This window comes from Klebsiella sp. 2019SCSN059 (assembly GCF_021739525.1).
In the GTDB taxonomy this organism is placed as follows: domain Bacteria; phylum Pseudomonadota; class Gammaproteobacteria; order Enterobacterales; family Enterobacteriaceae; genus Klebsiella; species Klebsiella quasipneumoniae.
This window is the reverse complement of record NZ_JAKKOM010000020.1, coordinates 57,672-98,793: the sequence shown is the minus strand read 5'-3', so window position 1 is coordinate 98,793 and position 41,122 is coordinate 57,672. Positions and strand designations below refer to the sequence as shown.

General features: G+C 59.2%; 43 protein-coding genes, 1 pseudogene and 1 other annotated feature (1 of these 45 running past the window's edge). Of the genes and pseudogenes, 13 read left to right on the top strand and 31 right to left on the bottom strand.

The window, feature by feature from the left end:
• Positions 1-164: 164 nt before the first annotated feature.
• The 5 genes from phnV to phnR all read right to left on the bottom strand — a co-directional run bounded on the left by phnV (position 165) and on the right by phnR (position 4,852).
• Complete coding sequence (gene phnV / locus L2I46_RS19290) at positions 165-962, bottom strand: 2-aminoethylphosphonate ABC transport system, membrane component PhnV (protein ID WP_032454408.1); 798 nt, start codon at positions 960-962, stop codon at positions 165-167.
• Positions 963-964: 2 nt separating this feature from the next.
• Positions 965-1,825: a 2-aminoethylphosphonate ABC transporter permease subunit gene (gene phnU, locus L2I46_RS19285; RefSeq protein WP_236948149.1), complete on the bottom strand. Its 861-nt coding sequence runs from the start codon at positions 1,823-1,825 to the stop codon at positions 965-967.
• On the bottom strand, positions 1,825-2,937 hold the full coding sequence (phnT, locus tag L2I46_RS19280; RefSeq protein ID WP_236948148.1) for a 2-aminoethylphosphonate ABC transport system ATP-binding subunit PhnT: 1,113 nt from the start codon (positions 2,935-2,937) through the stop codon (positions 1,825-1,827). Before phnT ends, phnU begins: the two co-directional genes overlap by 1 nt.
• A 5-nt stretch (positions 2,938-2,942) precedes the next feature.
• The gene (locus L2I46_RS19275; protein WP_236948147.1) at positions 2,943-3,956 is read right to left on the bottom strand and encodes a 2-aminoethylphosphonate ABC transporter substrate-binding protein; all 1,014 of its coding nucleotides are present in this window, start codon (positions 3,954-3,956) and stop codon (positions 2,943-2,945) included.
• A 176-nt stretch (positions 3,957-4,132) separates the two neighbouring features.
• Positions 4,133-4,852: a phosphonate utilization transcriptional regulator PhnR gene (phnR, locus tag L2I46_RS19270; RefSeq protein ID WP_023291430.1), complete on the bottom strand. Its 720-nt coding sequence runs from the start codon at positions 4,850-4,852 to the stop codon at positions 4,133-4,135.
• A 140-nt stretch (positions 4,853-4,992) separates the two neighbouring features.
• Here phnR and phnW point away from each other — a divergent pair, with 140 nt between their 5' ends.
• The gene (phnW, locus tag L2I46_RS19265) at positions 4,993-6,096 is read left to right on the top strand and encodes a 2-aminoethylphosphonate--pyruvate transaminase (protein WP_044525082.1); all 1,104 of its coding nucleotides are present in this window, start codon (positions 4,993-4,995) and stop codon (positions 6,094-6,096) included.
• Positions 6,097-6,105: 9 nt separating this feature from the next.
• Positions 6,106-6,915, top strand: a complete 810-nt coding sequence (phnX, locus tag L2I46_RS19260; RefSeq protein ID WP_085551809.1) for a phosphonoacetaldehyde hydrolase — start codon at positions 6,106-6,108, stop codon at positions 6,913-6,915.
• Here phnX and nepI read toward each other — a convergent pair.
• On the bottom strand, positions 6,912-8,105 hold the full coding sequence (nepI, locus tag L2I46_RS19255; protein ID WP_032454414.1) for a purine ribonucleoside efflux pump NepI: 1,194 nt from the start codon (positions 8,103-8,105) through the stop codon (positions 6,912-6,914). The two genes, phnX and nepI, sit on opposite strands and share 4 nt — an antisense overlap.
• Positions 8,106-8,316: 211 nt before the next feature.
• On the opposite strand from nepI, the gene L2I46_RS19250 reads away from it, so the two are divergent.
• Both L2I46_RS19250 and L2I46_RS19245 read left to right on the top strand, forming a co-directional pair.
• A complete protein-coding gene (locus L2I46_RS19250; RefSeq protein ID WP_085551808.1) occupies positions 8,317-8,676 on the top strand; it encodes a type II toxin-antitoxin system RelE/ParE family toxin in 360 nt (119 codons plus the stop codon).
• Entirely contained in the window at positions 8,660-8,983 is a 324-nt protein-coding gene (locus L2I46_RS19245; protein ID WP_004173862.1) for a helix-turn-helix domain-containing protein, read from the top strand. The genes L2I46_RS19250 and L2I46_RS19245 overlap by 17 nt, the downstream gene beginning before the upstream one ends.
• Positions 8,984-9,073: 90 nt before the next feature.
• Here the strand turns inward: L2I46_RS19245 and L2I46_RS19240 are convergent, their stop codons facing one another.
• The 8 genes from L2I46_RS19240 to ivbL form a co-directional block, all read right to left on the bottom strand.
• Positions 9,074-9,526: a DUF1198 family protein gene (locus tag L2I46_RS19240; protein ID WP_004901545.1), complete on the bottom strand. Its 453-nt coding sequence runs from the start codon at positions 9,524-9,526 to the stop codon at positions 9,074-9,076.
• Between the two features lie 136 nt (positions 9,527-9,662).
• On the bottom strand, positions 9,663-11,054 hold the full coding sequence (uhpT, locus tag L2I46_RS19235; RefSeq protein ID WP_004202242.1) for a hexose-6-phosphate:phosphate antiporter: 1,392 nt from the start codon (positions 11,052-11,054) through the stop codon (positions 9,663-9,665).
• A gap of 145 nt (positions 11,055-11,199) precedes the next feature.
• Positions 11,200-12,528, bottom strand: a complete 1,329-nt coding sequence (locus tag L2I46_RS19230) for an MFS transporter (protein WP_223064088.1) — start codon at positions 12,526-12,528, stop codon at positions 11,200-11,202.
• Positions 12,529-12,539: 11 nt separating this feature from the next.
• Positions 12,540-14,021 (bottom strand): signal transduction histidine-protein kinase/phosphatase UhpB, encoded by a 1,482-nt coding sequence (gene uhpB, locus L2I46_RS19225; RefSeq protein ID WP_072199062.1) that lies wholly within the window; start codon positions 14,019-14,021, stop codon positions 12,540-12,542.
• 17 nt (positions 14,022-14,038) lie between these two features.
• Positions 14,039-14,632, bottom strand: a complete 594-nt coding sequence (gene uhpA, locus L2I46_RS19220; RefSeq protein WP_023291438.1) for a transcriptional regulator UhpA — start codon at positions 14,630-14,632, stop codon at positions 14,039-14,041.
• Positions 14,633-14,784: 152 nt separating this feature from the next.
• The gene (ilvN, locus tag L2I46_RS19215) at positions 14,785-15,072 is read right to left on the bottom strand and encodes an acetolactate synthase small subunit (RefSeq protein ID WP_017899675.1); all 288 of its coding nucleotides are present in this window, start codon (positions 15,070-15,072) and stop codon (positions 14,785-14,787) included.
• A gap of 3 nt (positions 15,073-15,075) precedes the next feature.
• Positions 15,076-16,764, bottom strand: a complete 1,689-nt coding sequence (gene ilvB, locus L2I46_RS19210; protein ID WP_236948146.1) for an acetolactate synthase large subunit — start codon at positions 16,762-16,764, stop codon at positions 15,076-15,078.
• A 104-nt stretch (positions 16,765-16,868) separates the two neighbouring features.
• The gene (ivbL, locus tag L2I46_RS19205; RefSeq protein ID WP_002923286.1) at positions 16,869-16,964 is read right to left on the bottom strand and encodes an ilvB operon leader peptide IvbL; all 96 of its coding nucleotides are present in this window, start codon (positions 16,962-16,964) and stop codon (positions 16,869-16,871) included.
• A 12-nt stretch (positions 16,965-16,976) separates the two neighbouring features.
• Here ivbL and L2I46_RS19200 point away from each other — a divergent pair, with 12 nt between their 5' ends.
• The 5 genes from L2I46_RS19200 (at position 16,977) to emrD (ending at position 20,511) form a co-directional block, all read left to right on the top strand.
• Positions 16,977-17,144 (top strand): hypothetical protein, encoded by a 168-nt coding sequence (locus tag L2I46_RS19200; RefSeq protein WP_168381024.1) that lies wholly within the window; start codon positions 16,977-16,979, stop codon positions 17,142-17,144.
• 450 nt (positions 17,145-17,594) lie between these two features.
• Positions 17,595-17,714 (top strand): type I toxin-antitoxin system toxin TisB, encoded by a 120-nt coding sequence (gene tisB, locus L2I46_RS19195; protein WP_004145059.1) that lies wholly within the window; start codon positions 17,595-17,597, stop codon positions 17,712-17,714.
• A 90-nt stretch (positions 17,715-17,804) separates the two neighbouring features.
• Complete coding sequence (locus L2I46_RS19190; protein ID WP_004202251.1) at positions 17,805-18,251, top strand: GNAT family N-acetyltransferase; 447 nt, start codon at positions 17,805-17,807, stop codon at positions 18,249-18,251.
• Between the two features lie 66 nt (positions 18,252-18,317).
• On the top strand, positions 18,318-19,151 hold the full coding sequence (locus tag L2I46_RS19185; protein ID WP_236948145.1) for a DMT family transporter: 834 nt from the start codon (positions 18,318-18,320) through the stop codon (positions 19,149-19,151).
• Between the two features lie 175 nt (positions 19,152-19,326).
• Positions 19,327-20,511: a multidrug efflux MFS transporter EmrD gene (gene emrD, locus L2I46_RS19180; protein ID WP_105491093.1), complete on the top strand. Its 1,185-nt coding sequence runs from the start codon at positions 19,327-19,329 to the stop codon at positions 20,509-20,511.
• Positions 20,512-20,695: 184 nt separating this feature from the next.
• On the opposite strand, the gene dsdC is transcribed toward emrD, so the two are convergent.
• Positions 20,696-21,619 carry a DNA-binding transcriptional regulator DsdC gene (gene dsdC, locus L2I46_RS19175; protein ID WP_065805556.1) on the bottom strand — a complete coding sequence of 308 codons (924 nt, stop codon included), beginning with the start codon at positions 21,617-21,619 and terminating at the stop codon, positions 20,696-20,698.
• Between the two features lie 226 nt (positions 21,620-21,845).
• On the opposite strand from dsdC, the gene dsdX reads away from it, so the two are divergent.
• The gene (gene dsdX / locus L2I46_RS19170) at positions 21,846-23,183 is read left to right on the top strand and encodes a D-serine transporter DsdX (protein ID WP_048335644.1); all 1,338 of its coding nucleotides are present in this window, start codon (positions 21,846-21,848) and stop codon (positions 23,181-23,183) included.
• 17 nt (positions 23,184-23,200) lie between these two features.
• A complete protein-coding gene (dsdA, locus tag L2I46_RS19165; protein WP_101993111.1) occupies positions 23,201-24,529 on the top strand; it encodes a D-serine ammonia-lyase in 1,329 nt (442 codons plus the stop codon).
• 3 nt (positions 24,530-24,532) lie between these two features.
• Here dsdA and L2I46_RS19160 read toward each other — a convergent pair whose 3' ends face one another.
• The 5 genes from L2I46_RS19160 to L2I46_RS19140 all read right to left on the bottom strand — a co-directional run bounded on the left by L2I46_RS19160 (position 24,533) and on the right by L2I46_RS19140 (position 28,771).
• Positions 24,533-25,033: a hypothetical protein gene (locus L2I46_RS19160; protein WP_023291445.1), complete on the bottom strand. Its 501-nt coding sequence runs from the start codon at positions 25,031-25,033 to the stop codon at positions 24,533-24,535.
• On the bottom strand, positions 25,030-25,392 hold the full coding sequence (locus L2I46_RS19155) for a DUF202 domain-containing protein (protein WP_023291446.1): 363 nt from the start codon (positions 25,390-25,392) through the stop codon (positions 25,030-25,032). The genes L2I46_RS19160 and L2I46_RS19155 overlap by 4 nt, the downstream gene beginning before the upstream one ends.
• The gene (locus tag L2I46_RS19150) at positions 25,382-25,729 is read right to left on the bottom strand and encodes a YidH family protein (protein WP_004202264.1); all 348 of its coding nucleotides are present in this window, start codon (positions 25,727-25,729) and stop codon (positions 25,382-25,384) included. Before L2I46_RS19150 ends, L2I46_RS19155 begins: the two co-directional genes overlap by 11 nt.
• A gap of 100 nt (positions 25,730-25,829) precedes the next feature.
• Complete coding sequence (locus tag L2I46_RS19145) at positions 25,830-27,152, bottom strand: 6-phospho-alpha-glucosidase (protein ID WP_017899668.1); 1,323 nt, start codon at positions 27,150-27,152, stop codon at positions 25,830-25,832.
• Complete coding sequence (locus L2I46_RS19140) at positions 27,149-28,771, bottom strand: alpha-glucoside-specific PTS transporter subunit IIBC (protein ID WP_065805548.1); 1,623 nt, start codon at positions 28,769-28,771, stop codon at positions 27,149-27,151. Before L2I46_RS19140 ends, L2I46_RS19145 begins: the two co-directional genes overlap by 4 nt.
• Before the next feature lie 298 nt (positions 28,772-29,069).
• Between L2I46_RS19140 and L2I46_RS19135 the strand changes: the two genes are divergently transcribed.
• Complete coding sequence (locus L2I46_RS19135) at positions 29,070-29,816, top strand: GntR family transcriptional regulator (protein WP_023291448.1); 747 nt, start codon at positions 29,070-29,072, stop codon at positions 29,814-29,816.
• On the opposite strand, the gene L2I46_RS19130 is transcribed toward L2I46_RS19135, so the two are convergent.
• The 3 genes from L2I46_RS19130 to ibpA all read right to left on the bottom strand — a co-directional run bounded on the left by L2I46_RS19130 (position 29,784) and on the right by ibpA (position 32,549).
• Positions 29,784-31,445, bottom strand: coding sequence for a putative transporter (locus tag L2I46_RS19130; RefSeq protein WP_023291449.1), 1,662 nt, complete (start codon positions 31,443-31,445; stop codon positions 29,784-29,786). The two genes, L2I46_RS19135 and L2I46_RS19130, sit on opposite strands and share 33 nt — an antisense overlap.
• Before the next feature lie 145 nt (positions 31,446-31,590).
• Positions 31,591-32,019 (bottom strand): small heat shock chaperone IbpB, encoded by a 429-nt coding sequence (gene ibpB / locus L2I46_RS19125; protein ID WP_023291450.1) that lies wholly within the window; start codon positions 32,017-32,019, stop codon positions 31,591-31,593.
• A gap of 116 nt (positions 32,020-32,135) precedes the next feature.
• A complete protein-coding gene (gene ibpA, locus L2I46_RS19120; RefSeq protein WP_117133141.1) occupies positions 32,136-32,549 on the bottom strand; it encodes a small heat shock chaperone IbpA in 414 nt (137 codons plus the stop codon).
• Positions 32,543-32,618, bottom strand: a sequence feature (ROSE (Repression Of Heat Shock gene Expression) occurs in the 5'-region of heat shock genes and acts as an RNA thermometer to modulate expression.). (Overlaps the previous gene by 7 nt.)
• Before the next feature lie 245 nt (positions 32,619-32,863).
• Here ibpA and L2I46_RS19115 point away from each other — a divergent pair.
• Positions 32,864-33,196, top strand: coding sequence for a YceK/YidQ family lipoprotein (locus L2I46_RS19115; protein ID WP_023291451.1), 333 nt, complete (start codon positions 32,864-32,866; stop codon positions 33,194-33,196).
• Between the two features lie 4 nt (positions 33,197-33,200).
• Here the strand turns inward: L2I46_RS19115 and L2I46_RS19110 are convergent.
• The 8 genes and pseudogenes from L2I46_RS19110 to L2I46_RS19075 all read right to left on the bottom strand — a co-directional run.
• A pseudogene (locus tag L2I46_RS19110) lies at positions 33,201-34,424 on the bottom strand (DUF3748 domain-containing protein); the annotation flags it as partial.
• A gap of 51 nt (positions 34,425-34,475) precedes the next feature.
• Positions 34,476-35,813 carry an MFS transporter gene (locus L2I46_RS19105; RefSeq protein WP_032447014.1) on the bottom strand — a complete coding sequence of 446 codons (1,338 nt, stop codon included), beginning with the start codon at positions 35,811-35,813 and terminating at the stop codon, positions 34,476-34,478.
• 177 nt (positions 35,814-35,990) lie between these two features.
• Positions 35,991-37,139, bottom strand: a complete 1,149-nt coding sequence (gene dgoD, locus L2I46_RS19100; protein WP_032454428.1) for a galactonate dehydratase — start codon at positions 37,137-37,139, stop codon at positions 35,991-35,993.
• Positions 37,136-37,753, bottom strand: a complete 618-nt coding sequence (locus L2I46_RS19095) for a 2-dehydro-3-deoxy-6-phosphogalactonate aldolase (RefSeq protein WP_085551802.1) — start codon at positions 37,751-37,753, stop codon at positions 37,136-37,138. Before L2I46_RS19095 ends, dgoD begins: the two co-directional genes overlap by 4 nt.
• Complete coding sequence (locus tag L2I46_RS19090) at positions 37,737-38,615, bottom strand: 2-dehydro-3-deoxygalactonokinase (protein WP_065805546.1); 879 nt, start codon at positions 38,613-38,615, stop codon at positions 37,737-37,739. The genes L2I46_RS19095 and L2I46_RS19090 overlap by 17 nt, the downstream gene beginning before the upstream one ends.
• Positions 38,612-39,301: a D-galactonate utilization transcriptional regulator DgoR gene (gene dgoR / locus L2I46_RS19085; protein WP_032454431.1), complete on the bottom strand. Its 690-nt coding sequence runs from the start codon at positions 39,299-39,301 to the stop codon at positions 38,612-38,614. The genes L2I46_RS19090 and dgoR overlap by 4 nt, the downstream gene beginning before the upstream one ends.
• A gap of 229 nt (positions 39,302-39,530) precedes the next feature.
• On the bottom strand, positions 39,531-40,646 hold the full coding sequence (locus L2I46_RS19080; protein WP_172969416.1) for a BamA/TamA family outer membrane protein: 1,116 nt from the start codon (positions 40,644-40,646) through the stop codon (positions 39,531-39,533).
• 20 nt (positions 40,647-40,666) lie between these two features.
• Positions 40,667-41,122, bottom strand: partial view of a hypothetical protein gene (locus tag L2I46_RS19075; RefSeq protein WP_023291454.1) — the final stretch only. The gene runs 627 nt beyond the window's last position; only the last 456 of its 1,083 coding nucleotides appear in the window; its start codon lies beyond the right edge, outside the window — the gene reads right to left on this strand; its stop codon occupies positions 40,667-40,669.

Below are 41,122 nucleotides of genomic sequence, written 5' to 3'. Positions count from 1 at the left end.
CTACGCTTAGCCGGGCTACGACTGGTGCGCTCCATTTATGCCGGATGGCGGCATAAATGCCTTATCCGGCCTACGTTCCTTCCTGCGGGCTCCCCCTGTAGGCCCGCGCAAGCGCAGCGCCGCCGGGCGGTCAGGCGCCAGCCCCGCATGACGACATCCACTCTTTATCTCTGACACAAACGACGGGCGATGCGCTCCAGCTTCATCATCAACAGCAGCGTGACGCCCACCAGCACGATGGTCAGCGCCGAGCCATCGGCGATATTACCGCGATCGGTCAGGCTGAAAATGGTCACCGGCAGGGTGGTCCAGCCCGGCGGATAGATCATCACCGTCGCTCCCAACTCCCCCATCGACAGCGATAAACTCAGCGCCAGCGCCGAGATCATCCATGGCGTCATCAGCGGCAGCGTCACATGGCGCAGGCGGTACCACGGGGAAGCGCCCAGGCTGGAGGCGACGTTTTCAATATCAGCGGAAATTCGCGCCAGCCCGGTGGTCACGTTGCTGAAGGTAAAGGCCGAGATCAGCACGAAATGCGCCGCCAGGACGATAAAGAAGGTGCCATTCATCTGCAGCGGCCCCTGGCTGAAGGCCACCAGAATGCCCAGTCCCACGGAAACCGAGGGGATGGCGCTGGGCAGATAAAACATCAACCCAAGATATTTCTGCAGCTTCGCGCCCGTCTGGCGCAGCGCCAGCGCCGCCCACATCCCGCACAGCAGCGCCAGCAGGCTGGCGCAGAAGCCCACCATCAGGCTGGAAAACAGCGAATCCCACGCCGCGCCGCGAAAAGCGTTAACAAAGTGGGCAAAGGTAAAGCCGGTGGGCAGCAGGCCGTTCCACTGCTGGCTCAGGCTGGAGAGCAAAATCACCGCCAGCGGCAGCAGGAAGATGCCGGCAAAGAGCGTCACCGCCAGCGCGCCCGCCGCCGCGCGGCCTTTACGCGACCAAATCAACATCGTTAACTCCTTACGCCAGTGCGCGCCGCCGCCAGCCGATAGAGCATAAACAGCCCCAGCGACAGCAGAATATTCATCAGCGCGATCATGCAGGCCACGCTGTAATCCGACTCCAGAATCGCCTTGCTGTAGACCATCATCGGCAGGGTATTGACCCCTTTGGCGCCGATAAACAGCACGATACCGAACTCGTTAGTGGTCAACAGCAGGCACAGACTGCCCCCCGCCATCAGCGCCGGCAGCGCCGCCGGGAAGATAACCTGGGTCATCACCCGCAGCGGGTGAGCGCCAAGAATACTCGCCGCTTCCAGCTGACTCTTATCGATCTGCCGCAGTCCGGCCATCAACGGGCGCATCACCAGCGGCGTAAAGACGGTGATCTCCGCCAGGATCACGCCGTTAATCGAATAAAGGAAGTCCACCGGCGGCAGTTCAAAGGCGAACAGCGCCATCAGGGCGCCGTTGAGCAGCCCCGCCGATCCGTAAATAAAGGTGAACGCGAGAGCGATCAGGAAGGTCGGCAGCGCAATAAAAGTATCGATCACCCGGCAAATCAGCTGGCTGCCGGGGAACGGAATAAAAACCAGAATCAGCGCCAGAACGCTGCCGAGCACCAGGCAGCCAAGGGTAGCGAACACCGCAATCTGTAAGGTATTGAGCAGCGCGCCAATAAAGCGTTTTGAGTCAATCACCTGCCAGAAAGTTTCGAGGCTCAGGTTGCCGCTGGCGTCGCGCAGCGCCTGTTCGGCGATCAGCAACAGCGGATAGAAAAACAGCGTCGCCAGCACCAATAGCGGCAACGCCAGCCACAGGTAAGGGCGCAGGTTTCGCGCCGGGCGCGTAAGGATTAAGGTTTGCGCCATCATTGCTCCTCGATCAGAACCGCATCGCCAGGTTCGAAGTAGAGCACCAGCTTGTCGCCCGCGCGCGGCAGGGGGTTGACGTGAGTCATGACGATCCGCACCGCTTCGCCCGCGACGTCGCACAGCAGATGCGTCAGATCGCCCTGCCAGTGTACCGAAGTCAGGGTGGCGTTGAGGCGATTACTGGTTGCCGATCGCGGCGCCAGGCTCATATGCTGCGGGCGAATGCATAACAGCTTGTTGTTGCCATGCAGCCCAACCCGGCTGAAGGCGTTAACCAGGCCGCCGCCGCAGCTCACGTTAACCAGACCCGGCTGAAGACTATCGGTCAGCGCCGTCGCCTGCAGGATATTGGCGCGGCCGAGGAATTCGGCGCTAAAGCGGTTCGGCGGATAGTGGTACAGCTCGTGCGTTTCGCCATGGGCGATCAGCGACCCGTCTTTCATAATGCCGATTTTATCCGCCAGAGTGAGCGCTTCGGTCTGATCGTGGGTGACGTAGAGGATGGTCAGCTCCGGCAGTTCGCGGTGCAGACGGGCAATCTCTTCCACCATGTTATGACGAATTTGCGCATCCAGCGCCGACAGCGGTTCATCAAGCAACAACACCCGAGGACGCACGGCAATGGCGCGGGCTATCGCGACGCGCTGCTGCTGGCCGCCGGAAAGCTGATGCGGATAGCGGGTGGCGTAGTCCGCCATACCAACGATTTTTAAGGCTTCAGTCACCCGCCCGGCGATCAGCGCCCTGGGCTGCTTTTGCGCCCGCAGGCCGAAGGCGACGTTGTCTTCCACCTTCATATGGGGAAACAGCGCGTAGTTCTGCACCACCATCGCCAGCCCGCGCTGGTAAGGCGGCAGGTGGGTGACGTCCGTGTCGCCGATCAGGATCCGCCCGCCAGCCGGTTGCACAAATCCGGCAATCGCCCGCAGCACGGTGGTTTTCCCGGAACCGGAAGGGCCAATCAGCGCCAGCACCTCACCGGGTTCAATGGTCAATGACAGCGGTTTTAAGACCACGTTGCCGTGGTAGGAAACGCGCAGCGAGTCCAGGGTGATCCCGGAAGTCCCCGCCAGCGACGGGGAAGGCGTGACGGTCGTTTTCATTAACATCAGGCTTACTCGCTATCGGTCACTTTATGCCAGCGGGCGATATCCGCCGAGAGAGAAAGCGCAACGTCGTCCCAGTTAGGTTCCCAGCGCTTCACGCCGTCGAGCACCGCCTGCGCCGCCTTAAAGTTAGCGTCATCCGGCGCCACGTCGTTGCGTACCGGTAAGCCCCAGGAGCGCGCGCTGACGCTGGATTGCGCCGGTTTATCCAGCAGGAAATTAATCAGCTTTTTGCCGTTTTCGCTGTTCGGCCCGTTCTGCACCAGCCCGATGGTGTAGGGCAGCGCCAGCGCGCTGCGCTCGCCGTGATCATCCGCCGGCCAGAAAATTTTAACGTTCGGGTTACGCGCCATCTGCGACAGGTTCATCTGCAGATCGCCGTTGGCGACGTACAGCTCGCCTTTGTTGACCAGCGCCGTCAGCTTGCCGGTGGAGGCCGATGGGCCGACGTTATTGGCCTGGAGCTTGCCAAGATAGGCAAAGCCAGCGTCTTTGCCGCCAAGGCTGTGGAAGGCCTGCAGCATCACCGCGGTGCCGTCCCCCGCCTGGCCCGGCGTGGAGTACTGGAGCTTATTCTTAAAACGGCTATCCAGCAGATCCTGCCAGTTGGCCGGCACGGTTTTCAGCAACTGACCGTTATAGATGAAGGTCAGATAGTTGTTCACCAGCGGCGAATAGCGGTCGTTGGCGCCAGTGATCTGCGCGCTGCCCTGTGGAGTAAAGGTGGCCAGCAGCTTCTCTTTCGCGGCGCGCTGGATAAACGGCGGCACCGTGACCAGTACGTCGGCCTGCGGATTGGTGCGCTCCTTCGCCAGACGCTCGACAATCGCGCCGGAGCCGCCTTCCACATACTGCACTTTGATGCCCGTCGCTTTGGTGAAGGCGTCGAACTGGCTCTGATACCAGCTGTTATCGCCGTCATGCAGGCCGTCGGCGGAGTAAACCGTGACGACGCCGTCCGCCCAAACCGGGGAGCTGGTCAGCGCGAACAGGGACAGCAGGGCAAGTCGGGAGAGTTTCATCGTGTTAGCCTCATCGCAGTTAGTTATTCTGGTGTAGACCAGATTTGCCTTCACGCTACCGGTGGTTTATGACAAAACGATGAAAGAAGTGTGTCGAAAGAGTTAAAACGAGGGGAGGCATAGCCCCGGTTAACGCTGACGCCACCGGGGACACGGGAAGGATTAATGCAATAAAATCAATGGGTATCGACTTCGATCCGTAGGCTGTCATGCCGCCAGTATTCGATATCGTAATCAAGAATACGCCCGTGCTGATCGTAATTCAGCCTGCGCAGCAGCAGCGCCGGGCGCCCCTCCATCACCCCCAACGCCGCTGCGGCCTGCGGCGGCATGGAGGTGGGATAAAACGACAAATGCATACTGGTATAGATCAGGTCGTACTGGCTCTGATAAATCTCGGTCAGACTGCCGTTGAGATCGTGGCGCAGCAGCTCCGGCACCCGGGCCGGCAGGCAGTGGTTTTCGCAATAGCACACCGGACGCCCGTCGGCATAGCGCAGGCGGGTCAGTAGGTAGACCTGATCGAAGGGCTGCAGCGCCAGCGGCGCCATCACATCCAGCGGCACGGCGGATAACCGGCCATCAAGCAGCACCGTTTTCGGCTCACGTCCCTGCTCGAGACACAGCTTGTGGAAGTTGGTGTTCTGCGTCGGATCCAGCCACAGCCGCTCCGGCGTCACAAACCAGCCGCGGCGGTCGGCGCGGTAGATCACGCCGCTGGCCTCCAGCTGCGCCAGGCTCTCGCGCACGGTGATACGGGTCGTGTTGAACAACGCGCACAGCTCGCGCTCGGAAGGCAATTTATCGCCGCTTTTGAGGGCGCCGTTTTGAATACGCGCCTGCAGCTGCGCCTTAATCATCAGGTATTGCGGCATCTCGCCAGAGGGTGATTTCATGTTTACTCGCTGCCACTTTTGGTGCGCTCATTATACATAGCCAGATGAATTTTTTGTTGCAGCGCCACATTTCCTTTGACCCTGCCCCGGCTTTGTCTCCATGATAAATACCAATCTGGTATAGACCAATGGTGAGACAAATGACTTCACGGAACTACCTGTTGCTGACTCCCGGCCCGCTAACCACCTCCCGCACGGTGAAAGAGGCGATGTTATTCGATAGCTGCACCTGGGATGATGATTACAATCTCGGCGTGGTACAGACCATTCGTCAGCAGCTGGTACAGCTGGCCACCCCGGCCGCCGGGTATACGGCGGTGCTGCTGCAGGGCAGCGGCAGCTACGCGGTCGAAGCGGTGCTCGGCAGCGTCATCGGCGAACAGGGCAAAGTGCTGATCGTCAGCAATGGCGCCTATGGCGCGCGCATGATTGAGATGGCGCAGCGGATGGGTATCGCCTTCCACCCTTACGACTGCGGCGAAGTCGCCCGCCCGGACGCCGCGGCGATCGCGCGGATCCTGCGGGATGACCCGGCGATCACCCATATCGCGATGGTGCATAGCGAAACCACCACCGGCATGCTCAACCCGATTGAAGAGGTGGCCGCGCTGGCGAAAGAGTATGGCAAACGCTATATCGTCGATGCGATGAGCAGCTTCGGCGGCATTCCGCTGGATATCGCCGCGCTGAATATTGACTACCTGATAAGCTCTGCCAACAAGTGCATTCAGGGCGTGCCGGGCTTCGCCTTCGTCATCGCCCGCGAATCGGAGCTGGCCGCCTGCAAAGGCCGCTCGCGCTCGCTGTCGCTGGATCTTTACGCCCAGTGGCGCTGTATGGAGGATAACCACGGCAAGTGGCGCTTCACCTCGCCGACCCATACCGTGCTGGCCTTCGCCCAGGCGCTGAAAGAGCTGGCCCAGGAGGGCGGCGTCAGCGCCCGCCATCAGCGCTATACCCGCAATCAGCGCCGACTGGTAGCCGGAATGCGCGCGCTCGGCTTCCGGCCGCTGCTCGACGACAGCCTGCACTCGCCGATCATTACCGCCTTTTATTCACCGGATGCGCCGCAGTATCGCTTTCACACCTTCTACCAGAAGCTGAAAGATCAGGGCTTCGTGATCTATCCGGGCAAAGTGTCGCAAAGCGACTGCTTCCGCATCGGCAACATCGGCGAAGTCTACGACGCCGACATCACCGCCCTGCTGGCGGCCATCGACAACGCCATGTACTGGAAACAATAAGGAACCGCCATGAACCGTATCACCGCACTCATTCTCGACTGGGCCGGCACCACCGTGGACTTCGGCTCCTTCGCGCCGACGCAAATTTTCGTCGAGGCCTTCCGCCAGGCCTTCGATATTGAGATCACCCTTGAAGAGGCCCGCGTGCCGATGGGGCTTGGCAAATGGCAGCACATTGAGGCGCTGGGCAAACTGCCGTCGGTCGACAGCCGCTGGCAGGCGAAATTTGGTCGGGCGATGACGGCCGCTGATATCGATGTGATCTACGCCGCGTTTATGCCGCTGCAAATCGCTAAGGTTGTCGATTTTTCCGCTCCGATCGCCGGCGTGGTCGACACCCTCGCCGCGCTGCGCGCCGACGGACTGAAGATCGGCTCCTGCTCGGGCTATCCGCGCCCGGTGATGGAAAAACTGGTTCCAGCCGCTGCCGCCCAGGGCTATGCCCCGGACCACTGGGTCGCCACCGATGACCTTGCCGCCGGCGGGCGTCCCGGGCCGTGGATGGCGCTGCAGAACGTGATTGCCCTGGGCATAGACGATGTGGCCCACTGCGTGAAGGTCGACGATGCCGCGCCGGGCATCAGCGAAGGGTTACATGCCGGGATGTGGAGCGTCGGCCTGGCGGTGTCGGGAAATGAATTTGGCGCCACCTGGGAGGCGTATCAGGCGATGTCGAAAGAGGAAATCGCCACCCGTCGCGAGCGGGCGGCAGGCAAGCTGTATGCCGCCGGGGCGCATTATGTGGTTGATACCCTGGCGGACCTGCCGGGGGTGATTGTCGACATCAACGCCCGGCTGGCAAAAGGCGAGCGTCCTTAAGCGGGTGAATTCACCTTCACTTTGGCCGCCACCAGCAGGCCGGTAAACAGCATCAATACCCCTGACAACACCAGCGGCGACAGCAGGCCTAAATGGTCAAGCGCAATGCCGCCGACAGCGGCGCCGCAGGTGTTGGCCAGCTGGATCACCGCCACCTGAATCGACCCGGCTTTTTCCGCCTGATCGGAGAGGGAACGGGTGATCCACGTTGACCACCCCACCGGGATCAAGGCGAACGCGAAGCCCCAGATGATCGCCACCGTCGAGGCGACGATTTTGCTTTCCCCCCACAGCACCAGCGCCGCCGCGCAGGCGGTCAGCACCAGCGGCGCAATCGCCAGCGCCGCTTTCACTGAGCGTTTGAGCAGCACCGAGGAGAGCGACGTGCCGATGAAGCTGGCGATACCAAAGCTCAGCAGCACCAGCGTCAGGCCATCGACATCAAACCCGGCGAGGGTCATGTACACCGGGCGAATATAGGTAAAGAAGGCGAACTGTCCGGCAAAAGCCATGAAAATGGCGCACATGCCGGCCATCACCCCCGGCCGCTTCAGCAGGCCAAACATTTTTTGCTGCTGAGCCGCCGATTCACCCGGCAGCGACGGCAGCGCTTTCAACACCCAGATCGTACACAGCACGCCCATCACCGCCGCGCCGTTAAACACGTTGCGCCAGCCGATAAGCCCGCCAAGGAAACTGCCCAACGGGGCGGCGATCACCAGCGCGATGGATACCGCGCCGAAGATAATCGACAGCGCTTTCGGCACCACGCGCATCGGCACCAGACGCATGGTCAGCGAGGCTGACATCGCCCAGAAACCGCCGAGCGCCAGCCCCAGACAGGCGCGTCCCAGCAGCAGCAGGGTGAAGCTATCGGCAAAGGACACCAACAGGCAGGAAAGGGTCAGCAGCAGCGAAAAGAGGATCACCACGTAGCGGCGATCGGTTTTGCCAATAACGGAGGTGATAAACAGGCTGGAAAACATCGCGACGAACGCTGTCGTCGTCACCGACTGCCCGGCCATCCCTTCGGAGATGCCTAAATCCAGCGCCATCGGCGTCAGCAGACTGACCGGTAGAAATTCGACGGTAATCAGGCAGGCGACGCAGAAAGCAACCGCGAAAACTGCCGACCAGTTTGGTCGCGCGAGCTCGCGTGCGTGGGTTTTGGCTTCATTTGAATGACTCATGAGTGACCTGCGAAGAAAGTGGCGGAAAGCTGCGCAGTGTAACATTTTGTTTGTGACGCATTTAACGTTTTCGCAACTCTTCTCGCTTTTCATAAGAGGATGCGTAGCTGCTCGCATGTTTAAAAAAACGATGCTTGCTATCGCTTTAACAAATCTCAGGAGAATTTAATGTAGCACTATGTGCTATACTTTTAACGACAGGATGTCAGCAATGCGTATCTTTAAAACCAAATGGTTCGCCAGAGAGGCCAGCTCTCATGGCATTTCCGACGACGAGCTCTATCAGGCAATTCAATCTGCGCTTCAGGGCAAAGTGGTTGATTTAGGAGGAGGGGTTTATAAAAAGCGACTCAACAAGAATCGCGATCGCGCAATCATCCTTACCAAAAGCGCAGGGTATTGGTTTTATACCTTTCTATATGCCAAACAGGATATGGCCAATATCAACCATCGCGAATTAATGGGGTTTCGTGAGTTAGCAAAACACTATGCCAATCTCTCTGAAGAGAAAACGACGGCCTTAGTTAAAAGTAAAGAAATGGTGGAGATTTGCGATGACAGCAAAAAATAAATACAAAAGCCCGGCTTTCGAAGCGATCCATAGCGCTGCGTCGGGGCTATTCAGCGTTGGCGCAATCCCACAGGAAACAATGCGCCATTTTGATGAATCATGTCTCGGTAGCGTAGCCGCACTTCAACCCATTGAAATTAAAGCGCTACGTGAACAACTCAATGTTAGCCAACCCGTGTTCGCTCGTTATCTGAATACCAGTGTGTCTACCGTGCAAAAATGGGAGACTGGCGCTAAACGACCGAGCGGAATGTCATTAAAATTGCTTAGCGTCGTACAAAAACACGGCCTGAAAATCCTACTGTAGTTATTCTGCCGGATGGCGCTTACGCTTATCCGGCCTACAAGGAACGTAAGGGAGATATGGTTTTGAACCACAGGCCGGATAACAATGATATCAGTGCAACCAGTGCACGCCGTCTTCCGGGAGAAACAGGTCGTTATAGCGCTGCTGAAGGTTATGCAAATCGCTCACATCCGGATCCAGCTCGCGCAGAAACCCTTGCGCAAGGCGGATTTGCGCGTCGGTGATCGGCGCCGCTAAACGCGCTTTTTGCATCAGGCGATACCAGTAATGCAGGTTTTTTTCGCTGGCGTCGACAATCGCAACCTGCCAGATCAGCAGCACCTGCGCGGCATTCTGCAGATGCGCTTCATTCGGCCGTTCCAGGTAACGCAAATACTCATTGCCGGCGGTTTTACCCAGTTGATCGATCATCGATTCCAGCGGGACGGGCGTAATGCCAAGGCGTTCACTCAGGCGGCGGATCGCGCGGCGTGAATCAGAGGTAAGCACCCGAAATCCCACAACAAACACCACTACCAGGGTGGCCAGTCCTATCCAGATCATGCATCCTCTCATCCAATCGCAGCCTGACTATCATAATGGGAATTTGCCTGCTGTCGACTGCCGGACCTGGCATAATGCGCAAGAAATAAAAAAGCCCGGCGCGAAGGCCGGGCAAGGTTACCCAATACCTGGTGAATCAGGCGGTCTGCAAAATGCGATTCTTTTTCTCGCGGCGAATTTTACGCTCTTCGAAGATAGCCACGATGGCCATCAGGCAGATACAGCCGATGGCGGCGGCGTCCAGCGCCGCAAAGGTGCCGGCCCAGCCGGTGAGACCGAAGACCGGCGTGCCGTCGGCGATCATCCCCAGGCCCAGCTTGGCGAAGCTATCGCCGATCAGATAGGCGAAAGTGCCCTTGATCCCATCGGCGGCGCCGATCGCTTTTTTCGGTACGAAACCGACGGCGGCGACGCCGATCAGCAGCTGCGGACCAAACACCAGGAAGCCCAGCGCAAACAGCGAGGCCAGATAGACGTACTGGTTGCTGGCATGTTGATAAACGCCGAGGGTGGCGATAATCAGCGCCAGCGCGATGCAGGCCACCAGCGCGCGGCGGCCGTTGGCCAGGTCCGACAGCCAGCCCCACAGCAGCGTGCCAACCAGGGCGCCGACTTCAAACAGGGTAAAGCCCTGAATCGCCACCTCTTTAGACAGCTTCAGCTCCTGGAAGGCATACACGGTGGACCACTGATCGATACCAATACGCACCACGTAGAGGAAGATGTTGGAGAAGCACAGCAGCCAGATCACTTTGTTTTTCAGCACGTACTCAACAAAGATCTGCCACTTGGTCATCGCGTTTTCTTCGGTCTCTTTATCCTCTTCGCTGATCGCTTCGCCAAACAGCTCTTCCGCCGTGCCGAGGCCATAGGATTCCGGGGAGTCGCTACCATAGCGCAGGCCAATAAAGCCGACGATTAACGCAATAATCGACGGGAAGATAAACATGCCGATCACGTGGCCGTCGAACAGATAGTTGGCGCCAAACAGCGCCACGCCCGCCGCGCCGGCGCCGCCGAGGTTGTGAGAGATATTCCAGAAGCCGAGGAAGGTGCCGCGCTTACGGCGAGGCGTCCACTTGGTGATGGTGGAATAACTGCACGAGCCGCCGGTGCTCTGGAAAAAACCGCTCAGCGCATAGAAGGCGATCATCAGGAACAGGCTGGTGGAACCCGCGCCCATGCTGGCGCTAAAGCCCAGCATGCAGATGGCGGAGAGGATCAGCATAAACGGCAGGAACTGCTTGGTGTTTTTGCCATCGGCATAGTAGGAAACCAGGGTTTTCCCTACGCCGTAGGTAATGGAGAAGCCCAGGCCAATCATCCCCAGCTGCGTCATGCTCAACCCGTAAGTGGAGATCATGTCGTTCTGCGCAATATTAAAGTTCTTGCGGATCAGATACATGGTCAGGTAGCCGATGAAGACCACCAGATAGGACTGCATGAAAGGTTTGAACCACATTTTGCGCCGCACGTCGAGCGGCAGATCCAGGGTCGGCTTACGAACCTGATTCAGAAAGGCCAGCATGGGTATCTCCTGAGCTGATTTTTTATGCCTGCGTCATAGCCAGGCATTGTAAAAATCAGCGCGCCGTCTGGCCTGAGACGGCGTCCAGGTGAAACCGGGAAAATTTCCTAGTTTTGCCCCATTCGGGGCGAAAGAGTGAGATGCATCACGCTTCACTGGCCGCGCGCGGCGCCTGGGCGTTTAAGAACGGCAGCAGCAGCAGCGCGGAAATGCCGGCGGCAATCGCGATCGCCACGAAGAATCCGGTCCAGTGCCAGATATCCATTACCTGCGCCAGCGGCCAGCCGGAAAGCGACGCGCCAAGATACGCGAACAAGCCGACAAACCCGGTGGCCGCCCCGGCGGCCTCTTTATGCGAACACTCCGCCGCCGCCATGCCGATCAGCATCTGCGGGCCGAAGACGAAGAAACCGGTGGTGAAGAAGCAGGCCGCCTGCATCACGTAGCTGGCGAACGGCATCAGCCACAGGCCGCCAACCGACAGCAAAATTCCGGCGGCGAAGATCAGGTTCATCGGCCCGCGATTGCCGTTAAACAGCTTATCCGAGCCCCACCCCGCCACCAGCGCGCCGATAAATCCGCCCAGCTCGAACATGGTCACCGCCGAGTTAGCGGTCACCAGATCGACGCCAAGCGTCTCCGACATATACAGATTGCCCCAGTCGTTAATCGCCGCCCGCACCACGTACACCAGCACATAGCACAGCGACAGCAGCCAGATATAGGGGTTGGCCAGCACGTAGCGGGTGAGGATTTCTTTACGCGTCAGTCCGGCGCCCTCCTGCTGCTGGGCAATCTCCAGCGCATCGTGACGCCAGTCGCCGACGGCGGGCAGCCCCACCGCCTGCGGACGATCCCGCAGCCGCCAGCACAGGTATAATCCGGCGAGGATCGCCAGGCCCCCGGCGATGATCATCCCCGCGCGCCAGCCGTAATGTAGCGCCGCCGCCCCCACCACCATCGGGATCAGCGCGCCGCCAACGTTATGCGCCGTATTCCACAGCGCCCACCAGCCGCCGCGCTCGGTGCGTGAATACCAGGCCGTCAGCAGCCGGGCGCAGACCGGCGAGCCCCACCCCTGGAAGAAGGCGTTTAGCGCCCACAGCAGGGCGAAGGCCCACAGTGAGGAAGAAAAACCGAACAGAATATTCACCACCCCGGTGGCGATAAGCCCCAGCCCCATAAAATAGCGGGCGTCGGAGCGGTCGCTGACGATACCGGAGAAAAATTTCGACAGTCCGTAGGTGATGTAGAACAGCGTAGCCAGCAGCCCGATATCGCTGCGGGTCAGTACGTTGCTGGCGAGAATATCAGGAACCGCGGCGTTAAAGCTTTTGCGGGTGAAATAGAACAGCGCGTAGCCCAGCCAGATGGTCAACAGGATATGGCGACGCCAGTAGCGATAACGCGCATCAAGCTCGCGTTTATCGCTAATCGGCGCGGCGTCCGGCGGGGCTTTTAAAAAGGAGAACATCGGCGATCCTCTCAGGCGTAACGCAGCGGTAGATTGACGCACACCCGGGTACCGTGGGTGCAGGAGATCGTCAGCGTGCCCCCCAGGGCGGTCACGCGCTCGCGCATGCCGGTCAGACCGAACCCCTGCGCGCTGGAGCCCGGCGGCAGGCCGCAGCCGTCATCTTCCAGCACCAGCATCAGTCGCTCCTCCTGCTGCCAGCCCTGCAGGGTCACGGCGCTGGCGCTGGCATGCTTGACGATATTGTTCAGTCCCTCCTGGCAGACGCGGAACAGGGTCACGCGCTGGTTTTCACTCAGCCCCGCCTCGTTAATCCGCCAGTCGAGATGGCTGACGATGCCGCGGTCCTCCAGCTCCATTTCGCGCATCAGAGAACGTACCGCCTGCTCCAGCGGCAGGTCGTCAAGCTGGCGCGGACGAAGACGGCCCAGCAGGCGACGCACCGAGTCATACACCCCCAGCGACAGGTGTTCAATCAGTTGGCCGCTCTGGCGAACGCTGGCGTTGTCCGGCGCCAGCCGCTGGACGATCCCCGCCTGGGTGCGTATTGCCGTGATGGTCTGCCCGATATCATCGTGGAGCTCGCGGGCAACGTCGCGGCGCACGCTCTCTTCAGTCTCCAGCAGACGATCCGCCAGCCGCCGATTGCGCGCCAGCTCGCTCTGTAGCGACTGGTTCAGCTCGCGCAATCGCTGGATCCCCGCCCCCAGCAGTAGCCCGGTGAGGCTCTGCGCCAGCAGCGAAAGCAGGAGATCGACGGGGTGATCGTGCCAGGTCTGGCTGGCAATCAGGGCGATCGCGTTCATCAGCGTAGCGATCAGCGCTCCCTGCCAGCCGTAGTGCCAGGCCAGAGCGATAATCGGCAGCGCGAGGCAAAACGGGGTAAAGCGGGAGAGCTCGGCGGGCAGCCCAAGCTGCAGCCACAGGCTTATGGTGAATAACAGCAGATACCAGATCAGATGCCGCCCGCGCCAGTTTACCGGCTGCGCCACCAGCGACGGCCCCAGCGGCCGCCAGACGGTGCTGGTGAGGTAGTGCCAGAACACCAGACAGGTCGGCGCCAGGGTCAGGCCGCCGGTGAGCGTCAACAGCAGGGCGTTAAGCCCCTCGTCCCCCTCCGCCAGCCAGGGCAGCGATTGCAGCAGCGCGGCGGCCATTAACGCCCCGCCCTGACGCAGAAGCGTCAGCCAGTCGCGCTGCTGACGATATCGCGAGATCAGCGCCACCGGCAGGAGGGTCAGCAGGCTTCCGGTCATCAATATTATCGGATGCGCCAGCGCCACTTCCTGCGTCAGCCAGAAGATCAGCAGCCACTCGCTTCCCAGCAGCACCGGCCAGTAGCCGCGCGGGCACTGGAGCATCAGCCCCAGCCGCAGGCCGAAGGGGAACAGCAGCACCGCCAGATCGGCGCGCTCCACCAGATGCAGGCTGATGCTCCACAGACAAAACCAGGCGGCGGCGAAGATAAAGGCGCAGCCTATCACCGACAGCAGGCGCGGGAGTAAGGTCTTCATTGCCAGCTGTCAAACATGCGGCGCGCCAGCTCGACGTCATTGCTGACGCCCAGCTTTTCCAGCAGGTTGGCGCGGTGAACGTGGACGGTTTTCGGCGACAGCCCGAGCTCAGCGGCGATCTCTTTTACCGCCATGCCCTGCGCCAGCTTTTCCGCCACCTGACGTTCGCGTTTGGTGAGCGGATCCTGACGCCCGGCGGCCAGCTTCATGGCGATATCCGGCGTGAGATAGCAGCCGCCCGCCGCCACCGTGCGCACCGCGGCGATAAGTTCGTCCGGGCTGCAGCGTTTCGACAGAAAGCCGCGCGCGCCAGCGTTGAGCGCCTGCTCGACCAGCGCCGGGCTGTCGTGCACCGACAGCATAATGGTCGCCATCCCCTTCGGCAGCTGGCTGAGCAGCTCCAGCCCGGAAATATCCGGCATCGAGATATCGCAGATACAGACCTGAACGCCGCGCCCCGGCAACCCCGCCAGCGCCTCGCGGCCGCTGCCAAATTCGGCGACAACCTGAAAATCAGTTTCCAGCCCCAGCAGCTGAGCAAAGCCGGAGCGGACAATCAAATGATCGTCAATAAGGGCGATGGTGGTCATGGTGTTTCCTGGTGCCTGAAAGCGCCGGATGGCGGCGTAAACGCCTTATCCGGCCTACGGATTCACTCCCTGTAGGCCGGATTAGCGCAGCGCCATCCGGTAAAGGCGCCTACCTTAACCATAAGCACCTTACCGTTCAAGCCTTGCGCGATTTACTCGAAGAACACCGCAATTTTGTTAAACATGGTGGGATCGGACTGGTTACGCGCCACTTTGGTGACATCTTCCAGCTTTTCAATCTGACTAATCATCTGCCCGAGACGCTGATCGTCGTTCACCAGCAGCCAGATGCGGCTGTGTTCGCTGCCCTGAATCGGTAGACAGAGAATACCTTCGACGTTAAACGCGCGGCGGGCAAAAAGCCCGCAGACGTGGGTCATGACGCCGGGGTGGTTGCGGACGGTGAGTTCCAGGATGACGTTATCACAGTGTTTTTGCATGGCTTATTCCCCCACCATTTCAGTATTAGCCGCACCCGGCGGTACCATCGGATACACTTTCTGCTGCGCGTCGATGCGCACGTGGATCAGCGCCGGCCCCGGACGGTCGATGATCGCCTGCAGCGCTGCCTGCGGATCGGCTTCGTTATTTAAATCACAGGTTTGCAGGCCAAAACCGGCGGCAATCTGCATAAAGTTAATCATCCCCGGATAGGTGGCGGCAAAAACCCCCTGCTGATAGAACAGGCTCTGCTGCTGATGCACCAGCCCCAGCGCTTCGTTGTTCAGCAGAATAATTTTTACATCCAGCTGATTTTCAGCGGCGGTAGCCATCTCCTGAATATTCATCATCAGGCTGCCGTCGCCGGAGAAGCAGATAACCTTGCGCTGCGGATTCGCCAGCGCCGCGCCGATCGCCGCCGGCAGGCCGAAGCCCATGGTGCCAAGACCGCCGGAGGTCAGCCACTGGCGCGGACGGTTGAGCGGGTAGGCCTGCGCCGTCCACATCTGGTGCTGGCCTACGTCGGTGGTGATGATCGCTTCATCATCCACGCAGGCGGCCACGGCGTTAATCAGGCCATAATGAGAGAGCGGGTCGCTTTCCTGCGGGATGGCGCAGGGGAATTCGCGCTGCAAGTCGGCCACCAGCTGGCGCCACTCCTCGCGCGGCTGCGCCTCAACCTGCGGGTTCAGCTGGGCTAAGACTTCCGCCACATCGCCCTGAATCGCCACGTGCGGTTGCTTAATTTTGCCCAGCTCGGCGCGGTCGATATCGACGTGGATAATCTTCGCGTTCGGGCAGAACTGCTCGGTCTTGCCAATCGCCCGGTCATCAAAACGCGCGCCTAAGACAATCAGTAAATCCGCTTCCTGCAGAATGAAGTTGGTGCTGCGCGCGCCATGCATGCCCAGCATCCCCAGCGACAGCGGGTGCGCCTTCGGCAGCATGCCCAGCGCCATCAGGGTCATGGTGGTCGGCAGGTTGGCTTTTTCCGCCAGCTCACGGATCTCCTGCGGCGCGTTAATTACCCCGCCGCCCAGATAGAGCACCGGACGCTTCGCCGCGTTGATCATCGCCGCCGCTTCGCGCACGCTTTCGGGGGCGAATGCCGGCGCTGCGGCGCGCTCGCCCGGCTCCGGCAGCGTTTCCAGCTCAATGGTCGCCGACTGTATATCCTTAGGAATGTCTATCCACACCGGCCCGGGACGCCCGGACTGAGCAATACGGAAGGCGTCGCTGATCACCTGCGGCAGCTCGGCGATGTCGCGCACCAGATAGTTATGTTTGGTGATGGGGATAGAGATGCCGTAGGTGTCCACTTCCTGGAAGGCGTCGGTGCCGATCATCGATGCCGGCACCTGGCCGGTGATGCAGACCAGCGGAATCGAATCCAGGCGGGCATCGGCGATCGCCGTCACCAGGTTCGTCGCCCCCGGGCCGCTGCAGGCCATACAGACCGCCGGTTTGCCTTCGGTACGCGCCATCCCCTGGGCGATAAAGCCCGCGCCCTGCTCGTGGCGCGCCAGGATGTGGCGGATCTGCGTGCTCTGGCTTAAGGCATCGTAGATAGGCAGGATGGAGCCGCCCGGAATGCCGCTAACCATAGTGATACCCTGGCGTTCCAGTAAATGAACAACCAGCTGCGCGCCGGTAAAGCGCATTGTGTTTGATGTGGTGCCCGAACTTGCCATGCTCCAGTCCTTTTCTTCTGGGCCGACTTTACCGGGGGGCTCGCCAACAAAAAACCCCGCTCGGTTTGCGCCGGCGGGGTTTGGAATTCGTGTTGTTCCGGACCCTACGGCGCATTGCCGACGACGACCACCACAGACACGACGACCACCGCGGCTGGCGCGGTTTTTAGTAGGGTCGAAGCGATCAGGGTTGCGTTCATTAGGGACCTGTTGTGTCGAAAAATAAGCTGAATTTATACAAACACAGGTTTTACGTTTTCACAATGGATTTATTTTCATCCACGAAAATTTGCGCGAAAGATCACAGTTCGACGCAAAAGGGCAGAAAACAAAAAACCCCGCCGGAGCGAGGTTTTTATCAGCATGGTTACAGGTGGTAGCCGCAAGCACACTGTATTACGTCAACGCCAAAAGTATACGCGATCGCTGCAGTTCGCGCAATTTAAGGTCGGTTTTTCTCTGTCATAGAGTATGGGATAGCGCGGCGGATTTGTCCAAAAAATACTGTTCATCCATACAGTATTTATCTATACTGGGTGTGTTCACGGTGTGCCATTCGGGGGCCGCAAGTTTGACCGGCGCAACGAAGTCCTGGCTGAAACGGGTGGTGCCGTCAGTGCCTTAACCCCGAGAGAGCACACTGTGTTACGTCAACAACGTGCAGTCACTGGCCCGCGCGGCAACGCGTGGTTCAGCGCTGCGCACCCCTGTCGTTGCAGGCGGCGGGCCGGGAAGCCGTCCACGGAAGGAGCCACCACAGGCCAGGGCGACGCCGCCGGCGACAGGCAGGGATAAGCTGACAACGGGCAGCGGAAAGGTACGTCAGCTTATTGTGCTCCTTAACCACAGGAGACGCGCGTATGGGCGGAATGGATATTATTATTTTAATCCTGAAACTCATGGTTGCTGTGTTGCAACTACTTGATGCAGTCCTGAAACAGTTCCGCTGATTCAGGTTCAAGTCGCACCTGAGGGGGGCGGGAAACCGCCCCCCTGCAGGCGCCCGCCGGGCGTCCCGGGATGACTTGATGGAGGAAGCTATGCCACCCCTGTTAATTGCCGCCACGACGCCGGATGCCCCGGGGTTCGCGGCGCTGCGCACCGAAAGCCTTGAACAGCATTTCAATATGCTGCGCCGCCTGGCGGAAAACTGGCAGAGCGGCAAAAACCGCTTTACCGCGCCGGGCGAAACGCTGCTGGGCGCCTTCGTGAATCACCAGCTGGTTGGGGTATGCGGCATCAATAGCGATCCCTTCAGCCCCCAGCCGCGGGCCGGGCGTATTCGCCACCTCTACATCAGCGAGCGCTACCGCCGCCGGGGGATCGGCCAGCAGCTGCTGGTCTCGGTTATCACCCACTCCAGCGCCTGGTTCGATTTTCTCAACACCCACGCTCCGGCGCAGGCCTGGCCCTTTTATGAAAGACTTGGCTTTCGCCCGGTGTACGATGAACCGCGGGTGACGCATCGCCTGTTTTGTTCGCTGTAGCCCCGCTGGCTGGCAGCGCGGGCGCGTGTTACAGTCCGGTGACCTTCACTGTTGAACCTGTCTGCGATGACCCTCACCGTATTCTGCATTTTGCTGTTCGCCGCCCTGCTGCACGCCAGCTGGAACGCTATTGTCAAAGCCAGCGGCGATAAAATGTACGCGGCGATCGGCGTCAGCGGCTCGGCCGCGCTGCTCGCCCTGGTGATGCTGCCTTTTGCCCCGCAGCCCACGCTGGCCAGCGCCCCCTATCTGCTGGCGTCGTGCGCGTTACAGGTGGTGTATACGGTGCTGGTGGCGAAGACCTATCAGGTGTCGGATATGAGCCAGACCTATCCGCTGATGCGGGGGACTGCCCCGTTGCTGGTGGCGGCGATAAGCGTGCTGTTTCTCGGCGATCGTTTGTCGCCGCTGGCCTGGCTGGGCATCGGCGTCATCTGCCTGGCCATTCTGGCGATGGCCTTTAACGGCCGCGCCAGCTCCCGCAAAGGCATCGTGCTGGCGCTGATCAACGCCTGCTTTATCGCCGGCTATACGCTGGTGGATGGCACCGGCGTCCGGCTGGCGGGCTCGGCGCTGGGCTACACCCTGTGGACCTTTTTTATGAACGGCTTCTGCCTGCTAAGTTGGGCAATGATAACCCGCCGTGCTGAAGCCAGCCGCTATCTACGCCTGCACTGGCGAATAGGTATCCTCGGCGGGATCGGCACCATGGGCTCCTACGGCCTGGCGCTGTGGGCGATGACCCAGGCGCCGCAGGCGGTGGTCGCCGCGCTGCGTGAAACCTCCATTTTGTTCGGCGCGCTGATCGCGTTTATCGTCCTGAAAGAGCAACTGATGCCGCTGCGCATCGTCGCCGCCTGCGGGATTGCCGCCGGGGCGATCCTCCTGCGCCTCGCGTAACCTGAAATGGCAACATTAGTTGCCGTTCCTGTTTACATAATCTGCCTGGAATTCCCTCAACAATCGGCACTTTGCAGTTGTTATGTCATTTTTATATGGTAGATTCCTCCATCGTTTACGGGGTGTGCCAGTCACATATTCTTAATTTTTATTTACTCACAAAGTATTCATCGACATGAAACGGCATAAAAACTTCAATTTGTTGTTGATGCTGGTACTGCTGGTGGCCGTCGGCCAGATGGCGCAGACCATCTATATTCCGGCCATCGCCGACATGGCGGTCGCGCTGAACGTCCGCGAAGGGGCGGTACAAAGCGTAATGGCGGCCTACCTGCTGACCTACGGTATTTCACAGCTGTTTTACGGCCCGCTCTCCGACCGCGTGGGTCGCCGCCCGGTGATCCTCGTCGGGATGTCGATTTTTATGCTGGCGACGCTGGTAGCCATTACCACCCATAGCCTGCCGGTGCTGATCGCCGCCAGCGCCATGCAGGGGATGGGCACCGGCGTCGGCGGCGTGATGGCGCGCACCCTGCCCCGCGATCTGTACGAAGGCGCCCAGCTGCGTCATGCCAATAGCCTGTTAAATATGGGCATTCTGGTCAGCCCGCTGATTGCCCCGCTGCTCGGCGGCATCCTCGACACCCTGTGGAACTGGCGCGCCTGTTACGCCTTCCTGCTGGTGCTGTGCGCGGGGGTGACCTTTAGCATGGCGAAATGGATGCCGGAAACGCGCCCGGAGGGCGCGCCGCGCACCAAACTTCTGGCCAGCTACAAAACGCTGTTCGGCACCGGCGCCTTTAACTGTTACCTGCTCATGCTGATCGGCGGCCTGGCGGGGATTGCGGTATTCGAAGCCTGTTCCGGCGTACTGATGGGCGCGGTGCTCGGCCTGAGCAGCATGGCGGTGAGTATTCTGTTTATTCTGCCGATCCCGGCCGCCTTCTTCGGCGCCTGGTTTTCCGGCCGGCCGAACAAGCGTTTCCCGACCCTGATGTGGCAATCGGTTATCTGCTGCCTGCTGGCGGGTCTGATGATGTGGATCCCGGGGCTGCTGGGCGTCATGACCGTCTGGACCCTGCTGGTGCCGGCGGCGCTGTTCTTCTTTGGCGCCGGCATGCTGTTCCCGCTGGCCACCAGCGGCGCGATGGAGCCATTCCCGTTCCTCGCCGGTACCGCCGGGGCGCTGGTTGGCGGCTTGCAGAATATCGGTTCCGGCGTGCTGGCATGGCTGTCAGCAATGATGCCGCAAACCGGTCAGAGCAGTCTCGGGCTGCTGATGATGCTGATGGGCCTGTTGATTCTGCTGTGCTGGCTGCCGCTGGCCTCGCGCTTTACCCATCATCAGCAGCCGGTATAAGCGCGGCGGCCGCTCCCCGGATAGCGGCTGACGCCTTACCCGGCCTACCGTTCTGTCCTCTGTAGGCCCGCGCAAGCGCAGCGCCGCCGGGCGGTTATCAGGCGCCGTACCGTAATGTTGCCGGGTGGCGGCTGGCGCCTTACCCGGCCTGTCCAACATCACAGAGGGGTAGCCCGGCTCATTTTCAGGTCAGACTATGCAGCCACTCGATAAAGGCGTCGATTTTCGGCCACTGACGACCCGGCAGGGTGGTCACATAGTAGTGCTGGTGGCATTTCAGCGTCATATCGCCAAACGGGGCGATCAACTCCCCGCTCTCCAGCCGCTTCTGCACCAGCCGCTTACGCCCCATTGCCACCCCGAGGTGGTTCATCGCCGCGATCGTCGCTAAATCGGAACGATCGAAGCCAATGCCCGACGATGGCGGCAGGTCCACCGCAAACTGCTGCGCCCAGCTATACCACTCATCGGTGCCGGAATCGTTGCTCCATGCCTGGCGGTCGTGGAGCAAGGTACAGTGGCGCAGATTGCCCGGATTCGACATTAACTGCCGCTGGTGCGCGTAATTCGGCGTACATACCGGCACGATCGCCTCATCCATCAGAAAATGGTGGCTCAGCTGCGACGACGGCGCATCATCAAAATAGATCGCCAGATCGATGCCCGTCCGCTGCAGGTTAACGTTCTCGTTGCCGGTCAGCACGGTGAGGGAGATGGCCGGGTAACGACGGGTAAAGTCTCCCAGAGCCGGCACCAGCCAGCACTGGGCGATAGAGGGCCGCGAGTAGACCGTCAGACTGCCGGAGAGCTCCTGGTTTTTGATGTCGAGGATCTCCTGATTGAGGCCATCCAGCGACGACTTCAGCGCCCAGTAGACCCGCTTACCTTCACGCGTCAGCTCAACTTTGCGATGCGAGCGGACAAAGAGCAGGATCCCCAGCTCCGCTTCCAGCTGATTAATCCGGTGGCTGACGGCGCCAGGTGTGAGCGCCAGCTCGTCGGCGGCCAGGGCAAACGACTCGTGCCGCGCCGCTACTTCAAAGGTCGACAGCCTGGAGAGCTGCCAGCCGTTCAGCAGCCGGGTACCTATTTTTTTTAGCACATCCATCACGCGCTCCTGGCTAATACAGTGGCTGTTGATGATAAAAAAATCACGCCGGTTTTGCCGCTAAAGGGTGAGTTAATTTGACCCACAGCATGTTTAATGGTCTGTTTTTGAGCCAAATCACCGACTTGATTCAATTCTCCTCACCTTAAAGCCCATTTATATCGTTTGTCAGCCCATGAGGTTTCTCGCTTCAATAAGGCCAGATTATTCACAGGCGAGGTGGAATATGGGTTCGCAAGTCTGGGTTGTGAGCACGCTGCTGATCAGCATCGTGTTAATCGTCTTAACGATCGTCAAACTGAAGTTTCATCCTTTTCTGGCGCTGCTGCTGGCGAGCTTTTTCGTCGGCGCGATGATGGGAATGGGCCCGCTGGAGATGGTCAACGCCATTGAGAGCGGGATCGGCGGCACGCTGGGCTTCCTGGCGGCGGTGATCGGCCTCGGCACCATTCTCGGCAAGATGATGGAGGTCTCCGGCGCGGCGGAGCGCATCGGCCTGACGCTGCAGCGCTGCCGCTGGCTGTCGGCGGACGTGATTATGGTGCTGGTCGGCCTGATCTGCGGCATCACGCTGTTTGTCGAAGTCGGCGTGGTCCTGCTGATCCCGCTGGCCTTCTCCATCGCCAAAAAAACCAACACCTCGCTGCTGAAGCTGGCTATTCCGCTGTGTACCGCACTGATGGCGGTGCACTGCGTGGTCCCTCCGCATCCGGCGGCCCTGTTTGTCGCTAACAAACTGGGCGCCGATATTGGCACAGTGATTGTCTATGGCCTGCTGGTCGGTCTGATCGCCTCGCTGGTTGGCGGCCCGCTGTTTCTCCGAGCGTTAGGCAACCGCCTGCCGTACAAACCGGTCCCGGCCGAATTTGCCAATCTTGAGGTCCGCGAGGCGTCGACGCTGCCGTCGCTCGGCGCCACGCTGTTTACCGTACTGCTGCCGATTGGCCTGATGCTGGTGAAAACCGTCGCCGAACTGAACATGGCGAAAGGCGGCACGCTGTATACGGTGCTGGAATTTATCGGCAACCCCATCACCGCAATGTTTATCGCCGTCTTTGTCGCGTATTACATGCTCGGCATTCGTCGGCAAATGGGGATGGGCGTCCTGCTAACCCATACTGAAAATGGCTTTGGGTCGATCGCCAACATCCTGCTGATTATCGGCGCAGGCGGCGCGTTCAACGCGATCTTAAAATCCAGCGGCCTGGCCGATAGCCTGGCGGTGATCCTGTCGAACCTCGATATGCACCCGATTCTGCTGGCCTGGCTGGTGGCGCTTATCCTGCACGCCGCCGTCGGCTCTGCCACCGTGGCGATGATGGGCGCCACCGCCATCGTCGCGCCGATGCTGCCGCTCTATCCCGGCGTCAGCCCGGAGATCATCGCTATTGCTATCGGTTCCGGCGCCATTGGCTGCACGATCGTCACCGATTCCCTCTTCTGGCTGGTCAAACAGTACTGCGGCGCAAGCCTCAGTGAAACGTTCAAGTACTACACGACGGCGACTTTTATCGCGTCGCTACTTGCACTGGCCGCCACCTTCCTGCTTTCTTTCATTATCTGAGCGCAAAGAGACGTATGATGAAACACGCTGAATTGACTACCTTGACCGCGACCTTCCCGCTTGTGCAGGATCTGATCGCCCTGAAAGAAACTACCTGGTTTAACCCCGCCACCACCCCTCTGGCGGAGGGATTGCCTTACGTCGGCCTGACCGCCGACGACGTGCAGGACGCCCATGCCCGCCTTCAGCGCTTCGCGCCCTATCTGGCGGAAGCCTTCCCGGAAACGGCCGTCAGCGGCGGGATCATCGAATCGGAAGTGGTCGCCATTCCGGCAATGAAGCACCGCCTCGAGCAAAAATTCGGCCAGCCGATTGGCGGCGAACTGCTGCTGAAAAAAGACAGCCATCTGCCGATCTCCGGCTCGATCAAAGCGCGCGGCGGCATTTATGAAGTGCTGACCCATGCGGAAAAGCTGGCGCTCGAGGCCGGGCTGCTGACTAGCGCAGATGATTATCGCAAATTGCTGACGCCGGAGTTTAAACAGTTCTTCCGCCAGTACAGCATCGCCGTCGGCTCAACCGGCAACCTCGGGATGTCGATCGGCATCATGAGCGCCCGCATCGGCTTTAAGGTTACCGTACATATGTCCGCGGACGCCCGGGCGTGGAAAAAGGCCAAACTGCGCAGCCACGGCGTGACGGTGGTGGAGTATGAAGAGGACTACGGCGTGGCGGTCGAACAGGGACGCAAGGCGGCGGAATCCGACCCGAACTGTTTTTTCATCGACGATGAAAATTCGCGCACGCTGTTCCTCGGCTATGCCGTGGCCGGCGAGCGCCTGAAGGCGCAGTTCGCCAAAGCCGGACGGGTGGTCGATGCCGACCATCCGCTGTTCGTCTACCTGCCGTGCGGCGTCGGCGGCGGCCCCGGCGGCGTGGCGTTTGGCCTCAAGCTGGCCTTTGGCGACCACGTTCACTGCCTGTTCGCCGAACCGACCCACTCTCCCTGCATGCTGCTCGGCGTCTACACCGGGCTTCATGACCAGATAGCGGTGCAGGATTTAGGCATTGATAACCTGACCGCCGCCGACGGTCTGGCGGTCGGCCGGGCGTCCGGCTTCGTTGGCCGGGCAATGGAGCGCCTGCTCGACGGGTTCTATACCCTTGACGACCAGACGATGTATGACATGTTGGGCTGGCTGGCGACAGCGGAAAATATCCGCCTTGAGCCCTCCGCGCTGGCCGGGATGGCCGGGCCGCAGCGCGTCTGCGCCAGCAAAGCGTACCATCAGCTGCAGGGACTGAGTGAGCAACAGCTGCAGCAGGCGACCCACCTGGTGTGGGCCACCGGCGGCGGAATGGTGCCGGAAGAGGAGATGGCGCAGTATCTGGCGAAGGGTCGCTAATCTTCAGCGCAGCAGCGGCATCAACGCCTCTGGCGGCCGCTGCTGTCGGCGCAGGTCCCGCATCACTCGCATATAGGGCCCGCTGAGATCGTAGAACTGCCGATAACCCGCGCACAGCGGGTCTTCCTGTTCGCCGCAGCGGCACAGGCGTAGCCACGGACAGCCGTAGCAGGCGCTGTTGGCCGCCGGCGCGCCCGCCTGCGTTATCAACTCGCCGCACCAGGCGCTCAGCGTCTCGCTGAACAGCAAAATATTGATACGGCCAATATCTTCCCGCACCCAGCGGTGAAAGACCGCGCAGAGAAACTCTCCCCACAGCGCGGCGTCGCCAGCCGCCAGCTGCGGAATAAAATGGATAGCCGTAAGCCCCTGTTGACGCAGCTGCGCATAGAACGCCTGCGGCTGGCGGCAATGCTCCGCCTCGACCACTACCGCCTGAAAGGGAGTGTCATGTTGCTGGCCGGGGGCATGAGTGAGAGGCAAATTCGCCGGACATCCTGTCATGACATATCCCTAATGAATGAAACGATCTGTTGAAGGTGAGTAACAGCAAACAGGAATGCCAGAGAAAGTACTGCGAGTGCGATCAAAAATTTGTCACGAACCGCCCGCGGCTGCAAAAAATCGCTGTCGTCGACGTCCATCAGATGACGACGGCGGGTATAGCCCCAAAGGATCCCCGCCACTATCGCCAGCACGCCGATCGACAGCCAGAACGGCAGTCCGGCGCGGTGCCAGCTGTGCTTAATCGCCAGCGCCATCAGCGCGCCATAGCCCAGCAGGGTGCGAAACCAGGCCAGGGAGGTGCGCTCTGGCTGTAGCCCCGGGTCGCTTTCCCGCCGCGCCCGGCGTTTATCCGCCATACAGCACCAGCAGCATCACCGCGACCACCACCGCCAGCAGCAGGATGCTAATCACCAGCAGCGTCCGGGTATAGGGGAGATCCTGCTTCAGGCGCATCGCCTTCTCGTTGTTCAGCCAGCGCAGATAGCCATAGATGGCCATGCCGCCGGCAAACAGGCACAGCAGCAGGGCGAGAATTTCACGGATCAGCGGCGTGGCAAAGTCTGGCGCCAGCTGGTCAAGACCGACGCCAGCGGCAAGAAAACCGAGCGCCGTGCGGATCCACGCCAGAAAGGTGCGTTCGTTAGCCAGCGAAAAGCGGTAATCAGGCGCTTCGCCGAGGCGGGAGATTTTCATGACGGTTCCTTGTTCATCGCGCAGCAGGCTTCAGCATAGCGTAAATCAGGAACCGGGGAGAAGCATCGGCGCCCCGCAGGGCGCCGGTCAACGGCGGGGATTAATGCAGCTCCGGCCAGTAATCCTTGTTGGCGGCAATCAGGTCGTCGAGGATCGCTTTCGCCACCGAGGCGCTCGGCACGGTTTTCGACAGGGTAATCGCCTGCCACAGCTTGTGGTAAGAGCGTTGTTCCCAGGCATCGACCACCAGTTTTTCCACCGCCACCTGCTGGCTCATCATCCCTTTCTGGAAGTGCGGGATGTCGCCGACCGTCAGCGGCTCCGGCCCGTTGTGGCCCACCAGGCAAGGAATTTCCACCATCGCGTCGGCGTCAAAGTTATGGATCGCGCCATTGTTCGGCACAATCAGCAGCATCCTTTCCTGCGTGTTAAAGGCGATGGCCGTCGCCAGATCGACGATATACGACGCGTGCTCGTCAATCTCCAGATCGCCTGCGGAGGATTTCCCGGCGGCAATAATCGCCCGGCAGGCGCTGAAGACGTTTTTCTCACGATGATCCATCACCTCATTGGCGCGGGTGCGTTCCGGGTTGGAGTGGGCCACCACGTAGTCCGGGAACAGGTAATATTTCAGGTAGGTATTCGGCATGGTCTGCGGATCCAGCGCCTGCACATCTTTCGCTTTGGCAAAGGTGTCGTTCCAGCTTGCCTCGGTGTGCGGGTCGTTAGAAGGCGGCACATAGCCGTATTTCGCCACATATTCGCGCAGTTTCGGCATCAAATCGTTGCCGTCGAGATCCTCAATCGAGGTCCACCAGCCGAAGTGGTTGAGGCCGTAGTAGCGCACACGCATCTGTTTACGGTCTTTGAGGCCGACAATCTGCGCCATCCGCCCTTCAATGCCGATCGGCATATCGCAGATGTTGAGAATTTTGGCGTTCGGCCGCAGACGACGGGTGGCTTCCGCCACAATCGCCGCCGGGTTGGAGTAGTTAAGCATCCAGGCGTTCGGCGAATATTTTTCCATATAATCCACCAGCTCCAGCACGCCGCCGATAGAGCGCATACCGTAGGCGATCCCGCCTGGTCCGCAGGTCTCCTGGCCCAGCACGCCGTGGCGCAGCGGGATTTTCTCATCCTGTTCACGCATCGGATATTTTCCGACGCGGATATGCGCCATGACGAAATCAACATCGGTAAACGCCGCCTGCGGATCGGTGGTATAGCTGAATTCAATCTCCGGCGCCTGCTCTTTGAGGATCACTTTGCACGCCTCGGCGATGGTCTCCTGCCGCGCCCCGTCGTTGTCGTAAAATTTCAGCGACCGCAGCGGAAAACGATCCTGGTTTGCCAGCAGCATCAGGACAATGCCCGGGGTGAAGGTGCTGCCGCCGCCTGCGATAACAACTGAGAATTTTTTCATGATACTGCCTCCGTCATGGTGGTATGTTCGGTCGAAAGAGAATCTTTCATCAGGTTTTCCAGCTGGTCGCGCACCTGGGGAACGTGCAGGCCGACGATGACCTGAATCCCGTTGCCGCGGCGTACTACCCCGTGGGCGCCCAGCGCTTTAAAGACGTCGTCACTTTGCGTTTTCGCCATATCGACCAGCGCGATGCGCAGTCGGGTGGCGCAGTTATTGATACTTTCAATGTTGCTGGCGCCGCCGAGGGCCTGCAGGAAGCCAGCGGCCTGGCCCAGCCGGGTCTCTGGCGCGGCTGCCGCCGTGGTTTTACCCCGCGCCGCCTGATAATCAGCCTTGCTGTAGAGCTTGATTTCGCTCTCTTCCCGGCCCGGCGTCTTCAGGTTCAGACGCAGGATCAGGGTGCGGAAGACCACGAAGTAGAGGACGGTGAAACAGAGACCAATACCTATCTGAATGAACATCATCGAGGCGTGGTGATGGAACATCGGGATCCAGTTTTGCGGCAAGAACTGGTCGAGCAGGCCGCCGCCGAAATTGCCAACCACCCCGCAGATGTACATCACCGTCGCCATGGACGCCGCCAGCACCGCGTGGACGGCGAACAGCAGCGGCGAGATGAACAGGAAGGTGAACTCCAGCGGCTCGGTGATCCCGACCAGCATCGCGGTCAACGTGGCGGGGATCAGCAGGCCGGCGACCTTGACGCGATTTTCCGGCGCGGCGGTGAAGTAGAGCGCCAGCGCAATGCCCACCGAACCAAACACTTTCGAGTTACCGTGCAGGGCAAAGCCGCCCTCCGGGAACAGCGTCTTCAGCGGTTCCGTACTCTGGCTGAACGCCTGCAGATGCTCTGCCCAGTAGACCTGCAGTCCGCCCTCCACTACCGCCGGGCCAAAGATGAACGGGCCATAGACGAAGTGATGCAGACCGGTGGGGATCAGAATGCGCTCAAGGAAGATGTAGACCCACACCCCGAGCGCGCCGGCAGAGCGCAGGAAGGCCTGTAGCGATTCAATACCCAGCTGGACTTTTGGCCAGCCGAGCAGCGTCAGCCAGGCGCAGGGGATCATCGCGAGGAAGGCGACAATGACCACAAACGATGAGCCCTGGAAGATACCGAGGAACACCGGCAGGGGTTTATCGAAATAGCGATTATGCAGGGCCGTCACCAGGCCGGAGATGACGATCGCCCCGATAATGCTGGTGTCGAGGGTTTTAATCCCGGCAATCATCGTCAGGCCGCTGCCGGCCGTGGGTTCAACGGAAAAGTCGACGCCGAAGAAGTGGCCCCAGGTCATCCCCATGGCGTTAATAAAGTAGTTCCAGGTGAGAAAGCTCACCAGTACCGCCAGGCAGGCCCGGCCCTGGGCCTGCTTCGCCAGGCCAATCGGCAAGCCGACGGCGAAAATCAGCGGCATATTACGAAAGACGGTCCAGCCGCCCTCTTCGATGATGTGAACGATCTGTGCAAACAGGCTGTCGGGTGCGGTCAGCGCTTCGCCGACGAACATCGGGTTGCGCAACATAATGGCGATACCGACCACGATCCCGGCGAAAGGAAACAATAAAACCGGGGTAAACATGGCGCCGCCAAAGCGTTGTATTTGACTGAGCATTGGGAAATCCTCATGTAACAACTCGTAGGGTGAATGGCCTTCTTTTTCTTGATTACCGGCCTCACTCGAGAATAGGAATTTGCCCGTCCAACAACATGCCGCGCCGTTGCGATTCGTGATCGCTTTCATGGTTTTAATTTGGCCAAAGTTGTCTACTTCGTTAACAAAAGTTAGACATCGATAAGCCAAAGGATGAAATCGATCTAATGAATGGATAATAACATTTTGTTTTTAAAATAATTTTTTAATAACAGGTGAAGAAAATAACCTCGCTCTTTCCTGTACAAGAGGACTACTGGTGATCTACAAATCCATTGCTGACCGCCTGCGGCTGCGGCTGAATTCTGCCGACTTCTCCATCGGCAGCCCGCTGCCGGGAGAGAAAAAACTGGCCGAGGAGTTCGGGGTGGCGCGCATGACCATCCGCAAAGCCATCGACCTGCTGGTGGACTGGGGGTTGGTGGTCCGTCGCCACGGCTCGGGGACCTACGTGGCGCGTAAAGACGTCCATCATGAAACCAGCAATCTCACCGGCCTGGCGGAAGTGCTGCGCAAGCAGGGTAAAGAGGTGGTAAGCCAGGTGCTGGCCTTCGAAGTGATGCCTGCCCCGCCGGCCATCGCCAGCCTGCTGCGAATTAAAATTGATGAACGGATCTACTTCTCGCGGCGGGTGCGCTTCGTCGACGGCAAGCCGCTGATGCTGGAGGATAGCTATATGCCGGTGAAGCTGTTCCGTAACCTGTCGCTGAGCCATCTGGAGGGATCGAAATTTGATTATATTGAGAAGGAGTGCGGGATCATCATCAGCGGGAACTATGAGACCCTGACGCCGGTGCTGGCGGACAGGCAGCTGGCGCGCTCAATGAACGTTCCGGAGCAGACGCCGCTGCTGCGGATTACCTCCCTTTCCTACAGCGACAGCGGCGAGTTTCTTAACTATTCGGTTATGTTCCGCAACGCCAGCGAGTATCAGGTGGACTACCATCTGCGCCGCGTCCAGGCGCACAGCCCGCTAGCTCACCCCCCAGAACAGCACGGCGAGTAGCTGCGGGGTGATAATCCGCAGGAACATCACCAGCGGATAGACGGTAGCGTAAGAGAGCGCCGCCGCGCCGCTGGTGGCGTGCAGATTGTTGGCGAAGGCCAGCGCCGGCGGGTCGGTCATCGAGCCGGCCAGCATGCCGCACAGCGTCAGATAGTTCATTTTCGCCAGCATGCGCGCGAGAATGCCTACCGTCAGCAGCGGGATGGCGGTGATGAAAATGCCGTAAGCGATCCAGCTCAGACCATCGCCCTGGGTCAGGGTCGCCACAAAGTCGCCCCCCGATTTCAGCCCAACCACCGCCAGAAACAGCACGATCCCCAGCTCGCGCAGCGCCAGGTTGGCGCTCGGCGGCATAAACCAGTACAGCTTGCCGATGCTCCCGATGCGCCCGAGAATCAGCGCCATAATCAGCGGCCCCCCGGCCAGCCCGAGCTTCAGGGCGGCGGGGAAGCCGGGAATAAACAACGGGATAGATCCCAGCAGTACCCCGAGGCCGATGCCGATAAATACCGGTAGCATCTGAACCTGCTGCAGCTTCTGCTGGGCGTTACCCAGCTCGGCGGCCACGGCGTCAATCGCCTCCGGACGGCCGACCAGGTTAAGAATATCGCCAAACTGCAGGCTGGCGCTGCTGCTGGCCACCAGCTCGACGCCAGCGCGATTAAGCCGGGAGATCACTACGTCATAGCGCTGTTTGACGTGCAGATCGCGTATTTTCTTCCCCAGCACTTTCTCGTTAGTCACCACCACACGCTCTACCTTCAGGTCGGTGCCGCGCGTCGACAGCGAGGTGGCCACCTCCTGGCCGATCACCAGTTGCGCATTGTGCAGATCCTCCGGCCGCCCCACCAGGTGCAGCAGATCGCCGGCCTGGATAAGGGTGCCCGGCGCAGGCACCATTAGCAGCTCACCGCGCTTCAGTCGCGAACAGACGATATTGTCGCTGTTGAGCATCGGCACATCCTGAATCGCCATCTGGTTGAGGTTGGGGTTCTCCACCCGCACATTGATGGTGTGCAAATGGGCATGGCCGTTGCCGCTGCTCTCCTCAAATTGCTGGGCCTCTTTCTCGACATTGATGCGAAAGAACAGGCGCACCAGCCACATGGTCAGCAGAATGCCGCAGATGCCGAACGGATACGCCATCGCATAGCTCATCCCCATCTGATCGACCACCTCGAACGGCACCCCGAGATCGCGCAGGATTTGCTGCCCGGCCCCCAGCGCCGGCGTGTTGGTCACCGCGCCGGAGAAGATGCCAAGCACCACCGGGAGAGGAATATTGAACAGTTTATGCAGCACCGCCGTGACCAGGCCGCCAAGAATCACGATCAGGATAGCGAAAAGATTGAGCCGCAGGCCTGAGACCCGCAGCGAGGCGAAAAAGCCCGGCCCCACCTGGATACCGATGGTGTAGACAAACAGGATCAAGCCGAATTCCTGAATAAAATGCAGCATCGGGCTGCTGAGGGCGACTCCCGCCTGATCGACAAAGTGGCCGACGATAATGCCGCCAAACAACACGCCGCCAATACCAAAGCCGACGCCGCGGATTTTGACATTGCCGATCCACAGCCCAATCACCGCCACCAGCGCCAGTACGCTGACCGTCAATGCTATCTCACTCATGGTATCGTCCCTGTGAATAACATTATTATTAACAGGGATTATGACCGCTGCCACACGGGTTGTATGCAGCCTGGCGCACAATACCAGCAAACAGACCGGCACAAAAAAGCCCCGAAAATCGGGGCTTTATCAATAGGTTGCTTTATTAGCTATTTAACGCCGGTCGTTCGCTGATGGCGATGCGCTGCGGGGCGATCTGCTCAGGCTCATGGCGGGTCAGATCGATATGCAGCAGACCGTTGGTGAAGGTCGCGCCAGAGACCTCCATGTTGTCGGCGAGGGTGAAGCTCAGGCTGAAGGCCTGGCTCACCAGCCCCTGGTGCAGCCAGGTGGTCTCTTTTTCCGGCTGCTGCGGCGTGCCTTTTACCACCAGGCGGGTGCCTTCCAGCTGAATATCCAGATCTTCCTGACGGAAACCGGCCAGCGCAAGGGTAATGCGGTAGTGGTTATCGTCGCTTTTTTCGATGTTATAGGGCGGGAAGCTCTGGCTTTCGCCGGCGGTTTGCAGGGCGCTGGCCAGTTTGTCAAAACCGATCCATTGACGCAGCAGGGGGGATAAATCGTAGTTACGCATACTGTTTTCTCCTTCTGTGAAGCGAGTGAATATCTGCGAATTGCGCGAATTCGCATATGCTCCCTGACGGCGAGCAGGTTGTTACATCAGGCCGCCACGCGGCCTGAGAGGGACAATTAGTTGATTTCGATACGGCGCGGCTTGTTCGCTTCCGGGATCATCCGTTCCAGATCGATATACAGCAGACCGTTTACCAGGTTGGCGCCGCGGACATGAATGTTTTCCGCCAGCTGGAATTTGCGCTCGAAGTTACGCTCGGCGATCCCCTGATACAGGTAGGTACGCTCTTTCTGCTCGGCAGCGTGGGCGCCTTTGACGATCAGCAGATTGTCCTGGGCGGTGATCTCCAGCTCGCTTTCAGCAAAGCCAGCCACCGCGATAGCGATGCGATAGTGGTTTTCGTCTACCAGCTCGACGTTATACGGAGGGTAGCCGCCATTGCTCTGGCTTTGATTGTTTTCCAGCAGGTTAAACAGGCGGTCGAAACCAATGGCTGAACGATAAAGCGGGGAGAGATCGAAGTTACGCATAATAAATAGCTCCTGAAAATCAGCGAGAATCAAATGACCTTCCATCGTGGACAGGCCGCGGTAATCCGGAATACCCCTCAGGCGTATTCTCAGTGGGTTACACCTATAAAATGGGTTTCTCCCCGTGCTTTTCAAGGGATTGAGGGCGTTTTTTTTTGCAGTTTGCCGATGATTGCTTAGACTGGGGGGAGGAGCACAAAAAGCAAAGTGCGATGCCCGCCACAGTGCGGCGCAATAACGCTATGCATTCACGGGATGGCCCGATATAACCGCTAAAAGGTTATCTCAACGCCCGAAACGACGATGGAAGAACAATGAAAAGCAGACGACTGTTAAAGCTGGTCCTGTTCAGCGGGATAATAAGCCTGAGCGGTTGCTCCAGCGTAATGTCACATACCGGTGGCAAAGAGGGAACCTATCCGGGCACGCGATCCAGTGCGCAAACGCTGGGGGACAACAATACCAACTGGGGTGTGAAATCGCTGGTGGCGCTGGACATGCCGTTCACCGCCGTCATGGATACCCTGCTGCTGCCGTGGGATATGTTCCGCACCGACAGCTCAATCAAATCTCGGGTCGAAAAGAGCGAGAAGGCCACGCTGGCGACCAACTCGGTGATCCCGCCAGCGCCGATGCCTGCCCAGTAAGTAATCGCCCGGTCTGCGTGACCCACAGCTGGCGATAACCGTCCACCTCCTCCATCCAGGCAATCTGTTTACCGTCTGGCGAAAAGACGATCGCGTCCGCCGAGGGCGCATGAGCATGCGCCTCGGTTAAAAAGGTGATGTCGCCTGTGCCGGCATGACAGCAGGCAATCCGCCCCTCCAGTACAAAGCCCAGCCACTCTCCCGACGGATGCCAGTTAAACGCTGACTGGATACCCGACGTGTGATGCGTCAACTGCCACGGCTCGCCCCCCTGTGGGGAAATCAGCCACAGCTGCACCTCACCGGCGTCGTCGCGCATCAGGAAGGCGATGCTCGTAGCCTGTGGATTGGCGCGCACCCAGTGACGTGGAATATTCACCAGCCCCGGATAACGGCGATGGTGGGTGAAGGTCAAACGACGCTGACTGACGCCCGCCGGCGGCGCGGGCATCGTGGTTGCGGTACCGGCCAGCGGCTCCCCGCCGGGCTGCTTCCAGCTGGCTTCATCCTGCGGCAGATCGACAATAAACAGCTCCGGGACTTTGTCGCCGTTTTCCGCCAGCGTATCGCCAATAAACGCCAGCGCATGGTTCCCGACCCAGCCCTCTTCATAGGCGCGATTAATCTCATCGCTGCCCGGCGCGGGAGTTGGCGTCGTGCGGCTCACCAGCACGCACCAGTGGCTGCCGCCATATTCGCGCAGATGGTGGCCCGGCGGCGTCACGGGTCCATACGGCGCGGCCACGCCGACGTTGCGCAGATCCAGCGCCGGGTCGCGCTCGTGCAGCACATGATCGTTGTAGGTAAAACTGACCAGCTGGCCGTTGGGGCTATAGACATGGACGTGGCTGCCGCCGCGCAGCGCCCCGGGGGTGTAAGGGGCAGTGATGTCCATGGCGTCCAGATTCTCGACGGTATCCTGAAAGGCCACCACCCCGCGGCGGTGATGAAAATCATACTGCCATTGCGCATCCGGCCGCTCGGGGCCGTGAATGAACACGTAGCGCTCCTGGGTTGGATGCACGGTCACCACGCCCACGTGCGCGCCTTGCGTGGCACGATAAATGGTCTCCACCGCGCCGCTGTTTACGTTCACTCGCTCAATGGTCTCGCCGGTGAACGACGCACCGGACGGGCGGACGTCGAACACCAGCCACTGGCTGTCGGGGGTCCAGGTATTAACATTGGTAAGCTGATGATGACGGGGAGCAAAAGTGACTTGTTTCATAACGATACCCTGATGCGAGACTTACGCATCAGGGTAGCGTATCGCAAAAATTTAGCCTACACGTTTCACATCGCCGACCAGCAGGATATAAGACAGCGCGCCTATCAGCGCCACCACGGAGATATAGACCAACGCCGGGCCAAAGCCGTAATCCTGCGCCAGATAGCCAATCACGAGCGGTACGGTGATCCCCCCCAGGCCGCCAACAAAGTTAAACACGCCTCCGGTTAGACCGATCAGGCGCATCGGCGCCAGGGATGAGACCAGCGACCAGGTAATGGAGGCAAAACCGTTACCGAAGAATGCCAGCGCCATCAGCGCCATAATCCATACCGGGTCGTTGGTGTAGTTCGCCCCCATGATGCAGGTGGAGATCAGCAGTCCGCAGATGATCGGCGTTTTACGCGCCACGCCCAGCGAATAGCCTTTTTTCACCAGTTTATCCGCCAGCCAACCAGAGAGCAGGACGCCAAAAAACGCAGCGAGGAAGGGCACCGTGGTCATAAAACCGGCCTTCAGCGCGGTAATGCCTTTTTCCTGGGTTAAGTAGTTCGGGAACCAGGTCAGGAAGAACCACAGCGTCGAGGTTACCGCAAACTGCCCAAGGTAAACACCGACCAGCTTGCGATGAAAGACCAGCTTCCAGTCTGCTTTCGATAACGGTTGACGCGCCTCTTTCTTCACCGGCGCATCGCCATCCACCAGGCCGCCGCCGTCGCGAATATAGTCGAGTTCGGCTTTGCTGATGCTTTTGGTCAGCCGCGGCGGTTGATAAACCTTGAACCAGATCAGCGACCAGATAATGCCGATACCGCCGGTAACAATAAACACCCAGTGCCAGCTCAATAGCTCCTGGATCCAAATCAGCAGCGGCGTTAAGAAAGCCAGGCCAACAAATTGCCCCGAGGTATAAAACCCGACGGCGGAGGCGCGTTCATGTTCCGGGAACCAGCTGGTCACCATGCGGTTATTGGTTGGAAAGGCTGGTGCTTCGAAGATCCCGGTGATAGCGCGCAGGCCTATGAGCGACATTAAGCCGGTGGCGAAGCCTTGTAGCAACGTGGCTACAGACCAGCCAAAGATGGCGATAAAGTAGGTAAGCCGGGACCCCACGCGGTCAAGGAACCAACCGCCCGGGATCTGGCAGAGGGTATACAGCCAGGCAAAGGCGGAAAATACGTAGCCCATTTCCGCTTTGCTAATACCAAACTCCTCCTGAATATGCGCCGAGGCGACGGCGAGGTTGGCGCGGTCAACATAACAAATAACCACGGTAATAAAGATCATGATGAGCGTCAGATAACGGCGACGCCCGGTTTTTACAGCGGTAACTGAAATATCCATCGCAATCTGTCTCCAGATTTTGGGCATAGCGAAGCCGCTCACCATGCCCGGTAATTTACAGAGGGTGTTTTTGTTTTGTATTAATAACTATGTTGCGATGCGCTAAATAATTTGTGCTAGGGAAAGGCGGCAAATTTTCGCATCCCTGGGATCATAAAATAGTATGTGACCAGGGTAAGAAAATGCAGCCAACGCATCACCAGCGCGAAGTATGACGCGCATTTACCATTCGGCGACAGAGCCATCCTCATACCGCCACAACGGGTTTCGCCAGTCCGGCGCGTTTTTACTTAACTCAATCACGCGGGCCTCATCAATTTCCACGCCCAGCCCCGGCTTCGTCAATGGTTTAAAGAAGCCGCCTTCCATATTGAAATCTTCTTTGTTTTTCACAAAATCAAGCAGTTCGGCGCCTTTGTTGTAGTGGATCCCCATGCTCTGCTCCTGGAAGACCGCGTTATGCGAAACGAAATCAACGTGCAGACAGGCTGCCAGTGCGATCGGCCCCAGCGGACAGTGCGGCGCCAGCCCAACGTCATAGGCTTCCGCCATGCCGGCAATTTTATAGCATTCGGTAATACCGCCTGCGTGCGACAGATCGGGTTGTAAAATAGCCACCCCGCCCGCTTCAAGGACCCGTTTAAATTCAAAACGCGAAAACATACGTTCGCCGGCGGCAATAGGGATATGGGTTTGCGCCGCCAGCCGCGGATAATATTCCGCCTGCTCGGCTAATACCGGCTCCTCAATAAATAAAGGGCGATATGGTTCCAGCTCTTTAATTAATACTTTGGCCATCGGCGCGCTTACCCGACCATGAAAATCGAGGCCAAACTCAATTTCATTGCCAAACGCTTCGCGGATTTGCGCCACGGTATTCACCGCGGCATCAACCGCGCGGGAATTATCAATGATGCCCATCTCTTCGCAGCCGTTTAATTTAAAGGTATCGAAACCAATGCCGCGCAGCTTCTTAATCCCGTCAATCACTTCGGCGGGGCGGTCGCCGCCCACCCAGCTGTAGGCTTTAATTTTGTCGCGCACCAGCCCGCCCATCAGTTGCCAGACCGGGGCATTCAGGACCTTACCTTTAATATCCCATAACGCCTGGTCAATACCGGCGATGGCGCTCATCATAATCGGACCGCCGCGATAAAAGCCGCCGCGGTACATCACTTGCCACAGGTCATTAATCCGCGCCGGATCCTGACCAATCAGATAATCGCCAAATTCATGAACGGCGGCTTCCACCGTTCGGGCGCGCCCTTCAATCACCGGTTCTCCCCAGCCGACGATGCCTTCATCGGTTTCAATCTTCAGGAACATCCAACGCGGAGGTAAACGGTACGTGGTGATATTGGTTATTTTCATTTCACTGCCTCTCGATACGCTTTTACGAATGCGGCTGCCTGCTGCGCGGTACGTTCAACCGACTGGCCGGCACGATAGAGATCGCTCCCCAGCCCAGCCCCCACACAGCCGGCTTTAATCCACTGCGCCAGGTTTTCCGGCGTCACGCCGCCGACGGCAAAGACCGGAATTTCCGGTGGCAGCACGGCTTTCAACGCTTTGATGTAATCCGGGCCAAAAGCCGATGACGGGAAAATTTTCAGCGCCTGCGCGCCGGCATCGAGCGCGCTGAAAGCTTCGCTGGCGGTGGCGCAGCCTGGACATACGGTCATGCCGTAACCCACCGCTCGCCGGATCACTTCCGGTTGAATGTTTGGCGTCACAATCAGCCGACAGCCCATGGCCGCCAGCCGATCGACCTGCTCCGGTTGCAGCACGGTGCCCGCGCCGATAAGCGCCTGCTCGCCGTAAGCGTCGACGACATGCGGAATACTTTTCTCCCACTGCGGCGAGTTCAGCGGGATTTCGACCGCGTCGAAACCGGCGTCGATAACGGCGCCAACGTGAGCCAGCGCCTCGTCTGGCGTAATACCGCGCAGAATAGCGATAAGCGGAAGGTTAGTTTGCCACTGCATAAGCGATGCTCCTTATTCCTGTCTGAAATGCCGTATCGCCCGCAACCGCAGTGACTTCGCGGCCAATGGCGCGGAATGCCTGCTGATAGCGGGACGTTAACGATGACCCGGCGACGAGGGTAATCGCCTGCTCTCCGGCGAACGTGGCGCTGAGGGTGGCCACTTCAGCGCCAATCAGCAGGCCGGAAAGAAATTCGCTAACCTGCTCGCGAGGCAGCGCGCCCAGCACGTGCGAAGCGCGCACTTCAAACAGCTGCGGCAGGACGGCGGGGTTGTTGATACCGCGCAGCAGACCGGCCGCGAATGCGTCGGCGGACGTTTCCTGCGGCGGCAAGCCGGCGCCCACCAGCGAGTGCTGAAGCAACAGATGATGCAACTCACCGGTCAAAACGGTACGAAAATCGTGAATTTGCAGGCGATCGGCCAGTACCCATTTGCAGTGGGTTCCTGGCATCACATAGACAGACGAAGGGGCTAAGGCGCGTGCGCCCAGCAGTTGCGTTTCTTCCCCGCGCATGACGTTATGGTTATCATCACGGGAAACGCAAAGGCCGGGAATTATCCAGATATTGTCGCCAACGGCAGTTAACTGCTGGCCAATATCCGAGAAAGCGGCAGGAAGCGGCAAATAAGGGGCAATTTTCCAGCCCACGTTGCTACCGACCATACCTGCCATCACCACCGGTGTGGCGCCATCGCGCCAGTATTGTGTGATTTCCGCTAACACCGCAGCGGGAGATCGACCATTCAGGCGCGTTACGCCTGCTTCAGATTGCCTGCTTTCCAGGCATTCTTCGCCCTGGTACAGCCAGGCGCGTAAATTCGTCGATCCCCAATCTATTGCGATGTAGCGAGCCGTCATGTGATTTCCTTGAGCCTTCGTGTCGAGCTGGCGATCATCGTCAACGCCGCCTGCTCTGCCGCGTCGCTATCCTGATGCCGAATGGCGTCAAATAGCGCTTTATGTTCCTGGAGCGTTTTCGGCATGTTGCCTTCATCGCCCATCCAGGTCCGTTCAAATACCGCCCGCTGCAGCGAACTGATCGCCACGCTAAGCTGCTGCAAAACCGGATTATGTACTGACTGCAGCACCGCCTCGTGGTAGCGAATATCCGCTTCATTAAAGGCATCCCGGTTTTGGTTATTAGCAATCATGTCATTCAGCGCCGACTCGATTTCCGCCAGATCGCTTGAGGTGGCGCGTTCCGCCGCCCAACGTGCGATGGCGGGTTCAACCAGGTTGCGCACTTCACTCATGGCGCTGATAAGACGCGGGTCATAGTCATTTTCCAGTACCCACTGCAGCACCTCGGTATCGAGGTAGTTCCACTGGTTTCTGGAGGCGACAAACGCGCCGCGATAGCGCTTCATTTCAATCAGCCGCTTCGCCATCAGGGAACGAAACACTTCGCGGATGATGTTGCGCGAGGTTTCAAACTCCTCACAGAGTTCCGCTTCGGCCGGAAGCGCCGAACCGGGAACGTATTTACCGCTGACGATTTGTCTTCCCAGCGAGATCACAATGCGATCGGTCTTATTGAGAGTCATGGAGAGTCCTTGTGCTCTATGTGTACTGCTCTACTTTACCGTCGCTGCTGAATTTCGCCTCATGTTTGTACTACTAACGTGATGCTGTACGTTATCAACATGAGCATACTGTAGTACAATATTATTGTGTTGTACTACAATTTGGATCACAAAAAGAACAATCCATGAAAATTAAAACGCAGCAGCCCTGGCAAGAGGCGATAAGAGAGAAAAAGAAGGGGAGGACGCGTTAAAACGCTTCGCCGACCTGGAAGTAAAAGCCGCTGCTGCCTTTGCCGATACCGTAGTCGAGGCGAACGTTAACGCGAGGTTTGAATTCAAAGCGGTAGCCGACGCCCGCCGAAGGCAGCCAGCGTCCGTCATTCAGGGAATCCATGGATGGCCCCATGGTTCCCGCCCCGGCCCAGGCCACAATCCCGTGTCGCCAGGTGAGCTGCCGGCGGTATTCCAGTTGGCTGCTAACGACGTTTTTGTCGCGATAACGCCCCTGATAGTAGCCGCGCATCCGCTCATCGCTGCCCAGCAGGGGCATCATGCTCCACGGCACATCGCCCTGGGTGAAAGCGCCATCGGCCTCCCAGGCGAGGACGCTCTTCTCGCTGAGGGCATGATAATGGCTATAGTGCAGCTGAAATTCGTCAAAGCGGGTATCGCTGCCTAAGCCGGGCGCATAGTGGGTGTAACGGAAGTTGGCATACTGACCCCGGCGCGGATTGGGGACGAAGTCGCGATCGTCCCAGTTGAGCGCGACGCTGGCGCCCGAGCTGAATACCGACGGCCCCTGCGGGGTATTTTCAATTTTCGGCAGATCGTTATGGTCCATCTCATCGGCATTCTGCGCCGCCAGCGACCATCCGGCGCCGAGATAAACATTGTCGATAAGCTGCCGGTAGACCGTCGGGCGCAGGGTCAGCACCTGGGCGGTATATTTCTCTTTTTCGTTGTCTTTATCGCCGGCATGAAAGCCTTGTCCCCAGAAATACGTCGGGGTGTTGGCCATCGAACCTTCAACAAAAATTCGCCATCGGTCGTGGTCAAAAAAAGCGTAGTTTTTCACGCTAAGGCCGAAGGCGCCGGTGGAGCTGGCGTAGCCGCTGAGCGTCAGCGTGGAATTCTGGCTGGTGGTATCCTGCGGATCGGGACGGTAGAGACCGACGACGGCAGTGCCGATGCCCAGCCCCAGCTCCGGCGTATAGAACGGACCGGGCATCACGCCCCAGTCAATGCCTTTGCTGGCGTCGAATTCATCGCTGGCGCCGAGATGCTGCAGCCAGCCGTCGATTTGCTCGCGGCTGATGGCCTGCGCCTGGACCGGTGCGCATAGCGCCCATGTCAGAAGCAACAGAACAGGGTTAAGCGGTCGGCTCAAAAGCGATACTCGCCGGAGATAAAGAAGCTGTTACGCTCGGCAAAACCAAACTCCGTGGTGATATTAAAATTCTGCGTCAGCTCATACTGCGCTCCCACCAGCACGTTCCACGGCGACTGCAGATGCTGTTTCACATCAAAGCGGCCATGATTGTCCTGGTTGGCCAGGTTGACCATGTTTTGCAGCATCGGCGACGGCATCGAGAGATCGTTAAGGCTACCCTTAAACTCTTGCTGCACGTCCTGATACATGCTGCCGACCCATAGATTCAGCTTTCCGGCCGGGAGATGTAGCGCATCGACCGATGGCGTATTGAAACGATAGCCTACGCGCGGCGAAAAGGTAAACGCATCGATGCTGCCGTCGAGGATATCAAAGCGCGTCTGGGTGTAGTTAGCGTCCAGTACGGTAAACCAGTTGCCGATGCCGCCCACCAGCGTGGTGCCCATCCC

Bases quoted from the DNA above. Each gene is read 5' to 3' on its own strand.
- phnV (WP_032454408.1), bottom strand. From the start codon at position 962: ATGTTGATTTGGTCGCGTAAAGGCCGCGCGGCGGCGGGCGCGCTGGCG.
- phnU (WP_236948149.1), bottom strand. From the start codon at position 1,825: ATGGCGCAAACCTTAATCCTTACGCGCCCGGCGCGAAACCTGCGCCCT.
- phnT (WP_236948148.1), bottom strand. From the start codon at position 2,937: ATGTTAATGAAAACGACCGTCACGCCTTCCCCGTCGCTGGCGGGGACT.
- L2I46_RS19275 (WP_236948147.1), bottom strand. From the start codon at position 3,956: ATGAAACTCTCCCGACTTGCCCTGCTGTCCCTGTTCGCGCTGACCAGC.
- phnR (WP_023291430.1), bottom strand. From the start codon at position 4,852: ATGAAATCACCCTCTGGCGAGATGCCGCAATACCTGATGATTAAGGCG.
- phnW (WP_044525082.1), top strand. From the start codon at position 4,993: ATGACTTCACGGAACTACCTGTTGCTGACTCCCGGCCCGCTAACCACC.
- phnX (WP_085551809.1), top strand. From the start codon at position 6,106: ATGAACCGTATCACCGCACTCATTCTCGACTGGGCCGGCACCACCGTG.
- nepI (WP_032454414.1), bottom strand. From the start codon at position 8,105: ATGAGTCATTCAAATGAAGCCAAAACCCACGCACGCGAGCTCGCGCGA.
- L2I46_RS19250 (WP_085551808.1), top strand. From the start codon at position 8,317: ATGCGTATCTTTAAAACCAAATGGTTCGCCAGAGAGGCCAGCTCTCAT.
- L2I46_RS19245 (WP_004173862.1), top strand. From the start codon at position 8,660: ATGACAGCAAAAAATAAATACAAAAGCCCGGCTTTCGAAGCGATCCAT.
- L2I46_RS19240 (WP_004901545.1), bottom strand. From the start codon at position 9,526: ATGATCTGGATAGGACTGGCCACCCTGGTAGTGGTGTTTGTTGTGGGA.
- uhpT (WP_004202242.1), bottom strand. From the start codon at position 11,054: ATGCTGGCCTTTCTGAATCAGGTTCGTAAGCCGACCCTGGATCTGCCG.
- L2I46_RS19230 (WP_223064088.1), bottom strand. From the start codon at position 12,528: ATGTTCTCCTTTTTAAAAGCCCCGCCGGACGCCGCGCCGATTAGCGAT.
- uhpA (WP_023291438.1), bottom strand. From the start codon at position 14,632: ATGACCACCATCGCCCTTATTGACGATCATTTGATTGTCCGCTCCGGC.
- ilvN (WP_017899675.1), bottom strand. From the start codon at position 15,072: ATGCAAAAACACTGTGATAACGTCATCCTGGAACTCACCGTCCGCAAC.
- ilvB (WP_236948146.1), bottom strand. From the start codon at position 16,764: ATGGCAAGTTCGGGCACCACATCAAACACAATGCGCTTTACCGGCGCG.
- ivbL (WP_002923286.1), bottom strand. From the start codon at position 16,964: ATGAACGCAACCCTGATCGCTTCGACCCTACTAAAAACCGCGCCAGCC.
- L2I46_RS19190 (WP_004202251.1), top strand. From the start codon at position 17,805: ATGCCACCCCTGTTAATTGCCGCCACGACGCCGGATGCCCCGGGGTTC.
- L2I46_RS19185 (WP_236948145.1), top strand. From the start codon at position 18,318: ATGACCCTCACCGTATTCTGCATTTTGCTGTTCGCCGCCCTGCTGCAC.
- emrD (WP_105491093.1), top strand. From the start codon at position 19,327: ATGAAACGGCATAAAAACTTCAATTTGTTGTTGATGCTGGTACTGCTG.
- dsdC (WP_065805556.1), bottom strand. From the start codon at position 21,619: ATGGATGTGCTAAAAAAAATAGGTACCCGGCTGCTGAACGGCTGGCAG.
- dsdX (WP_048335644.1), top strand. From the start codon at position 21,846: ATGGGTTCGCAAGTCTGGGTTGTGAGCACGCTGCTGATCAGCATCGTG.
- dsdA (WP_101993111.1), top strand. From the start codon at position 23,201: ATGAAACACGCTGAATTGACTACCTTGACCGCGACCTTCCCGCTTGTG.
- L2I46_RS19160 (WP_023291445.1), bottom strand. From the start codon at position 25,033: ATGACAGGATGTCCGGCGAATTTGCCTCTCACTCATGCCCCCGGCCAG.
- L2I46_RS19155 (WP_023291446.1), bottom strand. From the start codon at position 25,392: ATGGCGGATAAACGCCGGGCGCGGCGGGAAAGCGACCCGGGGCTACAG.
- L2I46_RS19150 (WP_004202264.1), bottom strand. From the start codon at position 25,729: ATGAAAATCTCCCGCCTCGGCGAAGCGCCTGATTACCGCTTTTCGCTG.
- L2I46_RS19145 (WP_017899668.1), bottom strand. From the start codon at position 27,152: ATGAAAAAATTCTCAGTTGTTATCGCAGGCGGCGGCAGCACCTTCACC.
- L2I46_RS19140 (WP_065805548.1), bottom strand. From the start codon at position 28,771: ATGCTCAGTCAAATACAACGCTTTGGCGGCGCCATGTTTACCCCGGTT.
- L2I46_RS19130 (WP_023291449.1), bottom strand. From the start codon at position 31,445: ATGAGTGAGATAGCATTGACGGTCAGCGTACTGGCGCTGGTGGCGGTG.
- ibpB (WP_023291450.1), bottom strand. From the start codon at position 32,019: ATGCGTAACTACGATTTATCCCCCCTGCTGCGTCAATGGATCGGTTTT.
- ibpA (WP_117133141.1), bottom strand. From the start codon at position 32,549: ATGCGTAACTTCGATCTCTCCCCGCTTTATCGTTCAGCCATTGGTTTC.
- L2I46_RS19115 (WP_023291451.1), top strand. From the start codon at position 32,864: ATGAAAAGCAGACGACTGTTAAAGCTGGTCCTGTTCAGCGGGATAATA.
- L2I46_RS19105 (WP_032447014.1), bottom strand. From the start codon at position 35,813: ATGGTGAGCGGCTTCGCTATGCCCAAAATCTGGAGACAGATTGCGATG.
- dgoD (WP_032454428.1), bottom strand. From the start codon at position 37,139: ATGAAAATAACCAATATCACCACGTACCGTTTACCTCCGCGTTGGATG.
- L2I46_RS19095 (WP_085551802.1), bottom strand. From the start codon at position 37,753: ATGCAGTGGCAAACTAACCTTCCGCTTATCGCTATTCTGCGCGGTATT.
- L2I46_RS19090 (WP_065805546.1), bottom strand. From the start codon at position 38,615: ATGACGGCTCGCTACATCGCAATAGATTGGGGATCGACGAATTTACGC.
- dgoR (WP_032454431.1), bottom strand. From the start codon at position 39,301: ATGACTCTCAATAAGACCGATCGCATTGTGATCTCGCTGGGAAGACAA.